The following is a 52,639-nucleotide window of genomic DNA, read 5'->3' as shown; positions in this document are numbered from 1 at the left end:
GGAAAAGGCTGATCAGAAGGCCAAATCTTCTCCGGAGGAACTCGGGGACGACTCCGGAGTTTCTCCGGAGAAAGGACCGATCGAGTTGGGAGGGACTCCGCCGCAGTGTAGTTCAGTTCAGTTGAGTTCAGATAAGGCTGATCTCGCGAGGGCTTCCGACCAGCCAGGGCAGGTTCGTCAGTTCGTTCGCCCGTCTCAGCGGAGACAGGCATGACAGGAGTAACAATTCCCATGAGCAGTAACCCGGTCACGATCGTTCTCGCGGGGACGAAGCCGCCGCTGTCGATGAATCAACGTCTCCACCATCAGGTGAAGGCACGCATCACCCGGGAGCTCCGCAATGAGATCCACCTGGAAGCTGTGCGTCTGCGGCTTCCGCGGGGCGTCGAGCATGCCACTGTCACGCTCCACTACCGGCCTGCCCGCAACGGGATCCGTGACGCCGACAACCTCGTAGCCACTTTGAAGCCGTGCTGCGACGCCCTCGCCAAGGGCACCCCGAAGTACCCCGGATACGGGCTCGTTGAGGACGACACGCCGCAGTGGATGACCAAACCCATGCCAGTGGTTCACCTCGCCGAGAAGGGCCGACCCGGCTCGCTCTGGCTCGAAATCACCTGGACCGACACCCCGAAGGAACTACACGCATGAGCACGAAAGAAGTGATCTACCACCAGGCGCAGTGCGACAAGTGCCAGGAGATATACGAGGGCGACGAGTACACCGCCTGGGGCGACCCCGGCATGGCCGTCGAGGACGCCACCAACAACGGCGAGTGGTTCGAGCGCACGCGGATCGTCCGGATCGAACCGCCGACGGAGGACAACCCCCACGAGCGCAGGGTCTACGAGACCGTCGAGCTGCTCTGCCGTCACTGCCAGACCTGCGATGTTTGCGGCACAGACCTGTTCGTCACCCGATCCGAGATCGACGACAACCACCTCGTCTGCGTCAACCACGAAGAGCACGAGTTCCCCGAGGCGTGGGCGACATGGGAGGACGTGCCCCTGGGTATCGGATTCCGCGGCCACGATCACCCGACGACCTGGCTCCGCGACGCCGATGGCTTCACGATGAAGGACCACGGCCCTGGAAACGTTTCGTTCCCAGCCGACCTGAACGACATCGCACCGTTCGTGCGCGCCGAGGCGGGTGATCAGGCATGAGCGCCCGCGACGAGCTCGCTGGGGTGTTGAAGGGCGCTGCGGACAGCGTCACTCTCGCCTTCCAGTTCAACATGAAGTTCTGGGGCCCCGTCGCCGACGCCGTTCTCGCCGCCGGCTACCGCAAGCCCCGCACCGTCACCACCGCCGAAGAACTCGACGCACTCCCGTTCCTGACGGTGATCCGCGACAGCGATGGGGCTGTGCATGAACGCCTCGAATGGGACTACGGCCCAGCGCTGCAGTGGACGAGGGACGGCGCACAAGACCTGCACCCCAAGCTCCCCGCGACCGTGCTCTACACACCCGTGGAGGCCGCCCCGCGATGAGCAACCACATCATCGATCAGCGGTGGAAGCGCACCGTCCAGCTGCGCATCGACAACGAACCGCAGATGCCCGACACCAAGTCCACCTACAGCGTGTACCCGACGAGCCTCTCGCTCGAGTACACGAGCGTCGACGGCAGCATCTGGAATCTCACCTCCGCCCGCGTCATCGGGCACCGGGTCCTCAAGACGGGGGAGGCCGGCAGCACCATCGCCGTCCAGTACCTGCTCCGCGCCGCCGACGGCGAGGTCCCTGCGCTGCACCCCGCCACACCAGACGCTGTGCTCGAACTGGCACAGCGGCACCAACCGCAGGGAGTCACACGATGAGCACCGAACCGATCGACCTCGACGCCGCGCAGGCTCTCGCTGACGCCGCGACGCCCGGACCGTGGGTCACCACTCCTCCGGACATGATCAGTTCCGAACTCTTCCGCTACTGGTCCATCGGCACCGAAGTGGATGGACTCCTGGAGCGGTTCACAGGAGACATCGGCGGGAACCTGACCAACACACAGGCGGACGCCGAGTTCATCGCCCAGGCCCGCACCCTCGTTCCAGCGCTGATCGCCGAAGTGCGAAAGGAGCGGGAACACCGTCGCGCACTTCAGCGGGAATGCGAACGCACAGAGTCCGAGAACCGTCACCTCGCAAACAACCTCGACGTGCAGCGCGCCGGCCGCGCCGCAGCCGAGTCCGCCGTCGCTCGGGTGAAGAAGGTGCTGAAACTCGCTGACGACGCCAACCGCACAAGGGTGACCGTCGACCTGATCGCCATCGCAGTGAAGGGACTCGACTGATGAGCGCCGAACCGATCAACCTGGACCTCATCGAGGCCAGCGCGAAAGCGGCACGCGAGGAATGGCTGACGAGCGACTACTTCGGACACGGTCGCGTCAGCTGGTACGAGGGTGTCGCTGGCGGCCTGGGCGGCGACGTGGGCGTGTTGTCCGGGCGGATGTCGCCCGAGGTGGTGCTCGCAATCGTCGCCGAGGTGCAGGAGCTGCGCGAACTGCAGTCGCGGAAAACGAACCTCGTCGAGGTGACGTCAGGCCTGGCGAAGACCGCCGCCCGGCTGACCGCCGAATCCGAGTCGCTGACGAGCCGCTGCAACGCCGTCGCCAGCGAGAATGAGGGACTGAAGAACGACGTCGAGGGACTCGAAGTCGACCTGGCGGCAGTCCGAACCGAGAGCGCCGAGCTGAATCGGAAGTGGCAGGCCGCCGAGGCGAAGCTCGCGAAGGTGAAGGAGAAGGCTGCAGAGCTTAGATGCACCGCCAACACGTGGCGTTTGCAAGGCCCGGAGCGCACGATCGCCGACAACCTGGACCGCATCATCGAGGGCGGTGCGTGATGGCACTGCATTTCCCGCTCCTGGTCAATGGCAGGACGATAGGTGCGTTCGCGGCGCAGCGGGTGGCCGGCAAATCGCACCCGGACAGCATCTGCACGTACCGGGTCGAGATCGTGCAGAACAAGACCGGCGACACACCTCGGAAGGGTGAGCACTTCTTCGTCGAGCATAGGTACGGCGACGGCGCGTTCGCGCTCGTCCAGAAGGCGATCGCCGAGGCCCCGCTGTTCCGATCCGGCCGATCCGCTGCGCCGAAGCGCGCGACCGAATACGACTTCCACGAGGTCGTGCGGTGGGCCGAGGCTGAGGGCTGGGAGCTCGTGAACATCGCGCAGCAGACTCGCCTGTCCGAGCAGCGCGAGCAGGAGAGGCAGTCGGAGGCTGCAGCAAAGGCTCGGTGGCGCAGCCGGGCAGAGGCGGCGGAAGCCGCGGTCGCCCGGGTGGAGAAGATCAGGGCGGAGGCGTTCCGCCCCGGCGACGACTGGCACAGCAAAGTAGTGCTGGAGCCCCATCTTGCCGCTGCACTCGAAGGCAGGTTGTGATGGCGCCGCTTGGATGGAAGCCGTTGAAAACGTGCTCCCACTGTGGTCGTCGTCGGCTCATCATGGCGAGCGCTTCGGGCCCACGGTTCGCCGGTGCCGGCGTCACCCACTACCTGTGCCACCCGAACAAGGGCGACGGGCCGGACTGCTACCGGCTGGTGACCATCTACAACGAGCCAATCGGATCACGGAAGGACAGTGCGCGATGAGCGGCGACGTGATCTCGCTCGACAGCCGACGCGGGCCCAGCGTCCCGACGTTCCTCTGCGAGTGCGGAAGCGCCTGGTTCAACGCCCGTGTCTGCCTCGAAGGGCGCCAGGTCACCGGCTACGGAGTGCCGATCGTCTGCGTCGAATGCGGCCGGGAGGTCACACCATGAAGCTGTTCGTCGACGACGAACGACCCGCGCCCCGCGGCTGGCTCCTCGCCCAGGACTGCCGCGACGCCCGGGAGCTGCTGCTCGTCGCGGAAGACGCCAACCACCAGATCGAGGCGATCTCACTCGACCACGACCTCGGATGCACCGGCGAGACGATCATGCCGCTCCTGTACGCGATCCAGGCCTACCGGTGGTGGCCGCGCGAGCTGTACATCCACACAGCCAACGAGGACGCCGAAGAGGTGATGCTCGGCTTCATCCGCGAGCACGCGCCCGCCGGAGTCCTCCGCGGCTACGGCTGCAACTTCTGGGGCACCGGCCCCGACACCCGAATCCAGAACTGGGAGAACCCCGCATGAGCAAGACCGCGTTCCACGACGGCAAGTACTGGCGCGTCGGAGCGATCCGCAGAAACCCCATCGCCTATGCCGAACTTCACCGGCCTGACGAGAAGTCCGTCGCCGTCCCACTGTCCAAGCTGCGTCTGGAGGAGCCGCGCCCATGATCACCGACGCCGATCACTTCTACCTCGACCGGTCAGCACGCAGCCTCCTGTCCACCCGACTGCAGGAGATCCGCGACTGGATCGTCGACGAACTCGACAACGCCATCACACGGCAGACCGCACTCGGCACCCAGGAAACCACCAGGCAGGCCCGCAGCGACGACACCGCAGACGTACTCGACCTCAACGCGTCCGACGCCGCCCACGACCTCCACGGCACCCTCCGCGTCTGGACACACCACGTCTGCACCGCCCGCAAACTGCCCTGGCCCGGCGAAGGACGCGCCCAGCACTTCGCCCGCTGGCTCGACGGCCACGTCATCGACCTCGCCCTCACCGAGCAGGCACCCGTCGCCGTCGACGAGATCACCGATGCGTGGAAGCGGGCGAAGGACGCCATCGACCCACCGCAGGGCCGAGAGTTCGCTGGCCCGTGCCAGAGTCCCGAGCAGCCGGCCGTCTCGTGCCTCGGTGTGTACGTGCGGCGTGGCACCGACGCGTGGACCTGCCGCACCTGCTCCGTTACCTGCGACATCACCGCAATGCAGGCCGATCTCCACGACCAGGTCCTTGAATACGGCTACACCGCAAACCAGCTCGCAACCGCACTGTCCCGCGAGGTCGGCGACACCGTCCCGTACGAGCGGGTTCGGAACTGGGTGCGCCGCGGCAAGCTCTCGCCCATCGATGCGGATGACGATGGAACCCAGCGGTTCAGCCTGAACGATGCGCTCACCCTGTACAACGCCACGCCGAGCCGAACAGCCCGCACAGCTTGACCACCCACAGATGCTAGGCTGACGCCGGCAGGCGCGAGAGTTATGCAGAGATGCAGCTCTCGCGCCTTTTACGTCTCACCGGGAAATCCTGTTCAGCGCAGTCGGTGAGGCTCTAACCGTCCGGGGCGCGCGTCCGGGCCCCGCATAACGCAGCTCCCTTTGAGCAGCGACGCGGTGAAAACAACGCGCACCATCTTCCGCTCGTCATACGTCACCGGCCTCGTCCGCGAACGCGAGGAACCGGAATCGAAGCACGCGCTCTGTTCCCTGGCGCAGCTGCGAGCGGATCTACTTCACACACACCAGGAGGCAGTGATGGCGAGGACATTCCCTGAAATTCGGCGCGGCACACGCGAGTACCGCGAAGTGGTCCGCATCCTCGGGCCCGAGACAATCTTCGTCGAGGACGAGAGTGTCCGGCAGATCAGCCGTCGCTGGCTCAAGGGCACGACGTTCGTCAAGGACGAGAACGGGCGGCACCTTGTCGTCGGCGACGAACTGGTGCGCAAGCGCCGGCGCATCCGCATCCCACGCGACAGCTTCCTCGCGAAGGGGGCATGACATGGCGCTCGATCGTGAAGCGGCACTCACCCTTCGCCACTTCAACCCGGCGATCAGGAACTCCGCCGCACAGGCCGCGGTCTTCGCCGCCCGTGCAGGCTTCCGCGTCCTCGTCGTCTGCGAGAACGAGACGGCGGCGCGCGAGAACCATCGGTTCGCCGCGACCCACGCCCGTGCCACAGGCGGAGCCAAGCGCATTGCGTATGGGCATGGCGACGAGACCATCGAGTTCGACAGCGGCGGCAGAGTCTGGTTCCAGTCGAACCACACACTCGACCTGGCCAGCCGCGGACTCACCCTCGACCTACTGCTCGAAGCCAGTATCTGAGGTCGACATGGACGTGATACTCGATCGCATCTTCGAGGTCATCCACCGCATCCTCGTGTGGGTGGTGACCCGATGAGTGCGTACGTACAGGGTGGTCTCATCACCGCCGTCTCACCCCTTCGGTTCCCATCGCTATACAAGGACGAGTGCGTAGTCCTTGCCCGGGCCGATGGTCTCTGGTGTGTCCGCAACGATCACGGGCACACCGAGCCCTACATCACGCGTGCACAACTGGACCTCCTCCTCACGCCTGATCGCCCTGCTGTGGCGACGGCCGGCGGGTGACGTCCACTACTGACCGCGGTCTCGGGTGGGAGCACCAGAAGCAACGTGAGCGCCTCATCAAGGACCACGTCGACGGCTCGCCCTGTTGGTGGTGCGCACTGCCGATGTTCCGCGATCGCACGAGCAACTGGGACTTCGACCCAGCCTCCGCCGATCGTGCATCGGGATCGCTCGCCGCCGACCACAGTCACGCCCGAGCCCATGGTGGAACACACAGCGACCGACTCCTGCACGGGTACTGCAACAAGTCCCGAGGAGACGGCAGCCGCGACCACCTGCGCCCCGCAGTCACCGGGCTCGACCCGATGGACACCCGCGGCGAGGACGACCCGCTTGGCATACGCCTCCTGGGCTGGCCCTGACCAGCACCGCAGCACACCCCACCCCCGAAATTATGGAGGGGGTGGGGGTCTCCTGACTGGCCATCCTCTAGTCAGGAATATCTCTCTCTGGCGTTTTTTCCACCACGCGGGCCCGCCGATCGGAGGTGATGCCACATGGCTACTCAGAAGCCACTACGCGCAGTCGCCGACGGCGAGACGGCTCCGGAGCCGCTGTCGGTGCAAGATGCGGCCAAGAGTGGATCGCACCGTGCGCTGCTGGTGGCGATGCGAGATCGGATCGCGGAGACGGTCACGAACTCGGGTTGCCCGCCGCGTGACCTGGCCTCGCTGACGAAGCGGCTGCAGGACATCGCGAACGAGATCGAGGCGATCGACGCCCGGGAGGACGACGAGTCGCCCGACAATCGTCTGCGAGCGCTGGAGACGGCATTGCGTGAGTTGGCTCCGGACCACTCGCTACTGGCAGGCACGGTCGATGACCGGTACGACGCCTCGGCCATCTGAACGGAAGCTCTCCGAAGTCGCTCGGCATCTGGTCATCCCGAAGGGGATCGTCACCTCTCAGTTCCCGCGGGTGTACAAGCGGTTGCAGGACGTCGGAGTCTCGTTCGACCGGTGGCAGCAGGGGTTCGGGCAGATCGCGCTCGGGTGCCGTGAGTCCGGAAAGTATGCGGCATCGATCGGTGGCGTGGTCGCCTCGATCCCGCGTCAGGTCGGCAAGACGTACACGGTTGGCAACCTGATCATCGGGCTGTGCCTGGAGTTCCCCGGCCTGCGGGTGATCTGGACGTCGCACCACAACCGGACGACGACGAACACTTTCCGATCGATGCAGTCGATGGTGCGGAAGAAGAAGGTGTGGCCGCATGTCGCCGCGATCCGTACCGCGAACGGTGAGCAGGAGATCGTCTTCGAGAACGGGTCGATCATCATGTTCGGCGCCCGCGAGCAGGGCTTCGGCCGTGGCATGGAAGCGATCGACATCGAGGTGTTCGACGAGGCGCAGATCCTCGGCGTGAAGGCGCTCGAGGACATGGTGCCGGCAACGAACGCCGCGAAGCACGAGCACGGTGGCCTGGTGTTCTTCATCGGGACGCCACCGCGACCCACCGACGACGGCGAATCGTTCACCAAGAAGCGGAAGAAGGCGCTCGACGGCCTGACCCTTCACCAGGTGTACGTCGAGATCTCGGCGGATCCCGACACGGACCCCGACGATCAGTCCAAGTTCGCCACGTTCAATCCGTCCTACCCGCATCGCACGCCGCTGGAATCGATGCTGCGTATGCGGGAGAACATCCCCGACGAGGATGCCTGGCGCCGTGAGGCGATGGGGATCTGGCCGGACGACGAGGACCAGGGCCCGCCGACATGGCAACTCGTCGCCCAGGACCAGTGGCGCGGGCTCGTGGACTACCCGCAACTGTTGGGGACGATCGGCGTGGGGCTCGCACGTGTCGGCGCGCATTGGGTGATCGCTGGCGCGCAGCGCACGGTCGATGACCGGATTCACGTCGAGGTCGGATACGCGCGGATGGCTTCCAACCCCGAGATGGTCGACCTGATCGGGCGCGTCGATGAGGCGATGGAGCCGTGCGCGATCGCAACGGACAGCCGCTCGCCGGCGGCGGTCCTCGAACCGCTGATGAAGACCGCCGAGATCGAGCTGATCAAGTCGACGACGAACCAGGCCGCGCTGATGGCCCAGGGGTTCGTCGACGACGCCGAGGACGGTCTGATCTGCCACGCCGATCAGCCAGCACTGCGTTATGCGGTCGAGCACGCCACCAAACGTGAGCTGCCGCGCAAGGACTGGGTCGTCGACGCGAACGGCGACCCCGGAAACGCGCCGCTGCTCGCGGTCGTGCTGGCCCGGTGGGCGCTACTCACGTTCGAGTCCCGCGTGGTCGGGGCCGCGGCCACGCCCGCGTTCGAGCGCACCACCACACACACCGGCGGGCACGCCGATTCGTTCGACGCGATGACCGTCGCGTTCTGAAGAAGGAGGTGACCATGGCGCAGACTGCGCGACCGGCCACCGAGATGGGCTACGTCAACGGCGGCGGGACCGAGTGGCAGCAGTGGGATCACACCGAGAAGGTGCCCGAGCTGCAGTGGCCCGAGTCGGTGAATGTGTTCAGCCGGATGGGTCGCGAGGACGGCCGCGCGTCCTCGGTGCTGCGCGCGATCGGGCTGCCGGTCCGCCGCACGACGTGGCGCCTGGACCAGAACGGCGCCCGCGACGAGGTGACCGAGTTCTGTGCTCGGAACCTGAGGTTGGGGATCAAGGGCTCGGACTTCGTGCCGACCACCCGCACTCGGGGCCGATTCTCGTGGCGCAGTCACCTGCAGCAGGTGCTGCTGATGCTGCAGTACGGGCACTCGATGTTCGAGCAGGTCTACCAGATCGAACCGGATGGCAAGCTCGGGCTGCGGAAGCTGGCGCCGCGGCCGCAGCGGACGATCTCGAAGATGACCGTCGCGCTCGACGGTGGGCTCGAGTCGATCACGCAGGAAGCGCCGGTCGGCAAGCTCACCGCGGCGTCGGCGATTCCGGACGGGTTCACGATCCCGGTCAGTCGGCTCGTCGCGTACGTGCACGAGCCGGACCCCGGTCAGTGGCAGGGGAACTCGATTCTCCGACCGGCGTACAAGCATTGGATTCTCAAGGACGAGTTCATGCGGACGCAGGCAGTCGCTGCGCGCCGCAACGGCATCGGTGTCCCGGTCGGTACCGCATCGAAGTCCGACGACCAGGCCGAGGTCGACCACATGGCCGACCTCGCGTCGAACTTCACGGGCGGAATGACCTCCGGCGTGGGCCTGGCCAACGGCCAGTCCCTCGATCTGCTCAGTGTGCAGGGTGTCCTGCTCGACATTCAGCAGGCGATCGACTACCAGGACAAGCAGATCGCGCTCGCTGGTCTCGCGCACTTCCTGAACCTCGACCGCGGCGGCTCGTTCGCTCTCGCCAGCGTGCTCGAGGACCCGTTCGTGGAGTCGGTGCAGACCCTCGGCGAAACGATCGCCGACATCGGCACCGCCCATGTCGTCGAGGACCTGGTCGACCTGAACTGGGGCGAGGACGAGCCCGCGCCGAAGATCGTGTTCGACGAGATCGGGTCGCGCCAGGACCTCACCGCGGCCGCACTGAAGATGCTGATCGACGCCGGAGTGATCCGCCTCGACCGCTCACTCGAGGAAGACGCGCGTCAGCGGTACGGCCTGCCCGCGAAGGACACGCCAGCCCCATCCGAGCCGTGGACGCCCGGTGGCGACCCGAGCGAAACCGAGGAGACGACCACGTGAAGGAGATGAACATGGCCATCCGCAACGGCGCTGGCGCTTCCAGCCGATCGCGCGATTGGTGCCAGATCAATGCGCAGGCTGGCGCTGCCACCGAGATCATGATCTACGGCGTCATCGGCAGCTACTGGATGGAGACCGATGCGCAGACGGTCGCCACCCAGATCAAGGCCCTCGACACAGACGAGATCGTGGTCCGGATCAACTCGCCTGGTGGCGCTGCGTTCGACGGCATCGCGATCATGAATGCTCTTCGGTCACACGAGGCGAAGGTCATCGTCTACATCGACGGGCTCGCCGCGTCGGCCGCGTCGGTCGTGGCCATGGCCGGTGACGAGATCATCATGGGCGAGGGATCGCAGATGATGATCCACGAGGCCTGGATGTACACCGAGGGCGATGCCGCAGGCCTGCGCGCCGATGCCGACCGACTCGACAAGCTGTCGGACTCGCTGACCGCGGTGTACGCCCGTCGCGCCGGTGGCGAGGTCGATGAGTGGCGTGCACTCGTCGCCGCTGAAACTTGGTTCACCGCAGAGGAAGCCGTCGCGGCCGGTCTCGCAGACCGAGTCAGCACCGACGCCGCCGTAGCCGGTGAGCTCGCCGCGGCATTCAACTTGTCGCGTTTCCGCTTCGCGGGTCGGGAACATGCCCCGGCGCCGCGAGTCCCCTCTGCCGAGGCGGTAGAGGTCACCAACAGGAAGGAGGGCGACATGCCCACCCTCAAGGAAACCCTCGCCCAGCGCCTCGGCACTGCCGCTGACGCTGACGACGCGACCGTGGTCGCCGCTCTCGACGAGGTGCTCGCCGAGCAGGCCCAGGAGCCCGCCGGTCCGGCGTCCAACCGCACCGCCGGTGAGACCACGGCCGAGCAGGTCGCGAACTACGCGAGCCAGCATGGCCTCGTGGTCGTCGACCGCGCCCAGCACGAGGACTACGTCGCTGCTGCCAACGAGGGCCGCGCCGCTCGCGCACAGCAGATCCGCGAAGGCGACGAGTCGCTCGTCGAAGCCGCCATTCGGGCTGGGAAGTTCGGCCCCGGTCGCCGCGACCACTGGCTCAACTCCCTGCGCGTTGACCGCGAGGGCGCCACCGAGGCGATCAACAGCCTCGCCTCCGGGCTCGTCCCGCTCGCCGAGGTAGGCCACGGCGTCGACCCCGAACCGACCGGCGACACCGACTTCACGTCCGTCGACAAGTTCAACAACTGGATCGAGGAGAACTGACATGGCTGCAATCCCACAGATCACCCAGGGTGGACCGAAGACCTTCATCCCCGACGAGGTTGTCCTCGGTGGCCAGCTCGTCGAGTCGATCGACAACGGTCGCGTCAAGCCTGCAGCCGCGGGCAGCTTCCGGGTCGTCGGTGTCGCGCTCACCGACGGGCAGAGCCCGGAGACCGCGCAGGGCGGCACCACGTTCGACGCCATCGGCCGCCCGATCATCAACGCGATGCCGATCCCCACGGCCGTCTCGGTCGCCTACGGCGGCACCGAGACCCGGGTGACGTACTCGGCCGCAGCGAAGTGCGGCGAGAAGCTCGTCGCGACCGCGGCGGGCAAAGTCGGCCCCGCCGGAGCAACGCCCGACGCTCGCACGATCGTCGGCATCTGCACCCAGCCCGGAGGCGTCGCCGCCAACGCGGTTGGCCTGATCCGGATCGCCTGATCCCTCACACCCACAGGAGATAACCCATGGCACCCAGGACCGTTGTGAGCGGGTCGGACGGCGCGGCACTTGCTGTCGCCGACTTCCTCGCCAACCCGCTGCTGATCCCCACCAAGCTCAAGAAGCTGCTGACCAACCAGTTCATCGCCGAAGCGCTGCTCCGCAACGCCGGCGCGAACACCTCCGGCATCTTCGCCTACACCGAGGGCGACCCGTCGTTCCTCGCCGACGACATCGACGAGCTCGCAGAGTTCGCCGAGATCACGGTCTCGAACGCGTCCCGCGGAACCCCGAAGGTCGTGTTCTCGACCAAGCGCGGCAAGGGCGTTCGCGTCACTCTCGACATGATTCGGAAGAATCAGATCGACGACGTGAACAAGCAGGTCACCGCGCTGAAGAATTCCTTCATCCGCACGAACGACCGTGCGGCGAAGGCAGTCCTCGGGAACGTCCCGACCTTCCCGGTCTCGACCGCCTGGGATGTGACCAACTCCCGGCCGCGGCGCGACATCGCCGACGCGATCTTCGAGATCTCGCAGGCCGCTCCGACGGTCGGCGAGGGCGGCAGCGACGACGAAGGCTTCGAGTTCGCAGCCGACACGATCGTCATGAACCCCGCGCTCATGCCGATCCTGATGGACAACGACGATCTGCTGAAGGTGTACCGGGGCAACATCGCCGACCAGAACATCGCCTACGTCGGTGCGCTGCCGGAGACGATCCACAACCTGCAGATCATCGTGTCGAAGGCGTGGCCGGCCGACCGTGCGCTCATCCTCGAGCGCGGCACCATCGGCTTCTACGGCGACGCTCGCCTGCTCACCTTCACCGAGCTGTACCCGGAGGGCAACGGCCCGAACGGTGGCCCGCGGGAGACGTGGCGCTCCGACGCCACCCAGGAGCGCGGCATGGCGCTCGACCAGCCCAAGGCTGGCCTGTGGCTGACCGGGCTGGTGACGCCGTGACCGAGTACGTTCTGACCGCACTGCGGTTCGACCAGATCCTCGAACGCGACGCCAACGGCCGCCCGAGCAAGGCGATCAAGCACCGGCGGGGCGATGTGATCAGCGACCTCGACGAGCAGGAAGCGCAGCGCCTGCTGAAGGCAGGTGCGATCGCCGAAGCGGTGCAGGCCGCGGACCCCGCCGACCCCGCGGACGACGACAGCGACGGCGACGACCAGGTTGGCACGCCGCCCGCCGGCGGCGATGCGCCCACCACGCCGAACCAGACGTCGGCTGACCAGCCCCGCAAGCCGCGCGTCACCGCGACCGCCGAGAAGTGGCTGGCCTACGCCAAGTCGATCGGTCTCACCGACGTCGACGGCAAGGACAAGGACGAGCTGATCGCCCTCGTCGAAGCCGCCGAGCAGAAGTGAGCTGAGGGCGCGCCGTGGCTGACTTCGTCACCGTCCCAGACGTCGTGACCGGCTGGCGCCCCCTGTCCGCCGTCGAGGGGCCCTGGGCGGCGCAGCTCATCGCTACCGCATCCAGGTGGATTCGAGATCCGAAACGGCGGCCGGACATCGCCGACGACGACCCGGACGCGCAGTTCGTCGTCATCGAGGTCGTACGTGCCGCGCTGACGGCCGCCAAGCACGCCGGGCACGTCACCTACTCGAAGACAGTAGGGGGCGTGACCCGGGCTGGCACCCTCGTCAACCCCGGGCGGTCCCTGGTGTTCACCGAGTACCACCACCAGATTCTCGGCATCTCGCGGTCGGCGAAACCATCGTGGACGTTCGGAGACTGACATGGACGAACTCGGCAGCCAGACGGTCCGCGTTATCGAGCGGATCCGCGGCAAACGTGGCGTGATGACCGAGCAGCCGGGCGACGAGTTCCCCGGCTGCTCGGTGCAGCCCGTCACCTCCATCGAAGGCGTCCCGATCGAACGTCACACCCGGTGGGAGCTGTACGCGCCACCCGGGTTCCCGGAGTCGACAGAGAACGTCCTCGATATCACCGGCATCGGTCCGCGGTTGCACGTCGACGGCGACTTGCAGACGTGGTTCGACGACGACGGATCCCCAGACCATGTCTGGGGATACCTCAAGAAGTGGGAGGGCACCTGATGGCTGATCCGAAACCAGGGACGTTCAGGTTCACGTCGAAAGACGCGAAGGCGGTGATGAACTCACCTCAGTTCCGGATGATCGTTCGACAGAACGCCAAGGTCGGTCTGAACGCGTTCCAGCGGCACGTGAATGCGCGTGGTGGCACCGGGGAGATGGCGCGCTCGGCGCACCTTGAAGACGGCAGGGGCTGGGATGGTCGGCCTATGACTCGCATCGTCGTCCCGCGGGCTGGTCGCGGCAACCCTATCGCCGCGGAGTTTGGCACCAGGCGGTCGTCGGCGGTTCACGGGTTGCGGGCCGCAATCGCTGCGATCAACCGGAAGAATAGGTGACGGATGGCTGTCGAGATCGACGAGACACTGTTTCCGGACATTCAGGAAGTGCTGATGGTGTATCTCGCCCCGGCCGGAGAGACCGATACTGAGCCACCCGTTGAGGGCGGCACTGGCATCCAGATCAATCGGGTCGGCGGCGGCAATGACGGCATCAGCGACTATCCGCGCGTGCAGATCACCTGCCACCACCCCGACCCGCGGGGCGCGTCCAAGCTCGCTCGGCAGGTCGCGAACCGGATGGAATGCATAGCCGGTCAGGCGATCTCGGTGGAGGACGAACCACGTCCGATCTGCGTCGACTCATGCCGCGTCGACACCCCGCCGGAGGCTGAGCCGTACGAGAACCCGGACGCGCGCCGCGAGGTCGCGTTCTACGCGCTCAGCCTGCAGAAGCCCTGGCGGCGCTGAGACTCACACCGAACAACCCACATACCCGAGGCCCGCGACATCCAGTGTCGTGGGCCTTCCTCATGCCCAGGAGGCATCATGGCCAGCGACATTGGACAGCTCGAAGTCTCGCGTCACCAGCGCGAACTCATCCTCAAGCCGAACCGCGCCCACATCTACGGGATGGGCATGGACATCGACCCGATCGAGTACATCACCGAAGGTTCGAGCTCCCAGCTCGCCGAACTCCCCGAGGGGGCATGGGACTTCGGTCTCCTGCTCAAGGACGACGCGATCACCCTGACCCGGGAACTCGAGAAGTCCGACATCATGGCGGTCGGCTACTCCAACCCGGTCCGGTCGGACTTCACGTCCGACGTCGCCGGACTCCAGTTCACCGGCCTGGAGGCGAACCGGTACAACATCGAGAACAACCTCGGCATGGATCTGTCGCAGATGGTCGCGGATCCGGAGACCGGTGAGATCGCGTTCGATCAGCCGGCCATCACCGCGATCCGGCAGCAGCGCTACCTGTCGCTGTCCCAGTTCAATACCGGTGAGGACCGGATCTTCCTCGGTCGCCTGTTCTACGCGGGCGAGGTTTCCGAGATGGGCGAGCAGACCCTCTCCGACGGAGAGGGGTCGCTGGTGTGGCCGACGACCGTCAACGCGACGGTCGACACCGAGCACGGTGTCTCGGTGCGCCACTACTTCGGTGGCCCCGGCTGGAACCGTGTCCTCGAGGACGCCGGATTCAAGCGCGGCGGACTGACGATCACCACCGCGTCGCTGCCCGGCGGCACCGTCAGCACGCCCTACTCGCAGACCCTGACGGTCACCGGCGGCACCGGCTCCAAGACCTGGTCGCTCGCGACCGGCACGTTGCCCGCCGGCCTGGCCCTGAACGCGTCGACGGGCGCCATCACCGGCACCCCGACCGCCGCGGGCACGTCGAACTTCACCGTCCAGGTCGTGGACAGCGTGACTCCGGGCAGCGTGCAGAAGCCGCTGTCGATCGTCATCGCTGCCTGACCGACGCCCGGCCCTCGCGCCGGGCCCGAGAACGCACTGGGCAGGCGGGGATCGGCGGTCGACCGCCTGCCCAGTGCATCTTGACCGCCACACCGACCGTCATCGAAGGAGGTCCCGTCGTGGGACACATGCGCACCATCAACAAGGCCGATTGGACACCGACACCGCTGGTGTCGCCGAAGGGCCGCCTCTACACGCCCAGCTCGTACATCGAGCACAAGCAGCTGGTCGCGTCCGGGTACGCGCCCGCACCCCAGCCTGCTCCCGCCGAGGCTGCGCCCGTCGAGCCCACTCAGGCTGCGGCGCCCGGCGCGCCACCGGTGCCTGAGGCCCCCGCGGAGTCGAGCGAGAAGCCGACCGACGACGAACCCGCCGACGCGCCGTCCGAGGCGCCTAAGACCAAGACCACCCGACGCACCACCGGAGGCGCACAGTGAGCAAGGACCTCGACAACGTGACCCAGCTCGACGACCAGAACGTCCGCAAGTATGGCGGCGAGCAGCGTGAGCGCAAGGAGCCGTTCAAGTTTCAGATCGGCGAATCGCCCACCTTCGTGGTCCAGGAGCCGGACGCCGACACCGTCATGGACATCGAGGAGGCCCGGACGACACGCCGTGTCCTGAAGCTGTTCCTCGGTGACCAGTTCGACGACCTCGCCGACTTCATCGGCCCGGAGCACCCGGACACGCTGATCGACCTCGCACGTGACATGTCGAAGCACTTCGGGCTGTTCGATGCGGAGCAGGCGGTGAACCGAGCTGACCGGCGCGGTCGCGATCGGCGCCGTGTCGGTCGTCGTCGCTGATCGATGACCAACGACAACGGGTCGGCGGCCTCGTATTTCGAGACTCTCCTCGAGGAGGCCGCCGGTCCGTTCGTCTTCTGTCTGGACGAGGACGGGCCCGAGTTGGTCGTCGAGGTGCCCGACGCGGCCGATGTCGCCGACCTCGACACCACGTCCTCTGTCCACGATCAGCTCGACCTCCTCGTCGGCGAGCACCAGGCCGACGTGATCGCCGACCACTTCGCGCGTCGGCCGATCTCCGAACTCGCCGACCTCGTCGACGACATTCGCGAGCACTTCGGGATTCTCGTCCCGCCGGACTGTGGGTGGGCGTACCTGGTCCACGAGATCGACCGCTACGGCGAGGCGATCGAGAAGGACCTGTTCACCATGCCCGGCGACGAACGGCTCTACGACTGGGTCCGCGATCACCTGAGTAATCCCTGGAACCGGCTGCTGCGGCTATTGCCCGCACTCCCGGAGGGAGGCTGGTACTACGCGGCGATCGCCGACGACGACGAGCGTGCCATGCAGCGCCTCGAGATGGAGCAGCGCGGCGAGCTGCCAAAGCCGTCGAAGCGGCCCTCGCTTGTGGGCTGGACTAACGAACGCGAGCTGCTCACCGAGGCAGTCGAGTCGCTGGGACAGATCCTGCACGGCGTGTGGGGTGCGAGCCCGAAGTTCAAAGGCAAGGGCGGTAAGCCGCCGGCGCGTCGACTGCGGCCGCAGACCGCACGTGACCGCGCCGAGGAATACCAAGCGCTCGTCGAGCACGACGACATCTCGTCGCAGCTGCTCGGCAGCCGCTACACGCGGCGCATCCAACCTCGGGAGGTGTGATCAGTGGCTGAGGCTTTTGTCAACGTTCTGCCGTCGATGAGCGGTTACTTCAAGCGGGTGCGGACCGCGATCAAGGCCAACCCGGTCCGGCATGAGATCGACGTCCGGGTCGACGAGCGCCAGCTCGCGAAGGCGAAGTCCGACCTCGATCGCGCCTCCAAGGGTGCGGCCGACGCACGGCGCCGCGAGGTAGCAGCGACCAAGGACGTCGTCTCGGCAGAGAAGGAGCTGCAGGCCCTTCGCAACCGCGGTGTCTCCGACGCCGGTCGACTCGCCGCCGCCGAGGGCAAGGTCGCCAAGGCCAAGCGCGACAGTCGGACCGCGGCCGATGCGTTGCAAGCCGCGGAGTCGAAGCGTTCGACGGCCGGCACCCGCGTCGCACGGATCGAGGCTCGGATCGACAGCAAGCGCGCCGAAGCCGAGAGTGCAACGCTGCTGCAGCGGCTGTCTGCGGGTTTCGAGAACGGTGGCCGCACGGTCGGCTCCCGGTTCGTCGACGGCATGAGCGCGACGATGAACTCGAACTCGCGTGGCAGCGAGGAGGGGCGCAGCTTCGCGGCAGGGTTCGTCTCCGCCATCGGCACCGGAATGCGGATGGCGGCAGTAGGTTTCACGGTCGCCAACGACGCGGCACGGTCGGTCATCAGAAATGTCGGGATGGCCGCCGCCGGTATCGGGCTGGCCGCACGGGTCCTGAAGGGGTTCAGCGCAGGCCTGCTCGTCAGCTCCTCCCTGCTGAAGGTGATGACCGGTGCGGGTGTCGCCAAGCTGGCCGGCCTGCTGCGACTGGCCGCCGCGGCTGCGAACATCCTCGCGCGGGACATCGGCCGGGTCACCTCGGCGCTGTTGGTCATGGCGGCAGTGTCGAAGCTGATCGGCACCCTGACACGCATCGGCCGCGCTCTGGGCATGGTGACAGTCGGGTCCGCGGTGGCGCTGGGCGCCATGTCAGCACTCGGCTCCGTCGTGGGGTCGTTCGCCACCGGTCCGCTTGTCGCGGGCCTGACGGCTGTCGCCGCAGCGATGGGAACCGTCGCAGCGGCAGCGGCGGGCATCCTCGGCCCCGCCATCGGCGTGGCGAAGATGGCGTTCTCCGGACTGTCCGATGGTGCGAAGGCGTGGGACAAGGCGCAGAAGGCTGCCAGCACCTCGTCCTCGCAGGGCGCATCGGCGATGAAGGCCGTTGAGAGCGCCAAGAAGTCGCAGGCCCGCACCGCCGAGCAGGGCGCCCGCCAGATCGTCGACGCAGAGAAGCGGGTCGTCGACGCGCAGAAGAAGGTCAAGGAGGCACAGGACGACGTCAACGACGCCCGGAAGGAGGCCAAGCGCGACGCCGACGGCTACGCGCGGACCCTCAAGGGCCTGACTCTCGACGAGAAGAGCGCAACCCTGGCCGTGGCCGAGGCCAGAAAGAACCTGCGCGAAACCAAGGGCAATCGGGACTCCGACCCCCTCGACGTGTGGCGGGCGGAGCTCGGCGTCGAGGAGGCGGAGCAGGCTCTCGAAGAGGTCAAGGCCTCGAACAAGGAGCAGCGCGCCGAGATCGCCGAAGCGCAGGCCAAGGGCATCGAAGGCTCCGACAAGGTGGTCGAAGCCAAGGGCCGCGAGGTCGACGCTCAGGAGCAGCTGCGCGAGGCCCAGGCCGATGCCGCGCAGACGCAGAAGGACGTGGCTCAGGCCAACATCGACGCCGCGGAAGCGGTGGCGGACGCCTACCAGAGCATGGCGGATGCGCAGCAGTCGGCGACCTCGGGAGACGACCCGTTCGCCGCGATGATCGGGCAGCGACTCGCACCGCTTCTGCAGGCGTTCAAGAACCTGCGTGAAGAGGTCACCGACCGCTTCAGCGGAGCGATGACCGGCTCGTTCGGCACACTTGGCGGACTGATCACCCGGCTCACGCCGAGCCTCGGTGGACTGTCCGCCACCCTGGGCAACATCGGATCGCAGATCGCGACGTCGATCTCCAGCCCGGCCGCCACGGCCGGGTGGGAGCGAATGATCGACGGATCGAACCGCTTCTTCGGCAGCCTCGCGCAGGGCGAAAGCGGTATCGGCTCCGTGTTCTCCGGGCTGATCAGCGTCCTCGGAACCGCGGCGCAGACCTTCGCAGACAGCGGAGCCGGGATCAACGGATGGCTGCTGGACCTTGGCGAGAAGCTCCGGAACATCAGCGCCGAGGACCTCAAAGCGACGTTCGCCGGGATCCGGCAGACGTTCGAGAACATCAGCACCGTCGCCGGTCCGCTGTTCTCGCTGTTCCGCGGGTTCGGTGCGGAAGCCGCGTCCGGGCTCGCGCCCGGATTCTCGGCGATGGGGCAGGCGATCCAGGACGCCATTCCTGGACTGATGGACATGGCGCGGGAACTGATGCCTGCCCTGGGTCAGGCGCTGACCAACCTGGCTCCGATCCTGCCCGGCCTGGTGGAGGCATTCCGTCCGTGGGCGGACGTTATCGCGGCGGTGGCGCCGCACCTGGCGACCATCATCGAGAAATTGGCCCCACTGGCGCCGCTGCTGCTGACGACCGTCATGGCTGTCAAGGTCATCGGTGTCGCGATCACTGCGTGGAACGCTGCCATGTTCGCCGCCTCGGTGGCGCAGGGTGTGTTCGCCGCAGCGACCGGGCGCTCCGCTGCAACGCTGGGCACCAACACGATCGCCCTGGCCGCGCACCGCGCAGCGCTGCTCATCGGAACCGCGGCGACATGGGCGTTCAACGCTGCTATGGCGGTGATGACCTCGCCGATCACGCTGGTCGTCGTCGCGATCGCCGCACTCGTCGGAGCCCTGATCTGGTTCTTCACGCAAACGGAGCTGGGCAAGGCGATCTGGGAGAAGGTCTGGAGCGGAATCACCACCGCGCTGTCCGCGGCCTGGGACTTCATCAAGGGTGTCTTCGCCAAGATCGGTGAAGTCTTCGGTGCGGTCATCGGGTTTATCCGCGACAACTGGAAGCTGATCCTGCCGATCGTGATGGGTCCACTCGGCCTGATCATCGTGCTGGTCACCACGTTCTGGGATCAGATCAAGACCATCTTCAAGGTCGCGATCGCGATCGTGATCACGGCGGCCATGCTGCTGTGGGAGGCGATCAAGGGCGTGTTCACCCTGATCGGCAACGTCGCAACCTGGGTGTGGCAGACCTACCTGCAGCCCGGGTTCGAGCTGATCAAGGCCGGACTACAGGCGCTCGGCGATTTCTTCGGCTGGGTGTGGAACTCGCTGATCAAACCCGCGTGGGATGCGCTCGGTGCTGGGATTTCGTGGGTCTACGACAATGTCCTGCAGCCGCTGTGGGATCGATTCGTTCGAGGTCTCCAGAACATCGGTGACTTCTTCGTCACGATCTGGGAGAAGTTCATCAAGCCCGCCTGGGACAAGCTCGGCGAGGGGATTTCGTGGGTCATCGACCAGGTCGTGCAGCCCGCGTGGGAGCGTTTCACGCAAGGTCTGGGCAAGATCAGGGACTTCTTCACCGAGGTCGTGAAGGGGATCGGCGAAAAGTGGGACAGCCTCAAGGGTGTCCTCGCGAAGCCGATCAACTTCATGATCAACACGGTCTGGAACGAGGGCATCCTCAAGGCCTGGAACAAGGCTGCAGGGCTGCTCGGTCTCGACCAGGCCCAGCCGCTCGCGGGCATCCCCGAGCGGGCGACCGGTGGTCCGATCTTCGGGCCCGGCACCGGCACGTCGGACGACGTGCTGATGTGGGGCTCGAACGGCGAGCACATGGTCACCACCGCGGAGGTGCAGGCGGCCGGCGGCCACAACGCGATCTACGCGATCCGCGACATGATCCTGCGCGGCATCCCGTTCGAATGGGATGGCGGGCAGATCGTTCGGCAGGTCGGCCGCGACAACCTCAACGCCTACGGCGCCCGCGTGGCGTCGAAGGGGTACGGCAACGTCGACCCGCAGGGCATGTTCGACTGGCTGCTCCCGGCCTACAAGGACGGCGGCGAGATCCGCCCGATGTGGCAGACGCAGCTCGAGAACGGCCACCGCGCCGCGAAGATGCGGAACGGCAACCCGTACACCTGGGGGTTCGAGGACTGCTCGGGGTACATGTCGATGATCGCCGACGCCATCATCAACGGCGGCGACGGCATCAGGAAGTGGGGGACCAGCTCGTTCCCCGGCGGCCAGCCGTTTGTGCCCGGGCTTGGCGAGGGCTTCTCGGTTGGTGTGCATGACGACCCGGGCGGGCCCGGCGGTGGACACACCGCGGGAACCCTGACCGGTGTCGGCCCGTACGCGACGGTCAACGTCGAGTCCGGTGGCGGCCATGGCGTCGCCTACGGCGGGCCTGCGGTCGGTGCGGATAACGCGCAGTTCGCGGGTAAGCACCCGGGTCTGTTCCACCTCGCGATCGGCGCCGACGGCGCCTTCGAGTCGGGTGGACGCGGTGGTGGATCAGGACCGTCTCCGGACGGGAAGAAGTCGTTCGTGCAGCAGAAGATCACGGACATCTTCGACTTCTTCCTGAACCCGATCAAGGCCACTATCGGTGCCGCGATCGGCACGCCCCCGCCGGAGTCGCGTGGTGTGCCGTCGAAGTTCCTCGACAAGGGCCGCGACATGACGTCGAAGTTCCTGGCCGACAAGGTCACCGGCCTGGGCGATCTGCTCGGGTCGGTCTGGGACAAGGCAAAGGGCATCGGCGGACTGTTCCGCGATCAGGGCGGATGGATCCCGAACGGGCTCTCGATCGTCCGCAACGAGACCGGCAAGCCCGAAGCCGTCCTGAACTGGGATCAGGTCCGCACTGTTGAGGACCTGATGCAGTTCATGCAGGCGAACGCGGCCGCGGCGGGCAAGTACGCCGGGGAGATCGACTGGGGCGGTGTCGGCGGGCAGATCGGGACCTCGCTGCTCGCGGAGTGGGGGAACGACCTGCTCGGCATGGCTGGGTTCTCGTCCCAGTTCGAGGGGATGCAGCTCGTCGACGAGACGGGCCGCAGTCGCTCGGATGAGGCGGGGCCACGTGATGAGGCCACGTACGACGAGAAGCCTGCCGAGTCCCCGGCGGCCGATCCTGGCGCGGGGGAGTCCGTCCCGGCGGTGGTGGAAGCGCCGGCCGCGGTCGAGGTGAAGGCGCAACCGGAGTCCGTCGTCGACGCCGTGAAGCGCGCGTTCGCGCCGTACGGCTGGAACGAGGGCGACCAGTGGGCCGCGGCCGACTGGATCGTCCAGAAGGAATCGGGTTGGAACCCGCTGGCACGCAACAAAAGTTCCGGTGCGTTCAGCCTGTTCCAGTTCCTCGGCTCGACGAAGGACCAGTACCTGCCCGACGAGAGCGAAGACCCGTACACCCAGGGCGTCGCGGGAGCGAAGTACATCCGCGACCGGTACGGCGACCCGATCGCCGCGAAGACGTTCTGGGAGAAGAACGGTTTCTACGACCAGGGCGGAATCGCCTCGGGCAAGGGCTACCTGCTCAAGGACGTCATCCGCCCCGAGCGGGTCCTCTCGCCGCGGCAGACCGAGGCGTTCGAGTCGCTGGTCCCGATGCTCGACCGGGTCCAGTCGGCCGCGACCGCACCGGGTGACGTGCTCACCGGGGCGGATCGGGCAGCGCTCGAGTACGCACCGGTCGGCGGCGGAGACAGCTGGAACTTCAACGGTGAGCTCTCGCCGGCAATGAGGAGGGAGGTCGAGATCATGGTCAACCAGCGTGAGCGCGGCCAGAGTCGTAGAGCCGAGTCCAGGAGGCGTTGGTGAACGACTCGATCACCATGATCGGGTGGAACGGGTCGCAGTACAAGCTCGGCGGCCCGACGAGGGGCAAGGTGCGGGACGCGTGGATCGAGGACGGCCTGGCCGGACTCTGGGTCCCCGCGCCCCGCACCCCGACCCGCACCTCCCGGGCATATCAGCACGGTTCGACACCGAAGGTCACGAAGATCGAGGAACGCCTCCTCGACTTCCAGGCCCGGATCGAGGGCCGCACCCGACGCGACTTCGAGAAGGCATTCGCCGAGTGGATGGCGGTGTGGTCGTACGACTACGACAACGAGGTCATCACCAAGACCGGCGACGGTCAGCGGTCGATCCGGCTCCGTCTCGACCGCGATCCGAAGATCGTCGGCCGGATGTCGATGCAGACCACCCGCATCAGCGTCGAGATGGTCGTGGTCGCCTGCTGGCCGTACCTGACGTCGGGCACCGATCCCGTCATCTGGACACCCGGCGTCGGGTCGCACACCGGCACGGTGGTCGTCGACAACCCGACCGACGTGCCGCTGTGGATGAAGTTCGAGGGCACACCGGCGACGAAGTGGATCCTGCCGGATGGCATCTCGGGCCGCACCGTCCCGATCCCGCCGCAGACCACCGGGTGGCGGGTCCAGACCCGGCAGGACTTCCAGACCATCCGCGCGGCCGGCGGCGGCTTCGAGGTGTGGAAAGCCATGCGCGGCGTGAACTTCCTACACGAGATCGCACCGGGAACCCCGCCGACCGAGATTCCGGTCGAGGTGCAGGGTTCGGCGGTTCCCGCCGAGCTGCGGATCCACCTGCCGCGCTACCACGAGATGCCCTGGGGGTGATCGTCTGTGAGCTACGACCTTGACGCTGACCTCGCGGCGATCGACGCCCAGGAGTACGAGGAGGCGGCGCTCGCGCTGCTGCGGACCCGGGTCACGATCCATGACAAGTACCTTGCGCTCGTCGGTGAGGTCGAGGGCGAGTACGACGCCTCGTGGGAGACGATGTGCAACGAGGTAGGCGAGGCGTCGTGCGGCATCGACGGACGGGATGACCTCGCGTCGTGGCTGATCGACGGCCTCTCCCTCGATCACGACATGTTCCTGGTGTTCCGCTCTCCGTGGAAGAAGGCCTGTTTCAAGGTCTACGACATCGAGTACGACGAGGACGAGCACGGCGAGGCGATCGTTCGGCCGCTGGCCCGGCACATCCTCGACGAGGCCAAACACTGGCAGTGCTGGCCAAACACGTTCGCGCCGCTGACTGTCCAGGCGCCGAAGATCGACTTCCAGTGGGGCAACTCGATCAAGGTGATCAAGGGCTACGCGCATCGGAACCTGCTGCGGCAGCAGCAACCGTTGTGGATCCCGGTCTTCGACATCTGGAACGCGGCGAACTGGCAGGCGAACTTCGACAATGCGAAGTGGCCGATGGTGATGATCCCGTACATCGAATCACGCGATGGTGTCGGCCCGTGGACCGCGCTCGGCGCACGGATGGACGACTACTGGGATCTGGTCCTCCCCACGCTCGAGGACGGCGGACTGCAACTCACCGGCGACCTGTGGGAACCCGGGGATCCGCAGCCCTGCCCGACCCACTTCATCCTCGACCGGCCGACGTTCGTGTTCGACGTCAAGAAGCGGGCCACGATCCCCGGCATCACCGGCACGATCCTCGACCCGATTCTCGACCTGCTGCGCATCTTCGGATCCGACGGCACCTCGGACACCGTCACCATTGCCGACCCGAACGACGACCCCAACAACACCGACCCGAACGGGCCGTGGGTCATCTTCCGTCGCGGCCAGCACCGCGGATTGAAGTCGAAGATGGTGATACACAAGCCAATTGAGCACTCAATCATGACGGGCGGCAAATCGCCCGACTCCATCAACCAGGGCGCCAAGCTCGTTTCGAACATCCTGCTCGGGTTGCTCGGCAGCGCTATCGGTATGCCATGGCTCACGCTCGGCATCTTCGACAAGGCTGTCGAGGACGTCATTCTCGCCTGGGCCATCGGGATCAATTACCCGCTCAAGGAGCGGATGGGGCCGTACTCGCACAAGGGCGGGTTCGAGGCCGGCGGCGGTGTCGCCGTGTCGCCGTCCGGTCTGCAAACGATCCGCGTAGGTCTGCACAAGGCACGCGGGTACGTCTCGTTCGCCGCAGATGTCGACGATGCGGCGCCTTACCGCGTCGGACTGCACATCGACGACGGCATGCGCTGCGGGTTCGAGATCAATGATCGGATCTGGCTCTCGCACATCGCTTCCGTGCGCCAGACCTGGGACCGCGCCAATCCCGACCAGCCGTGGGAGATCAACGTCGGCGACTACCGATCCGAAGAGCTGGCCGGCACCCGGGCGCTACGCGCGGCCGAAGCCCTCAGCAGCACACTGCGCCAGCACAGCAGCGCCACATAACCCAGGAGGTACCTGTGACACCAGAAGAACTACAGGCGGCCCTGCCTGCCGACATGCACCCCTACGCCTACGTGCTGATGCATCCGCCGACGAACGGCGCCGGGTCTGCGCCCGCCACGTTCGAGCCCGACGAGATCAACTCCTTGTGTCGGCACCTCGAGCGGGTGGGCTTCAGGCCTGTTGAGGAGTCGCTCGACCGGTACGACCCGCCGCAGTCCGGGCCGATCCACCCGCACAACCCGGGGCAGTGGCGGTCGAAGAAGATGCCTGAACCGAAACGTGCCGATCCCTACGCGCACATCCGTGCTCAGCTCGCCGCGCTCCCCGGCGCGGCGCAGGTCGAGTTGCTCCGGGAAGTGGTGGACGCACCCAACACGACCACGCCACCGGAGGAAGGGTCGTGACGTCACCCGACAACTTCGTTCCCGGCGGGCCGAATACCGGCTGGGACGACGTCGGCGAACTCGCCGACGACCTCGGTCGCCTGGGGATCCTCGGGCTGCTGTTCGGCGGTTTCTCCGGCATCGGTGACCTGCTCGGCAAGTTCGGGCAGGCGTTCTTCGGATCGTCGTCGAGCGGTCTGAGTGGGTTTCTGGCGGACCTGTTCGGGTGGCGGAACCAGACCGAGTCCGCGATCAGCTACGTCACTCAGGACCTGCTCGACGCCAAGGACATCATGGTGACCGAGATCATCACCCCGATGTCCGATTCGTTGGGTGGGCAGGACATCCCGTCGTTCTCCCGGCAGCTGCTGGTGCCGCGGCCGATCGTGACCGCGACAGCCAATGGCGGCGACGGAGACGGCTCGGGTGGGCAGACCGGTAGTCACCAGCACGACATCGTGTACGAACCGGTGTCGTCGCTCGAACTCCCGACCTACAAACCGGCGAACCGCACCGTCGATCTGACGTTCATCCGGGTCGACCGGAAGATGACGATCAACCGGATGAAGATGATCACCGGCCGCTACTCGTCGGGATGGTTGGGCGGGCTCGCGGCCTGGTACATGGGTGTCTACATCTGGGACCCGCAGCTGCAGAAGCTCCGCCTGATGTGGGGATCCGGTGACGTCAAGGGCACCATCTCCAGCTCCGAGCAGGAATACCGGCTGGTCTCCCCGACCACCGAGGAAGTGTCGCCGGGGCACTTGGTCGCCGTCGCGCAGCTCCAGCGCACCACCACACTCGGGTCCACTCGCACGATCGCCGCGATCCCACAGGCCGGAATCGCGCAGTCCGGCAGCGAGTTCCCCGCCGGACAGTGCGCCTACGTCAGCAATCTCGACACGCTGCCCACCGAAATCCTGCCCAGCGCACTGAACTACAACCACCGCATCCTGCCCTGGGTCGCAGTCTCACGGGCGTAACCACGACAGAGGAGATACCCATGGGCACACGCTCATACCAGGGCTACACCCGCTCGGAGAACGGGTGGCCCATCGTCGACACCGCGGAGATCGTCACCGTCACCGTGCCCGGAACCACCCAGCAGATCGAAGTCCGCCGCGGCGATGTCGCGACCGTCCTCGTCGGCTGGATGATCTGGTACCACCGCAACGTCGAACCGATCGACCGCTTCAAACCCCGCGACGACTGGGGCTTCTCCTGGGACAACGACGTCCCCAACAGCAACCACCTGTCCGGCACCGCCGTCGACATCAACGCCACCCAGTACCCGTGGACCCGGCTGACGATGCCGGCCGACCGCGTCGCAAAGGTCCGGGCCGGTCTGAAGCTGTTCGAGGGCTGCATCTTCTGGGGCCGCGACTGGGCCCGCGTCGACGAGATGCACTACCAGATCGGTGTCGACGCCGCCCGCCTGAAGGCATTCGCGGACAAGCTGAACAACGGCCACCTCGGCGTCTACGGCATCCCGCAGCCCGGCACCACTCCCGCACCCACCCCGAAGCCGGAGGTACCCGTGACAAACATCTGGGACATTCCCATCCCCACCCAGTTCGGAACGCAGATGCCCGCGTGGGAGCTGCTGTCGTGGATCGACGGCCGCCTCGTACGCACCGAGGCCGCCGTCAACGCGTCGATCGAACTGCACCGGCAGAACCAGCTGCTGCTCGCCGCCGTCCTCGACCAGCTCGGTGGGCTCGGCACCGCCGACGCACTGCTCGGCAAGGACGTCCCGAGCGGCCCGTTCCAGGGCTTCGAGCAGGGCGGCGGCCGCACCCTCTACGACCTCGCCTCCGCCCTCGCCGCCACTGCCGGGATCCCCGGCGCACTCGACAAGAAAGCAGGCAAGTAATCATGACCGCACCCGAATACGTCACCCTCGACTCCAAGGCATTCTGGCTCGATGCCCTCGATCGCGCCGGCCGATCGTTCCTGCAGAACGTGCTGGTGTTCTTCGGCGCCGGTGTCACCATCGTCTCGGTGTCGTGGACGAGCCTTCTCGGGGCGGCTGCCCTGGCCGCGCTGGTGTCGCTGATCCTCGCGGTGTCGACCGCAACGGCCGTGACGTCGGGCAACTTCCTGGTCGACCTCGCCGATCGGGCCGTCCGCACCGGAGCCGGATCGCTGGCCGCCGCGATTCCGGTCACGGGCAGCATCGTCGATATCGATTGGCCGAACTCTCTGACGATCGCCGGAACCGCCGCCCTGCTCTCCGTGCTGACATCGCTGCTGACCGAGAACCGTGGATCGGCGAAGGGTCTGCCCAGCCTGGCCCCGATCGATCCCGTCGCGGTGCCGCCGGTGATCAACCCGACCGGGAGCGTCACCGAACTCCGCGGCGAGTGATGCTGGGCACCCGCCTGGTTGCGGGCGCGTTGGGTGCCGGGCAGGTCGCGGTCGGGCTGCTGTATCTGGGCCCGTCGCAACTTGTCCGGCGTCCGTTGCCACCGGATCAGCTCAGTCTCGTCGTGTACGTCGAGAACGCCGGACCGTACTGGGTTCTCGGCTTCGTCCTCTCCGGACTGCTCCTGCTGACCGCGTCGGCCCGCAGCCGCGGCTTCGTCGTCGCCCACGGGATCGGTGTGTTCATCTGGTCGTTCTACGGCCTCGCAGTTCTTCTCGGAGCGCTGTTCTCGGTCCCGCCCACGCCGGTCCTCACCGGCACCATCGCGATGGTCGTCGCCGTAGTCAATGCTGGCCTCGCCTACGGGTGTGCTGAAAGGGGGCATCGGTGATTCATGCCGCGACAGTCATTGCCGCCGAGCCGGTATTCACCGTCGAGAACATCGGCGTCCTCACCGCGCTGATCCTGGCGGTCGCCGGTGCGATCGCCACGATCATCGGTGCGTTCTCGAAGGCGAAGCTCGACGACAAGGCCGAACTCGAGAAGGACCTGACGAAGGCCAGGGACGCTCTCGCCGAGGCGGAGGAGCAGCACGCGAGGGACATTGCCCGGTACGAGGCCAGAGTCGCGGACCTCGAGGACCGCCTCGATGCCCGTGATCGCACGATCAACAAGCTCGACCGGCTCGTCCTGGCGTTGCGTGGGTACATCGCGAGGTTGTCGCGGCACATCGTGGACCGCGGTGACGAGGTGCCGCCGCGGCCTGTCGAGATCGATCTGTAACGGAAGGATCAGTGATGCTGCAGCCATGGGGCAAGGAGCCGGCCGAGAAGGACATGGTGCTCAATGCGGCCGAGCCGTTCGTTCAGCAGGTCGACATCCTCGACCCGGAAACGAAGGAGCCGTTCGTCCCGCCCGAGGGATCGCAGGTGTACTTCCTGCTCGGGCCGAAGCCGTACACGCGCTGGGACGGCGTCCTCACCGGTGCGGTCGGCCGGTTCAAGATCCCGGCCGCGCAGACCGAGGTGATTGCGAAGAACACCGTGGTGCGGTTCTACATCAGCCACCCGGATGGCGGCGACCAGCTGCCGTACATGCTCACGCGGGGAACGGTGATCCGTAATGACTGAGCTGCCGTTCGGTGTCGCCCCGGCGGTGTCGGTTCTCCACACCACTGCAGCTCAGGTTGTCGATGGGCCAACCATTCCGGGTGCCATCGTCGTCGCCGTGCCCGGCCGTGACGGCAAGTCGATGCGGTTCGACGGTGTCGTGGCCACCTACGCCGCGCTGCCGACGTCGGGGATCGTGAAGGGCGACCTGTACTTGGTGCTCGCGAGCGGTCTCGCGTACGTGTGGGGTGGCGCCGAGTGGCCCGACGAAGTTGACGGTGTCGCCGTACTGGGTGTTACGGGCGATCCTGGTCGCGGATACACCGGCGTCACCGTCTCCGGTGACGCCTTGGTCTTCGCGGCGACCGACTCGACCACTGAGACGGTTCCGGTGCCGGCGCTGACAGCCGCGAACGGAGCCGCGGCGGCCGCCGCCGGATCGGCGGCGGCCGCTGGTGAGGCGCAGGCGACGGCGGCAGGGCACGCCCAGGACGCCGCGGACTCCGCCGCCGAGGCGGCTTCCTACGTCGGCGCTCCTGCTGACAATTCGGTCGGCACCACCCAGCTCCAGGATGACGCGGTCACGAGCGACAAGATCGACGAGAACGCGGTCACGAACACTCACATCGCGGCGGGGTCGCTCCAGCAGGATCGACTGCAGCCGACCGGGCCCTTCTCGGATGCGCTCGCGGGGAAGGCGGACCTGCAGGACGGCAAGGTCGTTACCTCGCAGCTCCCGGCGGTGTCGCTGATCAAGCCACGCCGCGTCGGCAGCCGGGCCGCGATGCTCGCCCTGACCGCCGAAGAGGGCGACGTCGCGGTCATCACCGGCACCTCCGACAAGGGCACCTACATGCTCGGTGAGGGGCCGTCGACGGACTTCGCGTCCTGGGTGGCGTTCGTCGCGCCGGACGATCTCGTGTCGTCGGTCAACGGGCAGACCGGTGTCGTTGTCCTCGGCAAGGCCAATGTCGGGCTCGGCAACGTCGACAACACCTCCGACGTCAACAAGCCGATCTCAACGGCGGTGCAGTCGGCGTTGGACGCGAAACCGGTCATCGGCACCGGTGCAACTGACGCGATGGCAGGGAACAAGACCGCGGGCGGCCTCGGCGGCGTTATGTGCGCCACCGGGCAGGGCGGGCAGATCGACTGGATTGGCACGCAGGCGCAATACGACGCGCTCTCCAGTGCAGTGAAGAACACGTGGGGATTCAAGGCGGTCATCGTCTGATGGCGTACATGATCGGAGTCGGTGGCTCCGTGTTGCCGGTGAAGAAGATCATGGTCGGCACAGGCTCCGCTGCGGTGGAGGCACAGAAGCTGATGGTCGGCACAGGCCCCGCCGCGGTGGAGGCGTGGTCAAACGGCCTGACGCTCGCCGAGACCGTGATGTCGGCAAACACCGCCGGCGGATCCACCAGCGCCGCGACGCTGCCGCCGAACCGGCAGGTCGGTGACCTGATGGTCCTCATCGTGTCCGTCTACAACGGCACCCTCACGACGCCCTCAGGGTGGACCCGCTTCGCCACCGACAGCGGCACCCGAAACCGGGTTCATGCCATCTGGCGGATCTGTGACGGCACCGAGTCGTCGACGTTGTCGATCACCGTCGGCCAGAACGATTCGACCGTGTATGGGGCGATGCTGTTCCGCAACGCTCACCCGACGTCGCCGATCAACGTCTCCGACAACGGCGGCCTCACCATCGCCAGCACGTCGCACACCTGCCCGGCGGTGACGACGACGTCACTCGCTGTCGCAGGGAAGGCCATCGTCGTTCGTGTCGCATGTACGTACGTCGATGCGGGCGACCCGGCGAACTACACCTGGCCGGGTGGGCAGACGGAGGTTGCTGACTACCAGGCCAACACCGCGGGAGACTCGACGCAGACTGTGATGGGTATCGCCGTCGCGCTGGCCGGAGCGGTGGGGTCGCAGGGGACCGTCGTGGCCACCTCGGCGGAGAACCAGCGGTGGGGAACCCTGACGTTCGTTGTATCCCCGAAGCCGTGAGCGCCGGCCAGTGTTGCATCGGCCCATAACATGACCAACTCAGCCGAGATCGCGAAAATAGAACCTGCGCGTGCAACGAATCGCCCCCACTCTCATCGCGAGAGTGGGGGCTTTTCGTGTGGTTCGGGGGACTTAGGATCGTGGGCCAGTGCACGCCGCGGGCAGCGTGCACGTCCAACTGGTCTAGCTACGTGGCGTCAAACCCGCTCATTTTCCGTGACACCCGATTCATCTTTGTGTAGGCCCAGTAGAGGCGAGGGAGAACCATTACGAAGGTGAGAAAGATGTAAGCCGTGACACCCATAGCCAATCCCGCAGTTATCCCCGTCAGGGCCCCCTCATCTGGAGTGCCCTTGTCGCCCAGGGCGAAGTTCAGCCCCACGACGAGAATCGCCGCATCAAAGGCGCAGGCGAGCGCAATCATGAAGAGGTGCGCCACGCTTTCATCGAGGCTCTCCCGATCGACCTCACGGCCGTCTCCTTCTTCGCTCCAGTCGGTGAGCTTCAGTCTGAGCGTCGATATTGAGCTGAATGCACTCAGCGTTCCGCCGGCCAGTAAAGAGACGGCAGTCAGGATGGGGACGGGAGATGCGAGCTTCCAGTCCAACAGAAGAGCCAGCAAAGTTAGCAGCGTCGGGATGCCGTAGAGAATCGCCCGTGCTGCAATGTCTGCGGGTGTCCCAGCTCGTGCAGCAAGGGTGAGACCCTTCAACTGCCCACGCAGCAAGGGGAGGAGATTGAACCTGCTCATCAGCGACCTACCATCCGCTCCACTCGATGTCGAGCTCTAGAGACTTCTGGATGCGCTCAATTGCTGCGCGGACCGATCCGAAGAACTCCCGGGGTATCGGTCTGAACTCAGCCCTGGACACTGGATATGTGAAGATGTCCGCCCACCGAGATGGGCTGATGTGCTTCACATTCCCGCGCTCGTCCCTCACGTCGACCCATGCGTCATCATATTCTTCGCCGTCAAGGTTCGCGTACTTATCGGCGAGGATCGCGGCCAGGTCTTCGCTCGCTTCGGCTTGTGTCGAACTAGGCTTCGCGCCACCCGGGAACCAGCGAGTTATAGCGTCGCGGACAGTTGCGATAGCACCAGCTTCATGCAAGCCCATCTGGATCTTGAGTGCCTTCGACCCCGGCGTTCGGCTGTTGGAAGCTCCGGTCTTTGTAAGGACCAGCTGCGTGCTCGTACCGTTCTTCAGGATCGATTCAAGCCGCTTTGGATCGTTGACGGGAATTGCTTTTGCTGACCACCAATCGAGCTTCTTGCGCTTGCCCTCAATCCCGCTCCGCGAGATTTCAGCCTCTTTGGCATCGTAGCGGGCCCAATACTTGAGCCATCGTTCCAGCGCCTTGTGCGGGCATGTACGGTTTGCGTCTTCGACCGCAAGAATGCCGCGAGTACCCGTGTCTGGAAAGATGAACGCAGCACGGTACGGTCGGACGGACTTCATCTTGGAGATGTCAACTGGTGACGCGACCTCGTCCTCGGAGAAGCCCGCGTGTGTGTAGGTCGACCGCTTGCCGTACAGGAAATCCACAATCAGATGATCCCCCCGGGTACTGACATCAATCACGCAGAGAACGGGGCGTCTTGCTTTTCGCTCGTCGTCGTCCGCCGTCTCCTCATCGCCATCGGTGGCCTCGTCCGAGACATCTGTCGCGGAATCGTTGTCATCATCGTCGGCTTCCTCGGAGGCTTTGGGAGGAGTCCCATGAACTGCTAGCCCCTTCCGCTTCGTGACTGTCGCTTCGAGGTAGTCGCGGAAGTGCACCACACCGTCTTCGGTCTTGAGCTTGAGGTTCTGAGGATCTCCGCGGCCGTTTCTCTTGATATCGAGGGCGAAAAGACGAAAACCGAAGCTCGTCATGCGGCGCTCCGAGTGACGGGCTGGCAATCCGGAACATGCTGCGTACTGTTCATAGAGTCGGCAACTACCTCTGTCGGCCAGGCTCCGAGGATGTTGGCGCATCCGTCGGGGCTGATTGCTAAAAATAACGCTCGGTCTCGAGATCATCGCACGAGAGCTCGATCTCGTTAGCGAACGGCCGGGCTGACACCTCGTGTCGAGATCGCGCAAGTATGACCTGCGCGTGCAACGAATCGCCCCCATCCCCTTCCTCGGGTGGGGGCGTTTCGTCGTCTCAGGACCGCCGAAGGTCCTGCGGTTGGCACAGCCAGTGCTGACCATTGTCGAGGTCGACTTCGATGATCGGGCGGCTCACGGCGTAGGTGCGCGTCACCGTGCCGGATTCGTTCACCACCGCTCGGTCGGGCGCGGTGAACACGACGCGGTCGCCAATCGTGAACCTCATGTGCGAAGCGCCTTCAGGTCCGTGCGCGCACCGCGGCCCGGCCGGTTGGCGTTCCATTCGTCGATCGTCTCGGCCAGCCACCCGCGGAACGTGCCGCGGGGCACTGATCCGTCATCGTTGAGCGGGCCGATCACGGCGTCCGGCGGCGGCATCTTGTACCGACTCAGGGCGCCTTCCTGGACGCCGATGCGATCGGCGACCTGGGCGCGGGACAGGTACTGCTTCGGCTTACGCATACCGGTACCGCAGCCGGTTCTGCACCTGGTAGGCGACGATCCCACCCCACACGACCCACAGGGGCCACGGTGCGGACACGATGAGCAGGACTGCCGCCGTGCTGATCGATCCGACGACGTCGTAGTTCCTCTTGAGCATCGATCCTCCTTGCTCTGCTGTCTTCCATGGTGGACGCTTGAGGGGGACCGGGGTGCTTCCTACGCCCCGGTCCGTCTCAGGTCAGCCCTTGGGCTTCCGGTGTTTGCCTCGCTTTCTCGGCTTCCGATTCTGGATTGCCATCCAGAGGTTCACGATCAGTGTTGCGATCGCGATGATCAGGCCGAGTCGGCTTTCGGTCATCCACTCACCTCCTCTCTTTTGTTGTGACCCCAACTTTACACGACGAACAATCATCAAGTCAACACTTCGGAGAAGTAAAGTAGTTCGCTGAATAGGCTGTGCCGCAATCGAAAATGCCCCCATCCTCTTCGTGAGGGAGGGGGCATTTTATGCGTTCAGCGGTCGCCGTCGACCAAAGTCGGGTGGTTAGGTCGGCGGGGGTCCATTAGGTAGTCGTGCAGACCGCTCGGTCCGTTACAGGCATTGGGGCCCCGGTTTGGCTTCCCTCCGCACCGGGGCTCTGCCACGCTAACAAATCTCGAACAGATGTGCGAAGGTTTCGGTGTGAGATCGATCGAACCTGCGCCCGATCGCTGCCCGAATGGGCACCGGCTCGCAGCGCACACCTGCCTCGTCGGCTGGGAGGTGTGCGGCTGCGACACGGCTGAGCATGGCGGGCACAGGACGTTCCACTGCCGTCGCTGCGGCGCGACGGTGCGGTGCCCGCCGTGCGCGGGTGCGCAGCCTCAACCCGACCGGTGGTCCAGCTGAGGCTGCGCGTTGATCACGCGGCCTTCGCGGCCTTCGCGACCCAGGCGCGTACCGCGTTCCCGGACGCTCCGATGCGCCGTCCCGCTTCGCGCTGCGACACGCCCGCTGCGACGTCGGCGAGGGCCTGTGCGATCTGCGCATCGGTGTACTTCGCAACGCGCGGCCGTGGCGGTGCGCCGTCGCTCGCGACGAGGGTCAGCGGTGCTTCGCACTCGTCGTCCTCGGGGTCCGCTGCGACGGGCGGCGGTGTCTCGTCGTCGCTCACCGGTGCGAGGTCTTCGTGCGAAGTTGCCTGGTCGGAGTCGGTGCGCACCTCCTCGGCACCGTCCTGCGCACCCTGCAGTTTGCGTGCGAGGTGCGACGCGAAAGGCAAGCACAACGGCGGCACAATCGTCACCAGCGCGGCTGCGAACGGTGGCAGCGGACCGGCCGGAACCATCGCATTGAGCACCGCCGCGAAGATCGACACCGCGGTGCCGGCCACAAGGAGGCTCCACGCGTACCACCGCGACTTCGCAAGCCGCATCACACCGCGCGCCGCCATCACTGCGAGGCCGTCGACGATGAGCGGCCACGCGTACGACATCAGTTCGCCATACCCGGCGCGCACTGCGAGGTCGACCAGCTTCGAGTAGCTGAGTGCGAACGCGAGGAATGCGATCACGTATGCGACGTTCGCGTCGAGGTTGCGCTTCATGCCTGGGCTCCGTTCGTGGTGTCGGTGACGAGTCGTCCATCGCTCGCGAGCTTGGCGAGGACGGCGCGGATTGATTCGATGCCGCGGCTGCGGGTGGACTCGTGGAGCGTGTGGAATCCGCCGTAACTCGGGCCGTTCAGCACCCCGTGGTTCAGCACCGTCAGCGCAACCACGTACTCGTCGTCGTCGAGGCTGTCGACGCTCATGGCGTCACGCATGCGCTGGGCGTAGTCGTAGTACTGCTGCGACAGCCGCCGCTCCTTCTCCGCTTCCTGCTCGGCGGCTTCGAGCGCGTCGAGGAGCTGCACGACGACGGGGTCGCCGTATCGGTCGGCGTTCTGTCGGAGGAAGGCGCGATACTCGGGGGTCAACTCAGGCATGGTGGGCGTCCTTGTCGTCGGCGGGGGAGTGGGCGGCATTTGATGCCATGCGGTTGGCGGCGTCCTCGTGGTCGCGCATGTCTCTCCAGGCGTTGGCGTAGGAGAACGTGTAGTTGTCGATGAGGAGGTCGATCAGTCCGGTGAGCGCCTCTCGTTCGGGCGTTCCGTACTTGAACTGGTCGCGGTAGGTGATCGCGGCTTCGAGGTCTTGGTTCGTCATCGCTGGGTGTCCTTCCGGGGTGCGATGTAGCGCTCGTACTCGTGCTGGTCGGCGTAGATGAACGTGCCGGCCTCGATGAGCCGGTCGATCAGGCCTTCGGCGGCCGCGCGCTCGGGGGAGTGGGGCGGGAACTGGTTGAGGTAGTCGAGTGCGTTCTGCAGGTGCGTCATCACGCCGCCTTCGGGGTGCGTCGGCTGAAGTGGTTCGGTCGGCAGGTGGGGCAGGGGACGGTGGGGGAGCGGTCGTCGTCGAGCAGCCAGCCGTTGTCGCAGCTGTCGCACGCTGGCGCCGCGTGGGCCTTGGGCTGTGGTGCGGGAATGGACTGCCAGGTGAGGAGGAGGCCACCGGCGTGGCGGGTGACGTTGGCCGGGTTGTGCATCGTGACGGCGTGCGCGACCAGGGCGTCGATGCCGTGGGCGTCGACCAGGTCGACGATCGCGTCCGCCTTCGCGCGGGACAGCGTGCCCCACACGGCCGGGAGGCCCTTGGCCTGGCATGCGGCTGCGAGGGGGCGGAGCCTGTCGTCGGAGATTCCACCAACCACCGACACCTCGGCCGGGGCGGTGTTGTCCGCAGGTTCCGGCGTGGAGGTCTGGTGGTGGTTTGTCTCAGTCCTTTGTGAAGAGCCAGTCCTTTGGTTACGGCCGGGATTGCCGAGGTTCGGTTCGCCGGGCGCTGGTTTTCCAGGCCCCGGTGCGGCAATGCGAACCACGTCGGGGTCGTTCGCGCCTTCGACGGGCACCTCGTAGACGGTGCAGATGGTCGAGATTCGTCCGGTGGCTGCGTCGCGGATCTTCTCGTAGACGATGTACCCGGCGTCCTTCAGCTCGTTGATTGCGGCCCGGATCGCGTCGCGACCTTCCTTGGCCACGCGTGCCAGGGATGCGGAGGTGGTGCGCCAGTCGGCGGGCTTGGAGAGGATGTAGGCGAGGACACCGCGGGCCCGAAAGCTCAATCGCTCGTCGTTGAGGGCGGCGTTGTCGAGGATCGTGAAGTGGTCTTGCTTGCGCGGGCCACGGCGTACACCGGATGCCCTGCTCGGGGTATGATCGGACAACGTTCGACTCCGTATCAGTCGGACTTCGGCCCGTCGCGAGTGACAGCTCGCGGCGGGTCTTTTGCGTGCGGGGAGGGTAGTGCGAGAAACGGCCCCAGCTGTCGGGGGATAGCTGGGGCCGTTTCGAAGTCAGCGGCTACTTGTACTGGTAGCCGGACAGATCTACTGCGTCAGGGTCCGAGGGCTTCGGCGTGAAGATCGGATCACCGGCGGCCATGATCGGGATCTGCTCGAACGTGGGTTCGCCGTTCTCGTCGAGGACCGGTTCGCCGTTATCGTCGACTATGGGGTCGCCGTCGTAAGAGCCGATCTGCTTGGCGGGGCCGTTGCCGGAGAAGTACCTGCCGGGATCAACCTTCAAAGCCTTTCCGATGCCGCTGTCGGTCGATGCGCCGGACCCGTTGCCACAAAGTGCGGTGGGGATCGTGGCCCGGGCGCACTGTGCAGCGACCTCGTCGGGAGTGTCAGCGGTCGCGACGCCGACGCCCAGGACGAGAAGTGCGGACGCGGCGAAGGCGGTGACGATAGAGCGGATCATTAGGGCTCCCTGATGGTGTGCTTTTGGATGATGTACACGTACATCAGCACGACGCTCACCGACGTCGCCGGGCTGTCGCGGTCGCTGGTGCCGCTGGCCCTGATGATCTACGGGCTGGGCATGGTCGCGGGCAATCTGATCGGCGGCGTGCTCGCCGACAGGGCGCTGATTCCCGGTCTGTTCGCCGCGATGACGGCGCTCGGGGTGGTGCTCGGCATCTTCGTGATCGCCTCGCACAACCCGTACACGGCGCTGCTGCTGGTGTTCTTCGTCGGCGCCGCGGGCGCGTCGATGGTTCCCGGCCTGCAGACCCGGCTGATGGACGTCGCCGCCGACGCCCAGACCCTCGCCGCGTCGCTCAACCACGCGGCACTCAACATCGCGAACGCGTTCGGGGCGTGGATCGGTGGCGTCGTCATCGCCGCCGGCTACGGCTACACGGCACCCGCCGCGGTGGGTGCGCTGCTCGCCGTCGCGGGCCTCGTGGTCCTCACCGTGGCCGTCGCGATGGAACGCCGCAGCGCCCGTTCGTCTCGGTAGCCGCGCTGTCGTACGCGTCCGCTACGGTGCTTGCCGTGCCACACATCATCACCACCGTCAATGTCAACGGAGTCCGCGCGGCCGCCCGCAAGGGGCTCACCGAGTGGATGGAGCGCACGGAGGCCGACGTCGTGTGTCTGCAGGAGACGCGGGCGTCGGACGAGCAGCTCGCGGAGACCCTCGCGCCCGCCCTGGAGGGCGGATGGAACCTGGCGTCCGCGGAACCGTCGTCGAAGGGGCGCAACGGCGTCGCGATCCTGTCCCGGAAGCCGGCCGACGCCGTCCGCGTCGGCCACGGTGACGAGGAGTTCGCGGCCGCGGGCCGCTACATCGAGGCGGACTTCGACGACCTCACGGTGGCGAGTCTGTACCTGCCTTCGGGGGAGGCCCAGACACCCCGGCAGGAGGAGAAGGAGCGGTTCATGGACTCCTTCGCCCGGCACCTCACCGCCACCGCCGAGGCCGCCGCCGCGGCAGGCAGGCACGTCGTCGTCTGCGGCGACTGGAACATCGCCCACACCGAACTCGACCTGAAGAACTGGAAGACGAACAAGAAGAACTCCGGGTTCCTGCCTCACGAGCGGGAGTGGATGTCCGCGCTGTTCGCCGAGGACGCGCACTGGTCCGACGTCGTGCGCCTGCTCGAACCGGACGTCGCCGGACCGTACTCGTGGTGGTCGTACCGCGGGAAGGCGTTCGACAACGACTCCGGCTGGCGCATCGACTACCAGATCGCCACCCGCGAACTGGCGGAGCGCGCCAAGCAGGCCGTCGTCGAGCGTGCCGAAACCTACGACCAGCGGTGGTCCGATCACGCGCCGGTCACCGTCCAGTACCGGTGACGGGCGGTATCTGATTCGTGTCGTCACGGCACACGTGAAAAGATCAATACTCATGTCGACCCCTGCAGCTCAGAAACCCACCGCGAAACCGCGGGTGCTCTCCGGCATCCAGCCCACCGCCGACTCGTTCCACCTCGGCAATTTCCTGGGTGCTCTGCAGCAGTGGGTGCCTCTGCAGGACGACTTCGACGCGTTCTACTTCATCCCCGACCTGCACGCGATCACGGTGGCGCAGGACCCGAAGGAGCTGCGCCGCCGCACGAAGATCGCGGCGGCACAGTTGCTGGCGCTGGGCATCGACCCCGACCGCGCCACGCTGTTCGTCCAGAGCCAGGTCCCCGAGCACGCGCAGCTGGCGTGGGTTCTCAACTGCATCACCGGTTTCGGTGAGGCCAGTCGTATGACGCAGTTCAAGGACAAGTCGTCGAAGCAGGGCAGTGAGAACGCGAGCGTCGGACTGTTCACGTATCCGGTGCTGATGGCCGCCGACATCCTGCTGTACCGCCCGCAGCGGGTCCCCGTCGGCGAGGACCAGCGTCAGCACCTCGAACTGGCCCGCGACCTCGCTCAGCGGTTCAACACCCGGTTCGGGAAGGCGTTCGTCATTCCCGAGGCCCAGATCATCAAGGGCACCGCCAAGATCTTCGACCTGCAGGATCCGACGTCGAAGATGAGCAAGTCCGGTCCGAGCCCGGCCGGCCTGATCAACCTGCTCGACGACCCCAAGGTGTCGGCGAAGAAGATCAAGTCCGCCGTCACCGACAACGAGCGGGAGATCCGGTACGACCCGCAGGCCAAGCCCGGTGTGAGCAACCTGCTCACCATCCAGTCGGCGTTGTCCGGCACCCCCGTGGAGACGTTGGTCGCCGGATACGAGGGCAAGGGCTACGGCGACCTGAAAACCGATACGGCCGACGTTCTCGCCGAATTCGTGACACCGTTGAAAGCGAAAGTGGAGGGGTACCTCTCGGACGAAGCGGAACTCGATCGTGTCATCGCGGCCGGTGCCCACCGGGCCCGTGAAGTGTCGTCGCAGACGTTGGCGGCCGTGTACGAGAAGGTAGGGTTCCTGACACCGAAGGGATAGCACTGTGGCTGACGAACCGAGTTTTCTCGACAAGCAGCGGGCAGCGCGCCCCTGGTTCGACCATCTGATGCGGGCCGCCCAGCGGTACCAGAATCAGAAGGGTGACTACTACGCGGCGGGTATCACGTATTTCAGTGTGCTCGCACTGATTCCGATCCTGATGGTCGCGTTCGCCATCGCCGGTTTCGTGCTCGCCGGGCAGCCGGAGTTGCTGCAGGAACTGCAGGACGGCATCACGAAGAACGTGCCCGGAAGCCTCGGTGACACGCTCAACACCATCATCGATTCGGCGATCGCATCCCGCGCCAGCGTGGGTGTCCTCGGTCTGCTCGGTGCCGCCTACGCCGGACTGGGGTGGATGGCGAACCTGCGCGACGCGCTCACGGCGATGTGGGAGAGCCAGCGCGACTCGAAGGGATTCGTGCGCACCAAGCTCGGCGACGCGGGCGCTCTGCTCGGGCTGGGCCTGGCGATGATCGTCTCGATCGGATCGTCCGCGCTGAGCAGCGGTCCGGTGGCCCGCACGGTCGTCGAGGTGCTCAACCTCGACGAGGTGACCGGCGTCGACGCCGGACTGCGCGCACTGTCGACCGTGCTCTCGCTGGTCGCGACGTGGGCGGTGTTCGCCTGGGTGATCGCCCGATTGCCCCGGGAGCCCGTGACGTTCCGCAGTGCGATCAAGGCGGCCCTGCTCGCGGCCGTGGTGTTCGAGATCTTCAAGCAGGTCGGTGCCATCTATCTCACTGCGGTCACCGCGGGTCCGGCAGGAGTGGCGTTCGGCCCGATCATCGGTCTGCTCGTGTTCATCTACCTGACCTGCCGGATGCTGCTCTTCTCGACGGCGTGGGCGGCGACCACCAGGGCCAGCATGGCGCTCGCGTTCGTGCCGCCGCCGGATCCGGCCGTCATCACCCCGCGGATCGAGGTCCACGAGGGTCCGGGTGTGCGTGGGGGACTCGCCCTGGTCGGTGTGGGGGCCCTCGCCGCGCTCGGGTTGTCCGGACTGTTCACCCGCAACAAGCGCTGATCGGGGAGCGTCAGCGCCTGCGGGACAGCCGGCGTGCGCAGAGCACCAGCACGAGGACGACGGCCGCCCCGACGATCCCCACCCCTGCCCGCAGGGCCAGCGTGTTGTCGGGATGGTCGGAACCGGAGGCGACGACGGAACTCGTGGCAGCGGCCGAATCCTGTTGCGGCGGTGCGGCGAGCACCGCGGACGAGCCGTCCTCGGCCGGGTACAGGTCCTCCAGCGAACCCACCCTTGTGTCGCGGTCGAGGGCGAAACCGTAGTCCAGCAGTCGCGCTGCCTGTTCCCACGGGCGGATCGGCTGCGCCTCGGCTCCCATCAGCGTCACCATCAGGCGGCGGCCGTCGTGGTCGGCGCCGCCGACGTACGTGTGGCGCGCATCGTCGGTGAATCCGGTCTTGCCGCCCAGCGCGCCCGGGTAGTTGTAGAGCAGTTGATTGTCGTTGGCGAGCGCGAACGGCGGCCGGTCCTGGTCTTCCGGGATCGCGGGATCCTTCGGGAAGCCCGGGAACTGAACGGTTTCCGTGGAGATCAGCTCCGCGAACGTCGGGTTCTTCATCGCGTTGTGGAAGATCAGCGCGAGGTCGTACGACGAACTGCTCATGCCGGGACCGTCGAGTCCGGACGGGGTCGCGGTCCTCGTGTCGTGAGCGCCGAGGGTGTCGGCGAGACGGTTCATCTTCTCGACCGTCGCGGCGTCGCCGCCGAGTTGCCGGGCGAGGAGGTGGGCGGCGTCATTTCCCGACGCCATGACGAGGCCCTGCATCAACTGCCGGTTCGTGTACTGACCGTTCTTGCCGATCCCGACCGCGCTGCCCTCCACCGCGGCGTCCTCGGCGGTGGCGGTCACGGTCTTGTCGAGATCCAGTTCGTCCAGCGCCACGAGCGCGAGCAGCATCTTGATGGTGCTGGCCGGGCGGTACCGGCCGTGCGGGTCCTTCGCCGCGAGCACGTCGCCGCTGTCGATGTCGGCCAGCACCCAGCCGGACGCCACGATGTCGGCGGGCAGCGCGGGGGCGCCGTCTGGGAGCGTCACCCCGCACTCGGCGAGTTTCGGCCCGCCCACCGGCTGGTCGGGCACGGACACGGCGGTCGGTGCCGGATCACCGGGCTGCGGCACCTCGGACAGGTCGATCGCGGGGGCCGGGGCCGACCGGTGCGGGCAGTCGTCGGTGTTCGGGGTGGTGAACGGCGGCGAGGTGGGGGAGGAGGGGACCGGGGGCGGGATCGCCCCGGCAGCGCTCACCGAGAGTCCGGCCAGCAGGGTTCCGGACACGACCGCGGTACACACTCGACGCCACATCATCGAAGAGGCAGCGTATGCGACGACCGGTCGACTTCCGAAAACGGACACGTGTCGACACGTTTTCGTGACGTCGTTGCGACCGTTCCGGAAGAGTGACGCCGGATCAGAGGAAACCCATGCCCCGAACGGCGTCGCGTTCGGATTCGAGTTCGGCCACCGACGCGTCGATCCGTTTCCGCGAGAAGTCGTCGATCTCCAGCCCCTCCACGACCTGCCAGGCCCCGTCGACCGATCGGACCGGGAACGAGCTGACCAGTCCCTCCGGCACCCCGTAGGCGCCGGTGGAGGGCAGCGCCACGGACGTCCAGTCGTCGTCCGGGGTGCCGAGCACCCAGTCGTGCACGTGGTCGATCGCGGCGTTGGCGGCGGAGGCCGCGGACGATGCGCCGCGGGCCTCGATGATCGCACTGCCCCGGTTCGCGACGGTGGGAATGAAGTCGCCGGTGAGCCATTCGCGGTCCGCGGCGAACTCGGCGCCGGACCGGTCCCCGACCCGCGCGTGGAAGATGTCGGGGTACTGGGTGCCGGAGTGGTTGCCCCAGATCGTGACGCGGCTGATGTCCTTCACCGCGGCGCCGGAATGCCGTGCGAGCTGGGCGATCGCGCGGTTGTGGTCGAGCCGGGTCAGCGCCGTGAACCGCTCCGCGGGTACGTCGGGGGCGTTGTTCGCGGCGACGAGCGCGTTGGTGTTGGCCGGGTTGCCCACGACCAGCACCCGGACACCTTCCGCGGCAAACTGATTGATCGCGCGACCCTGCACGGTGAAGATCTGCCCGTTCGCGGCCAGCAGGTCGCCGCGTTCCATCCCCTTGGATCGGGGACGTGATCCGATGAGCAGGGCCACGTCGGTGCCGTCGAAACCCCGCTTCGGGTCGTCGTGCACCTCGACGTCGCGAAGGAGAGGAAAGGCGCTGTCGTCGAGCTCCATCGCGGTGCCTTCGGCCGCGGACACGGCGGACGGAATTTCCAAGAGCCGCAGTCGAATCGGGGTGTCGGGGCCGAGCATCGCGCCCGCGGCGATCCGGAACAGCGCCGCGTAGCCGATACTTCCTGCCGCTCCGGTGACCGTGACCACTGCGGGAGTGGGCGACTGCGTCATGTGTGAACCTCGCTGTTCGTCGGGAGCATCCGTTCTCGACACTAGCGCGGGGATATCACCGGGGGACGGCTCGGACAGTGAGCTTGGACACGACGCAGGGCGCCCCCGGCCGAAGTGGCCGGGGGCGCCCTGGAACGTGCTCGGAAGACCGGGGGTCAGCGTGCGAAGAGCAGCGCGCGCTTGACTTCCTGGATCGCCTTCGTCACCTGGATGCCGCGGGGGCACGCGTCGGTGCAGTTGAACGTGGTCCGGCAACGCCAGACGCCGTCCTTGTCGTTGAGGATGTCGAGACGCTCCGACGCACCCTCGTCACGGCTGTCGAAGATGAAGCGGTGCGCGTTGACGATGGCGGCGGGACCGAAGTAGCTGCCGTCGCTCCAGTACACCGGGCACGACGTGGTGCAGCAGGCACACAGGATGCACTTGGTGGTGTCGTCGAAACGGGCCCGGTCGTGCTGCGACTGGATGCGCTCACGGGTGGGCTCGTTGCCGGAGGTGATGAGGAACGGCTTCACGGCGCGGAACGCGTCGAAGAACGGCTCCATGTCGACGACGAGGTCCTTCTCCACCGGCAGGCCCTTGATGGGCTCGACGGTGATCGTCACCGGCTTGCCGTCCTTGGGCAGCATGTCCTTCATGAGGAGCTTGCAGGCCAGACGGTTGACGCCGTTGATCCGCATCGCGTCCGAACCGCACACGCCGTGGGCGCAGCTGCGGCGGAACGTCAGCGTGCCGTCGAGGTAGCCCTTCACGTACAGGAGCAGGTTCAGCATGCGGTCCGTCGGCAGCGCCGGAACCTGGAAGCTGTCCCAGTGCTGACCCTCGCCGGACTCCGGGTTCATCCGCGCGATCTTGAGGGTGACCATGACGGCGCCCTCGGGAACGGGAGGGAGATCCGACTTGTTCTCGCTCTTGTCGACTGCAGGTGCGCTCATCAGTACTTACGCTCCATCGGCTCGTAACGGGTCTGGACTACCGGCTTGTAGTCGAGACGGATGTCGGAGAGCAGGCCGTCGCCCTCCTTGTATGCCATCGTGTGCTTCATGTACTCGGCGTCGTTGCGGTCCGGGAAGTCCTCGCGGGCGTGGCCGCCGCGCGATTCCTTGCGGTTCAGCGCGCCGACGACGGTGACCTCCGCCATTTCGAGGAGGAAGCCGAGCTCGACGGCCTCGAGCAGGTCGCTGTTGTAGCGCTTGCCCTTGTCCTGCACCGTGATGTGGTTGTAGCGCTCCTTCAGTGCACGCACGTCCTTGAGTGCCTGGGTGAGGCGCTCTTCCGTGCGGAACACCGAGGCGTTGTTGTCCATCGACTGCTGCAGCTCGGTGCGGATGTCCGCGACACGCTCGTGACCGTGGTCCGACAGGATGGTGGCCATCCACTCGTCGACCATCTTCTCGGGCGCCTCCGGCAGGGCGACGAACTCGCTGTTGTTGGCGTGCTCGGCGGCGGCGATGCCGGCGCGGCGTCCGAAGACGTTGATGTCGAGCAGCGAGTTGGTGCCGAGACGGTTCGCGCCGTGGACGGAGACGCAGGCGCACTCGCCGGCGGCGTACAGGCCCTGGACGATCTCGTCGTTGTTGCGGAGGACCTCACCGTTGATCCGGGTGGGGATGCCGCCCATGACGTAGTGGCAGGTGGGGTACACCGGCACGGGTTCCTTGACCGGATCCACACCGAGGTAGGTGCGGGAGAACTCCATGATGTCGGGGAGCTTCTCGTCGAGGACTTCCTCGGGGATGTGGGTCACGTCGATGTAGACGTAATCCTTGTTCGGTCCCGCGCCGCGTCCCTCGAGGACCTCGAGAACCATCGACCGCGCGACGATGTCACGGGGTGCGAGGTCCTTGATGGTGGGGGCGTAGCGCTCCATGAACCGCTCGCCATCGGCATTGCGGAGGATGCCGCCCTCACCGCGCACGGCCTCGGAGATGAGGATGCCGAGCCCGGCCAGGCCTGTCGGATGGAACTGGTGGAACTCCATGTCCTCCAGCGGGAGGCCCTTGCGGAAGATGATGCCCATGCCGTCACCGGTGAGGGTGTGCGCGTTGGACGTCGTCTTGTACATGCGTCCCGAGCCGCCGGTGGCGAACACGATGGACTTCGCGTGGAAGACGTGGATCTCGCCGGTGGCCAGCTCGTAGGCGATGACGCCGGTGGCGACCGGGCCGTTCTCCGTCTCGGTGATCGCGATGTCGAGGGCGTAGAACTCGTTGAAGAACTCGACGTCGTGCTTGACGCAGTTCTGGTAGAGCGTCTGCAGGATCATGTGACCGGTGCGGTCCGCGGCATAACATGCGCGGCGCACGGGGGCCTTGCCGTGATCGCGGGTGTGACCACCGAAACGACGCTGGTCGATCTTGCCCTCGGGCGTGCGGTTGAACGGCAGACCCATCTTCTCGAGGTCGAGCACCGCGTCGATGGCCTCCTTGGCCATGATCTCGACGGCGTCCTGGTCGGCGAGGTAGTCGCCGCCCTTGACCGTGTCGAAGGTGTGCCACTCCCAGTTGTCTTCCTCCACGTTCGCCAGCGCGGCGCACATGCCGCCCTGGGCCGCGCCGGTATGGCTGCGGGTGGGGTAGAGCTTGGTCAGTACGGCGGTGCGGGCGCGGGGACCGGCCTCGATCGCTGCGCGCATGCCGGCGCCGCCGGCACCGACGATGACCACGTCATAACGGTGTTCCTGCATGAAGTCTGTGCTCCCCTAGCTCGCCGAGATATTGGGGTCGAAGGTGAAGATGACGTACGTGCCGAGGCCCATGATCAGGATCATCGAGAGAACGAGGATCGTGGTCAGCCAGAAGCGCGTGGAGTCCTTGCGGGAGTAGTCCGCGATGACCGTGCGGAGTCCGTTTCCGCCGTGCAACTGGGCAAGCCACAGCATGGTGAGGTCCCAGAACTGCCAGAACGGGCTGGACCAACGGCCCGCGACGAACGCGAAGTTGATGCGGTGCACACCGTCGTCGAGCATCAGCATGATGAAGAGGTGGCCGAGCACGAGGAAGATCAGTGCGAGACCGGAGAACCGCATGAACAGCCAGGCGTACAGCTCGAAGTTGTTCTTCGAGGTCCGGCGCGGAGAGCGCGGGTTGTCCAGGCTGGCGGGACGGTCGTAGGTCTTGCCGAGACTCTTGGCTTCTGTCGTCATGTCAGTGCCCCGCAAACATGTTGTAGAAGATGCGGCCTGCGCCCGGGATCATCACCAGGAACCAGATCGCGAGGATTACCCAGAGCATCAGGCGCTGGTACTGCGGTCCCTTGGACCAGAAGTCCACCAGCATCACCCGGACACCGTTCAGTGCGTGGTACAGCACCGCGGCGACGAGAGCGAGCTCCATGAGCCCGACGATCGGGTTCTTGTAGGTCTCGATGACACTGTCGTACGTGTCGGGATTCACCCGCACGAGCGCGGTGTCCAGCACGTGCACGAATAGGAAGAAGAACGTCATTACGCCTGTGATCCGGTGCAAAACCCAGGACCACATTCCGGGGTCGCCCCGGTAAAGCGACCGTGTGCGCTCCTTGGCCGGAGCGGCTTCAGTCGTAGTACTCATCGAGTGCTGTGCCTCCAACGTCATTGGTGGACGTGTCGAGTCTGCGCAGCGTTGCGGACATACCACAACTGGGGACCCGACGTGATCCTGAACCGACTTCTCTGAACTCTAAACCCAACGGAAACGCGGGAACTAATTCGAGTCGGGGTTCGTACCGCCCCCGCAAATGAACTTAGGTTTGCCTCTCCAATACGGATCGGGCCGTCCCGAGCGATTCTCTGCATCCATTCAGCCCACGTGATTGGATGGGTAACCATGGTCGAGATCGATTGGAAACTGTTGCGCGCCAACGCGCATGAGGTGATGGAGAGGGCCTACGCGCCCTACTCCGGGTTCGCGGTGGGATCGGCGGCGCTGGTGGACGATGGACGAATCGTCGTCGGATGCAATGTGGAAAATGTCTCATACGGCCTGGGGCTCTGCGCCGAGTGCGTACTGGTCGGTAACTTGTTTGCGGGCGGCGGCGGGCGATTAATCGCCTTCACCTGCTGTGACGCGAGTGGCGACATACTCATGCCGTGCGGACGCTGCCGGCAGATTCTCTTCGAGCACGGCGGCCCCGGACTGCTCGTCGACCACCGGGCCGGCGTGCGCCCATTGGAACAGCTGCTGCCGGACGCTTTCGGTCCGGAGGAGAAGGGGAGAATCAGCCATGCATGACGCGTCGTCGATCATCGCCGCCAAACGCGACGGCCGAGAACTGTCCGGTGCAGAGATCGACTGGGTGGTGGAGGCATTCACCCGAGGTGTCGTGGCCGACGAACAGATGTCGGCCCTGGCGATGGCGATCTTCTTCCGCGGGATGACGCGCGAGGAGGTGAGTCGCTGGACCACGGCGATGATCTCGTCCGGTCACCGCCTCGACTTCACGCACCTCGGCCGCCCCACCGTGGACAAGCACTCGACGGGTGGTGTGGGCGACAAGATCACGCTCCCGCTCGCACCACTGGTCGCCGCGTGCGGCGCCGCGGTGCCGCAGCTGTCGGGGCGGGGGCTGGGCCACACCGGCGGAACCCTCGACAAGCTCGAGTCGATCCCGGGCTGGCGCGCCGACCTCGACACGTCGGAGATGGCCGAGATCCTGTCCGACCCCGAGGTCGGCGCCGTAGTGTGCGCGGCAAGCTCGGACCTGGCGCCGGCGGACCGGCGGTTGTACGCACTGCGGGACGTCACCGGGACGGTCGAGTCGATTCCCCTGATCGCCAGCTCGATCATGAGCAAGAAGATCGCCGAGGGCACCGGCGCGCTGGTCCTCGACGTGAAGGTCGGTTCGGGCGCGTTCATGAAGAAGCTCGACGACGCACGCGAGCTCGCCCAGACCATGGTCGACCTCGGGAACGACGCCGGGGTGCGGACGATGGCGTTGCTCACGGCGATGGAAGCACCACTCGGCCACACCGCGGGCAATGCGCTGGAGGTGCGGGAATCGCTGGAGGTGCTCGCCGGGGGCGGCCCGTCCGACGTCGTGGAACTGACTCTCGAGCTCGCCCGAGAAATGTTGAAGGCAGCCGGAATCGACGGCGTCGACCCGGCCGACAAGCTGCGGGACGGCTCCGCCATGGACCGCTGGCGGAGAATGATCGCCGCCCAGGGCGGCGACCCCTACGCCCCGCTGCCGACGGCCCGGCACACCGAGGTGCTGCTCTCCGAGTCCGACGGTGTGGTGTGCGGTCTCGACGCCATGGCAGTCGGGCTCGCCGCGTGGCGGCTCGGCGCGGGCCGCGCACGACAGGGCGAGCCGGTGCAGGCCGGGGCCGGCATCGAACTGCACGCGAAGCCGGGGGAGACGGTGTCGGTCGGCACCCCGCTCGTCACGCTGCACACCGACACGCCCGAACGGTTCGCCGCGGCGAAAGCCGCACTTTCCGAAGCCTGGACCGTCGTGGCCGACGCGCCGCCGGTGATCACACCGCTCGTCATCGAGCGAATAGAGGATCCCTCACGCTAACGTCGTCCCATGACCGCACTGGATCTGTCGGCCCTGCGCCGAGCGCCGAAGGTGTTGCTGCACGACCATCTCGACGGAGGTCTCCGGCCCGAGACGGTTCTCGAACTCGCCCGCGACTGCGGCTACGACGCGCTGCCCGCCGACACCGCGCCCGCGCTCGCGAAGTGGTTCCGGGAGGCCGCGGACAGCGGCTCCCTCGAGCGGTACCTCGAGACGTTCGCCCACACCGTCGCCGTCATGCAGACCCCCGTCGGGCTCGAACGCGTCGCCCGTGAATGCGCCGAGGACCTCGCCACCGACGGCGTGGTCTACGCCGAGGTCCGGTTCGCCCCGGAGCAGCACCTCGAAGAGGGGCTGACCCTCGACGAGGTGGTGGAACAGGTCCTGCTCGGATTCGAGGCGGGGGAGTCCGCCGCGGAGGTGCGCGGCCAGAACATCCGGATCGGCGTCCTGCTCACCGCGATGCGGCACGCGGCACGGTCCCGGGAGATCGCGGAACTGGCGATCCGGTTCCGGGACCGCGGCGTCGTCGGATTCGACATCGCAGGCGCCGAGGCCGGCAATCCGCCGAGCCGCCACCTCGACGCCTTCGAGTACATGCGGGGCAGCAATGCGCACTTCACCATTCACGCGGGTGAGGCGTTCGGTCTGCCGTCCATCCACGAGGCCATCGCGTTCTGCGGCACGGACCGCCTCGGCCACGGGGTCCGGATCACCGACGACATCACGATCGGCACCGACGGCGTCCCGGTGCTCGGCAAGCTCGCGAACTATGTGCGGGACAAGAGAATTCCCCTCGAACTGTGTCCCAGCTCCAACGTCCAGACCGGGGCCGTGGACGCGCTCGAGAACCATCCATTCGACCTGCTCGCCCGGCTGCGGTTCCGCGTCACGGTCAACACCGACAACCGGCTGATGAGCGACACCAGCATGAGTCAGGAGATGCTCCGCCTGGTCGAGACGTTCGGCTACGGCTGGACGGATCTCGAGCGCTACACCATCAACGCGATGAAGTCGGCGTTCATCCCGTTCGATCAGCGGCTGCAGCTGATCGACGAGGTGATCAAGCCGGGATTCGCCGTGCTGGTGGGCTGAGCGTCCCGCCGGCGGGCGCTCAGACCTTCCGCAGGCGGGCCTCGAACTCCCGCTCGAGCTTCCGCCACGCCTCGGCCTCCGCGTCGAAGGGCGCGCTCGGCGCCATCCGCGTCGGGTCCGGGTTGAGGACGAACGAGACGTACCAGCCCAGCGGGTCGGACGACACGAGCGCGGTTTCCACCGAATCGTCGTCGGCGAAATCGGCTGCATCGGTGAACAATTCGACCGCGAGGTCCAGCTGATCCGCGTCGACGGACTCCGGGCCCGCGGCCAGGTCGTCGGCGAGGCCGGGCAGGACGTACACGTTCTCGTCGGTGACCTTGACCTCGAGCGACCCGTCGACGGCCGCCACCTGGATCTCCTCGTACGTGCTGACCTGCGCGAGGGCGTGCTCGTGGTTGTCGGCGAGGTACCGGGCCAGTGCCCGCTCGGACGTGAATACGAAGATCGCCCCGTCACGCCCGAGGAAGATCGCGTCGTCGTCGAGGTAGCACCGGAGCGTGAAGTACGTCTCCCCGGACGTGATGATCTTGACGGGGTCGACACCCACCGCACCCCAGAACGAGTCGTCTTCCTCCTCGTCGTCTTCGGTGTTCAGGTCGAGTGCGACGAACTCCTCGTCTTCCTCGGCCTCCTCGGCGACGTCGTCCACGTCGACGGTGTTCTCGTCGGCGGCCACCAGTTCGGCCTCGGCCACGGCTACAGCCTCGGCGTCCACCTCGGGGGTGGCGACGATGTTGTCGACGGCGTCGAGGACGTCATCCCAGCCCTTCGCGATCGCAGTCCCGATCTGCGCCCACAGTTCCTCGCCCTCGCGTCCCTCGAACGCGCTGGCGCCTGCCGGGAGCGCACCGAGAATGGGATTCGCGCTGAAGAACTTGGTGACCGCGTCCAGTTCGCAGACCTCACCGATGTTGCGCACCATGTTGAGCGTGTCTTCGAGTTCGCTCACGACGGCGGCGTCGGGGTCGCTCGCCGCCAGTTCGGGGACACCGATCAGATCGAAGCAGAAGTTCTCGTCGGGCTCGAGTTCGGCGGCGGAGAGCCCGGACACCACGCCCCACGCGGGGTGCTCGACGAGGTCGTTGTCGGTATTGGTGCGGATGAAGGCGGCGAGTTCTGCCACTGATTCGAACCCGTAGAGGTCTTCCTCGTGACCAAGGAATGCTTCCCACTCGTCGTCGCCTTCACGCCACCGTGGTGCCCACAGTGTCACGAGGTCGCCGTCGGTGAGACCGAGTTCGATCGGGACGATGTCTCCAGCCATGGCGCGAAGCCTATCGACCCCGCGGCCAAAGTTATACCCGGGCTGTGTGCGGGCAGTTTCCGGAGCCGGTCGTCGCCCTGTCACACCCTCCCGAACCCGTCCTGCAGCGCCGTCATGACCCGGGTGCGCTGTTCGGTGGCGAGCCGGGCCGCCTCCTGGGTGGTGCTCGTGATCATCGCCGCGAGGGTGCGGGCATCGAGGCTCGAGATGGAGTCGTCCATCCACAGACCGGTCAACGTGCCGTTCCCGTCGACCTCGGCCGTCACCTGATCGGACTCGCTCGACGCCCGCGCCGTGATCGACTGCAGCCCGGCGAGGGCCTCCTCGAGTAGGTTCACCTGTTCGGTGGCCCGGCCGACGATCGCATCCAGCGTCCGCCCGACGAATGCGCGGCCGGCGCGGAGATGCTCGTCAGGCCCGACATCGGCGACGAACCCGAGGAACTCACGAACCCGGACGCCGCACGGCTGACCACGTCGGAGCCCGTGGGTGCGACGGGGGCCGCGGAGGCGGGCGCCGTGCTCGCCGCGGTCGTGCTCGCGGGTGCGGTGGCGGCGGGCGCGGACGGGATGTCTTCGGCCGGTGTGAGGGTGACCATCTTCCCGGTCTGCTCGGCGAGTTCGGCCGGCACCTTCGCGACGACCGCGGTGGCCCGGCCGAGGTGGTCGAGCGCCGCCGCGACGATCATCGCCTGACCGGGCGGGGTGACGAGGGCGGGTCCGGCCGCGACCGCGAGGGAGATGAACGACTGCAGGATCTCCTGCAACTGCAGCATTCCGGCCCGGACGATCTCGGAGGCCTCGGCGACGACGGCAGCCATGTCGTTGCCGCGATCGGAGACCGCGACCGTCGCCCGCTGCGCCTCCTCGGTCTTCACGATCGCACCGGTGCCGCCCTTGCCCTGCCAGTCGCCGTAGATCGCGCTGATGCCGGTGCGCCCGGTGTCGTGCACCGCGTCGATGGCGACCGAGGACGCGCGCAGGGCGTCGGCGGGTCCGCCTGCGGGAAGGACTCCGCTGCCGAACGCGCCGAGCAGATCGAGGATCGGGCGGGTGAGGAGGTCGATGGGGATCACGGTCAGGCCTCCAGCCCGACCGCGTCCGCGGCGAGCGCGGCCGTGGTGGCCGCCTCGGTGCCCTCGTACGCGGCGGCATTCGCGAGCGCGGTCGCGCTGATTCCGCCGAGCACGCCGGACAGCTTCTCGATGGAGGCCAGGTGCGCGGCGTGCGCTGTCGCGAAGGCGGCGACGAAATCGCCGCCGATCACCCCGAAGACCGGACCGAGCAGCAGCGGTCCCGCGGCGGCGGCCCCGAGACCCGCGGCCTGCATCTCCACGGACATGGTCGCGGCTATGGCCGCGAACTCGGCAATGCTCGCGGTATCCGCCCTCAAGTCGTTCATCGTCATCCCCCCAGTCGGATTTGATCCGTGAGTCTTTCGGCGCAAACCCGGTCCTTCGGGTCCGGGGTAGCCGATCTGAATTTGTCGGACCCTGGGGCTAGTGTCTTCGGTCATGGCGGGGAGGGTGGTGAAGCGGGCGTTCAAGTTTCG

At 66.6% G+C, this 52,639-nt stretch carries 70 protein-coding genes and 1 pseudogene (1 of these 71 cut by a window edge); 50 read left to right on the top strand and 21 right to left on the bottom strand.

Annotated features, from left to right (window positions below; all coding sequences use genetic code 11):
- The 43 genes from P3H15_RS32775 to P3H15_RS32565 form a co-directional block, all read left to right on the top strand.
- On the top strand, positions 1-214 hold the end of the coding sequence (locus tag P3H15_RS32775) for a hypothetical protein (protein ID WP_276141041.1). It extends 377 nt beyond the left edge of the window; the window shows 214 of its 591 coding nt (coding positions 378-591); the start codon falls outside the window, past its left edge; it ends in the stop codon at positions 212-214.
- A 17-nt stretch (positions 215-231) separates the two neighbouring features.
- Positions 232-651: a hypothetical protein gene (locus tag P3H15_RS32770; RefSeq protein WP_276141040.1), complete on the top strand. Its 420-nt coding sequence runs from the start codon at positions 232-234 to the stop codon at positions 649-651.
- Positions 648-1,166, top strand: a complete 519-nt coding sequence (locus tag P3H15_RS32765; protein ID WP_276141039.1) for a hypothetical protein — start codon at positions 648-650, stop codon at positions 1,164-1,166. Before P3H15_RS32770 ends, P3H15_RS32765 begins: the two co-directional genes overlap by 4 nt.
- Positions 1,163-1,492 (top strand): hypothetical protein, encoded by a 330-nt coding sequence (locus P3H15_RS32760; protein WP_276141038.1) that lies wholly within the window; start codon positions 1,163-1,165, stop codon positions 1,490-1,492. The genes P3H15_RS32765 and P3H15_RS32760 overlap by 4 nt, the downstream gene beginning before the upstream one ends.
- The gene (locus P3H15_RS32755) at positions 1,489-1,821 is read left to right on the top strand and encodes a hypothetical protein (RefSeq protein ID WP_276141037.1); all 333 of its coding nucleotides are present in this window, start codon (positions 1,489-1,491) and stop codon (positions 1,819-1,821) included. The genes P3H15_RS32760 and P3H15_RS32755 overlap by 4 nt, the downstream gene beginning before the upstream one ends.
- Positions 1,818-2,291 carry a hypothetical protein gene (locus P3H15_RS32750; protein WP_276141036.1) on the top strand — a complete coding sequence of 158 codons (474 nt, stop codon included), beginning with the start codon at positions 1,818-1,820 and terminating at the stop codon, positions 2,289-2,291. Before P3H15_RS32755 ends, P3H15_RS32750 begins: the two co-directional genes overlap by 4 nt.
- Positions 2,291-2,845, top strand: coding sequence for a hypothetical protein (locus P3H15_RS32745; RefSeq protein ID WP_276141035.1), 555 nt, complete (start codon positions 2,291-2,293; stop codon positions 2,843-2,845). Before P3H15_RS32750 ends, P3H15_RS32745 begins: the two co-directional genes overlap by 1 nt.
- Positions 2,845-3,387 carry a hypothetical protein gene (locus tag P3H15_RS32740; RefSeq protein WP_276141034.1) on the top strand — a complete coding sequence of 181 codons (543 nt, stop codon included), beginning with the start codon at positions 2,845-2,847 and terminating at the stop codon, positions 3,385-3,387. The genes P3H15_RS32745 and P3H15_RS32740 overlap by 1 nt, the downstream gene beginning before the upstream one ends.
- A 62-nt stretch (positions 3,388-3,449) precedes the next feature.
- A complete protein-coding gene (locus P3H15_RS32735) occupies positions 3,450-3,596 on the top strand; it encodes a hypothetical protein (protein ID WP_276141033.1) in 147 nt (48 codons plus the stop codon).
- Positions 3,593-3,766, top strand: a complete 174-nt coding sequence (locus tag P3H15_RS32730) for a hypothetical protein (protein ID WP_276141032.1) — start codon at positions 3,593-3,595, stop codon at positions 3,764-3,766. The genes P3H15_RS32735 and P3H15_RS32730 overlap by 4 nt, the downstream gene beginning before the upstream one ends.
- On the top strand, positions 3,763-4,125 hold the full coding sequence (locus P3H15_RS32725; RefSeq protein WP_276141031.1) for a cyclic-phosphate processing receiver domain-containing protein: 363 nt from the start codon (positions 3,763-3,765) through the stop codon (positions 4,123-4,125). Before P3H15_RS32730 ends, P3H15_RS32725 begins: the two co-directional genes overlap by 4 nt.
- The gene (locus P3H15_RS32720) at positions 4,122-4,271 is read left to right on the top strand and encodes a hypothetical protein (RefSeq protein ID WP_276141030.1); all 150 of its coding nucleotides are present in this window, start codon (positions 4,122-4,124) and stop codon (positions 4,269-4,271) included. Before P3H15_RS32725 ends, P3H15_RS32720 begins: the two co-directional genes overlap by 4 nt.
- Complete coding sequence (locus tag P3H15_RS32715; RefSeq protein ID WP_276141029.1) at positions 4,268-5,050, top strand: hypothetical protein; 783 nt, start codon at positions 4,268-4,270, stop codon at positions 5,048-5,050. Before P3H15_RS32720 ends, P3H15_RS32715 begins: the two co-directional genes overlap by 4 nt.
- 174 nt (positions 5,051-5,224) lie before the next feature.
- A complete protein-coding gene (locus P3H15_RS32710; RefSeq protein ID WP_276141028.1) occupies positions 5,225-5,611 on the top strand; it encodes a hypothetical protein in 387 nt (128 codons plus the stop codon).
- 1 nt (position 5,612) lies between these two features.
- Entirely contained in the window at positions 5,613-5,939 is a 327-nt protein-coding gene (locus P3H15_RS32705; protein WP_276141027.1) for a hypothetical protein, read from the top strand.
- A gap of 281 nt (positions 5,940-6,220) precedes the next feature.
- The gene (locus tag P3H15_RS32700; RefSeq protein WP_276141026.1) at positions 6,221-6,586 is read left to right on the top strand and encodes a hypothetical protein; all 366 of its coding nucleotides are present in this window, start codon (positions 6,221-6,223) and stop codon (positions 6,584-6,586) included.
- Positions 6,587-6,721: 135 nt separating this feature from the next.
- On the top strand, positions 6,722-7,072 hold the full coding sequence (locus P3H15_RS32695; RefSeq protein WP_276141025.1) for a hypothetical protein: 351 nt from the start codon (positions 6,722-6,724) through the stop codon (positions 7,070-7,072).
- Positions 7,044-8,567, top strand: coding sequence for a terminase (locus P3H15_RS32690; RefSeq protein ID WP_276141024.1), 1,524 nt, complete (start codon positions 7,044-7,046; stop codon positions 8,565-8,567). The genes P3H15_RS32695 and P3H15_RS32690 overlap by 29 nt, the downstream gene beginning before the upstream one ends.
- Before the next feature lie 14 nt (positions 8,568-8,581).
- On the top strand, positions 8,582-9,877 hold the full coding sequence (locus P3H15_RS32685; RefSeq protein WP_276141023.1) for a hypothetical protein: 1,296 nt from the start codon (positions 8,582-8,584) through the stop codon (positions 9,875-9,877).
- A 5-nt stretch (positions 9,878-9,882) separates the two neighbouring features.
- On the top strand, positions 9,883-11,100 hold the full coding sequence (locus P3H15_RS32680) for a head maturation protease, ClpP-related (RefSeq protein ID WP_276141072.1): 1,218 nt from the start codon (positions 9,883-9,885) through the stop codon (positions 11,098-11,100).
- 1 nt (position 11,101) lies between these two features.
- Positions 11,102-11,542, top strand: coding sequence for a hypothetical protein (locus P3H15_RS32675; protein WP_276141022.1), 441 nt, complete (start codon positions 11,102-11,104; stop codon positions 11,540-11,542).
- Between the two features lie 26 nt (positions 11,543-11,568).
- On the top strand, positions 11,569-12,507 hold the full coding sequence (locus tag P3H15_RS32670) for a hypothetical protein (RefSeq protein WP_276141021.1): 939 nt from the start codon (positions 11,569-11,571) through the stop codon (positions 12,505-12,507).
- Positions 12,504-12,920, top strand: coding sequence for a lipase chaperone (locus P3H15_RS32665; protein WP_276141020.1), 417 nt, complete (start codon positions 12,504-12,506; stop codon positions 12,918-12,920). Before P3H15_RS32670 ends, P3H15_RS32665 begins: the two co-directional genes overlap by 4 nt.
- 14 nt (positions 12,921-12,934) lie before the next feature.
- Positions 12,935-13,294, top strand: coding sequence for a hypothetical protein (locus P3H15_RS32660; protein ID WP_276141019.1), 360 nt, complete (start codon positions 12,935-12,937; stop codon positions 13,292-13,294).
- A 1-nt stretch (position 13,295) separates the two neighbouring features.
- The gene (locus tag P3H15_RS32655) at positions 13,296-13,616 is read left to right on the top strand and encodes a hypothetical protein (RefSeq protein WP_276141018.1); all 321 of its coding nucleotides are present in this window, start codon (positions 13,296-13,298) and stop codon (positions 13,614-13,616) included.
- Positions 13,616-13,951, top strand: coding sequence for a hypothetical protein (locus P3H15_RS32650; protein WP_276141017.1), 336 nt, complete (start codon positions 13,616-13,618; stop codon positions 13,949-13,951). Before P3H15_RS32655 ends, P3H15_RS32650 begins: the two co-directional genes overlap by 1 nt.
- A gap of 3 nt (positions 13,952-13,954) precedes the next feature.
- Positions 13,955-14,362 carry a hypothetical protein gene (locus tag P3H15_RS32645; RefSeq protein WP_276141016.1) on the top strand — a complete coding sequence of 136 codons (408 nt, stop codon included), beginning with the start codon at positions 13,955-13,957 and terminating at the stop codon, positions 14,360-14,362.
- Positions 14,363-14,440: 78 nt separating this feature from the next.
- A complete protein-coding gene (locus P3H15_RS32640; RefSeq protein ID WP_276141015.1) occupies positions 14,441-15,373 on the top strand; it encodes an Ig domain-containing protein in 933 nt (310 codons plus the stop codon).
- A gap of 128 nt (positions 15,374-15,501) precedes the next feature.
- Positions 15,502-15,810 carry a hypothetical protein gene (locus tag P3H15_RS32635; protein ID WP_276141071.1) on the top strand — a complete coding sequence of 103 codons (309 nt, stop codon included), beginning with the start codon at positions 15,502-15,504 and terminating at the stop codon, positions 15,808-15,810.
- Positions 15,807-16,178 (top strand): hypothetical protein, encoded by a 372-nt coding sequence (locus tag P3H15_RS32630; RefSeq protein WP_276141014.1) that lies wholly within the window; start codon positions 15,807-15,809, stop codon positions 16,176-16,178. The genes P3H15_RS32635 and P3H15_RS32630 overlap by 4 nt, the downstream gene beginning before the upstream one ends.
- A 3-nt stretch (positions 16,179-16,181) precedes the next feature.
- Positions 16,182-16,997, top strand: coding sequence for a hypothetical protein (locus P3H15_RS32625; RefSeq protein ID WP_276141013.1), 816 nt, complete (start codon positions 16,182-16,184; stop codon positions 16,995-16,997).
- Between the two features lie 3 nt (positions 16,998-17,000).
- The gene (locus P3H15_RS32620) at positions 17,001-22,721 is read left to right on the top strand and encodes a transglycosylase SLT domain-containing protein (protein ID WP_276141012.1); all 5,721 of its coding nucleotides are present in this window, start codon (positions 17,001-17,003) and stop codon (positions 22,719-22,721) included.
- Complete coding sequence (locus tag P3H15_RS32615) at positions 22,718-23,548, top strand: hypothetical protein (RefSeq protein ID WP_276141011.1); 831 nt, start codon at positions 22,718-22,720, stop codon at positions 23,546-23,548. The genes P3H15_RS32620 and P3H15_RS32615 overlap by 4 nt, the downstream gene beginning before the upstream one ends.
- Before the next feature lie 6 nt (positions 23,549-23,554).
- On the top strand, positions 23,555-25,132 hold the full coding sequence (locus tag P3H15_RS32610; RefSeq protein ID WP_276141010.1) for a hypothetical protein: 1,578 nt from the start codon (positions 23,555-23,557) through the stop codon (positions 25,130-25,132).
- Between the two features lie 14 nt (positions 25,133-25,146).
- A complete protein-coding gene (locus P3H15_RS32605; RefSeq protein WP_276141009.1) occupies positions 25,147-25,536 on the top strand; it encodes a hypothetical protein in 390 nt (129 codons plus the stop codon).
- Positions 25,533-26,498, top strand: coding sequence for a hypothetical protein (locus P3H15_RS32600; RefSeq protein ID WP_276141008.1), 966 nt, complete (start codon positions 25,533-25,535; stop codon positions 26,496-26,498). Before P3H15_RS32605 ends, P3H15_RS32600 begins: the two co-directional genes overlap by 4 nt.
- A gap of 20 nt (positions 26,499-26,518) precedes the next feature.
- A complete protein-coding gene (locus P3H15_RS32595; RefSeq protein ID WP_276141007.1) occupies positions 26,519-27,388 on the top strand; it encodes a M15 family metallopeptidase in 870 nt (289 codons plus the stop codon).
- Between the two features lie 2 nt (positions 27,389-27,390).
- Positions 27,391-27,882, top strand: a complete 492-nt coding sequence (locus P3H15_RS32590; RefSeq protein ID WP_276141006.1) for a holin — start codon at positions 27,391-27,393, stop codon at positions 27,880-27,882.
- The gene (locus P3H15_RS32585; protein ID WP_276141005.1) at positions 27,882-28,271 is read left to right on the top strand and encodes a hypothetical protein; all 390 of its coding nucleotides are present in this window, start codon (positions 27,882-27,884) and stop codon (positions 28,269-28,271) included. Before P3H15_RS32590 ends, P3H15_RS32585 begins: the two co-directional genes overlap by 1 nt.
- Positions 28,268-28,663 (top strand): hypothetical protein, encoded by a 396-nt coding sequence (locus tag P3H15_RS32580; protein WP_276141004.1) that lies wholly within the window; start codon positions 28,268-28,270, stop codon positions 28,661-28,663. Before P3H15_RS32585 ends, P3H15_RS32580 begins: the two co-directional genes overlap by 4 nt.
- Before the next feature lie 14 nt (positions 28,664-28,677).
- Complete coding sequence (locus P3H15_RS32575; protein WP_276141003.1) at positions 28,678-29,010, top strand: hypothetical protein; 333 nt, start codon at positions 28,678-28,680, stop codon at positions 29,008-29,010.
- A complete protein-coding gene (locus P3H15_RS32570) occupies positions 29,003-30,223 on the top strand; it encodes a hypothetical protein (protein WP_276141002.1) in 1,221 nt (406 codons plus the stop codon). The genes P3H15_RS32575 and P3H15_RS32570 overlap by 8 nt, the downstream gene beginning before the upstream one ends.
- A complete protein-coding gene (locus tag P3H15_RS32565; protein ID WP_276141001.1) occupies positions 30,223-31,005 on the top strand; it encodes a hypothetical protein in 783 nt (260 codons plus the stop codon). The genes P3H15_RS32570 and P3H15_RS32565 overlap by 1 nt, the downstream gene beginning before the upstream one ends.
- A gap of 187 nt (positions 31,006-31,192) precedes the next feature.
- Here the strand turns inward: P3H15_RS32565 and P3H15_RS32560 are convergent, their stop codons facing one another.
- The 11 genes from P3H15_RS32560 to P3H15_RS32510 form a co-directional block, all read right to left on the bottom strand.
- On the bottom strand, positions 31,193-31,756 hold the full coding sequence (locus P3H15_RS32560) for a hypothetical protein (protein ID WP_276141000.1): 564 nt from the start codon (positions 31,754-31,756) through the stop codon (positions 31,193-31,195).
- 7 nt (positions 31,757-31,763) lie between these two features.
- Positions 31,764-32,882, bottom strand: coding sequence for a hypothetical protein (locus P3H15_RS32555; RefSeq protein ID WP_276140999.1), 1,119 nt, complete (start codon positions 32,880-32,882; stop codon positions 31,764-31,766).
- Between the two features lie 274 nt (positions 32,883-33,156).
- Entirely contained in the window at positions 33,157-33,327 is a 171-nt protein-coding gene (locus P3H15_RS32550; protein WP_276140998.1) for a hypothetical protein, read from the bottom strand.
- Entirely contained in the window at positions 33,324-33,563 is a 240-nt protein-coding gene (locus tag P3H15_RS32545) for a hypothetical protein (protein ID WP_276140997.1), read from the bottom strand. Before P3H15_RS32545 ends, P3H15_RS32550 begins: the two co-directional genes overlap by 4 nt.
- On the bottom strand, positions 33,556-33,702 hold the full coding sequence (locus P3H15_RS32540) for a hypothetical protein (RefSeq protein ID WP_276140996.1): 147 nt from the start codon (positions 33,700-33,702) through the stop codon (positions 33,556-33,558). Before P3H15_RS32540 ends, P3H15_RS32545 begins: the two co-directional genes overlap by 8 nt.
- A gap of 745 nt (positions 33,703-34,447) precedes the next feature.
- Complete coding sequence (locus P3H15_RS32535) at positions 34,448-35,131, bottom strand: DUF2637 domain-containing protein (RefSeq protein ID WP_276140995.1); 684 nt, start codon at positions 35,129-35,131, stop codon at positions 34,448-34,450.
- Complete coding sequence (locus P3H15_RS32530) at positions 35,128-35,511, bottom strand: hypothetical protein (RefSeq protein ID WP_276140994.1); 384 nt, start codon at positions 35,509-35,511, stop codon at positions 35,128-35,130. The genes P3H15_RS32535 and P3H15_RS32530 overlap by 4 nt, the downstream gene beginning before the upstream one ends.
- A complete protein-coding gene (locus tag P3H15_RS32525) occupies positions 35,504-35,731 on the bottom strand; it encodes a hypothetical protein (protein ID WP_276140993.1) in 228 nt (75 codons plus the stop codon). The genes P3H15_RS32530 and P3H15_RS32525 overlap by 8 nt, the downstream gene beginning before the upstream one ends.
- Positions 35,728-35,901 carry a hypothetical protein gene (locus P3H15_RS32520; protein ID WP_276140992.1) on the bottom strand — a complete coding sequence of 58 codons (174 nt, stop codon included), beginning with the start codon at positions 35,899-35,901 and terminating at the stop codon, positions 35,728-35,730. Before P3H15_RS32520 ends, P3H15_RS32525 begins: the two co-directional genes overlap by 4 nt.
- Positions 35,901-36,788 carry a replication protein gene (locus P3H15_RS32515; protein WP_276140991.1) on the bottom strand — a complete coding sequence of 296 codons (888 nt, stop codon included), beginning with the start codon at positions 36,786-36,788 and terminating at the stop codon, positions 35,901-35,903. Before P3H15_RS32515 ends, P3H15_RS32520 begins: the two co-directional genes overlap by 1 nt.
- 136 nt (positions 36,789-36,924) lie before the next feature.
- Positions 36,925-37,326 carry a hypothetical protein gene (locus P3H15_RS32510; RefSeq protein WP_276140990.1) on the bottom strand — a complete coding sequence of 134 codons (402 nt, stop codon included), beginning with the start codon at positions 37,324-37,326 and terminating at the stop codon, positions 36,925-36,927.
- A gap of 30 nt (positions 37,327-37,356) precedes the next feature.
- Here P3H15_RS32510 and P3H15_RS32505 point away from each other — a divergent pair.
- The 4 genes and pseudogenes from P3H15_RS32505 to yhjD all read left to right on the top strand — a co-directional run.
- Positions 37,357-37,866 (top strand): annotated as a pseudogene (locus tag P3H15_RS32505) (MFS transporter); the annotation flags it as partial.
- A gap of 35 nt (positions 37,867-37,901) precedes the next feature.
- On the top strand, positions 37,902-38,708 hold the full coding sequence (locus P3H15_RS32500; protein ID WP_276140989.1) for an exodeoxyribonuclease III: 807 nt from the start codon (positions 37,902-37,904) through the stop codon (positions 38,706-38,708).
- A 52-nt stretch (positions 38,709-38,760) separates the two neighbouring features.
- A complete protein-coding gene (gene trpS, locus P3H15_RS32495; RefSeq protein WP_095860882.1) occupies positions 38,761-39,795 on the top strand; it encodes a tryptophan--tRNA ligase in 1,035 nt (344 codons plus the stop codon).
- A 4-nt stretch (positions 39,796-39,799) separates the two neighbouring features.
- Positions 39,800-40,822, top strand: a complete 1,023-nt coding sequence (gene yhjD, locus P3H15_RS32490) for an inner membrane protein YhjD (protein ID WP_276140988.1) — start codon at positions 39,800-39,802, stop codon at positions 40,820-40,822.
- Between the two features lie 10 nt (positions 40,823-40,832).
- On the opposite strand, the gene P3H15_RS32485 is transcribed toward yhjD, so the two are convergent.
- The 6 genes from P3H15_RS32485 to sdhC all read right to left on the bottom strand — a co-directional run bounded on the left by P3H15_RS32485 (position 40,833) and on the right by sdhC (position 46,778).
- Entirely contained in the window at positions 40,833-42,113 is a 1,281-nt protein-coding gene (locus P3H15_RS32485) for a D-alanyl-D-alanine carboxypeptidase family protein (RefSeq protein WP_276140987.1), read from the bottom strand.
- A 118-nt stretch (positions 42,114-42,231) separates the two neighbouring features.
- A complete protein-coding gene (locus tag P3H15_RS32480) occupies positions 42,232-43,227 on the bottom strand; it encodes a malate dehydrogenase (protein WP_276140986.1) in 996 nt (331 codons plus the stop codon).
- A gap of 155 nt (positions 43,228-43,382) precedes the next feature.
- Positions 43,383-44,162 carry a succinate dehydrogenase iron-sulfur subunit gene (locus P3H15_RS32475; RefSeq protein WP_276140985.1) on the bottom strand — a complete coding sequence of 260 codons (780 nt, stop codon included), beginning with the start codon at positions 44,160-44,162 and terminating at the stop codon, positions 43,383-43,385.
- Positions 44,162-45,913, bottom strand: coding sequence for a succinate dehydrogenase flavoprotein subunit (sdhA, locus tag P3H15_RS32470; RefSeq protein ID WP_276140984.1), 1,752 nt, complete (start codon positions 45,911-45,913; stop codon positions 44,162-44,164). Before sdhA ends, P3H15_RS32475 begins: the two co-directional genes overlap by 1 nt.
- 15 nt (positions 45,914-45,928) lie before the next feature.
- On the bottom strand, positions 45,929-46,372 hold the full coding sequence (locus P3H15_RS32465) for a succinate dehydrogenase hydrophobic membrane anchor subunit (RefSeq protein ID WP_005239887.1): 444 nt from the start codon (positions 46,370-46,372) through the stop codon (positions 45,929-45,931).
- Position 46,373: 1 nt separating this feature from the next.
- Positions 46,374-46,778, bottom strand: coding sequence for a succinate dehydrogenase, cytochrome b556 subunit (gene sdhC / locus P3H15_RS32460; protein ID WP_005239889.1), 405 nt, complete (start codon positions 46,776-46,778; stop codon positions 46,374-46,376).
- A 255-nt stretch (positions 46,779-47,033) separates the two neighbouring features.
- Between sdhC and P3H15_RS32455 the strand changes: the two genes are divergently transcribed.
- From P3H15_RS32455 to P3H15_RS32445, 3 genes are read left to right on the top strand one after another with little or no spacing between them, the layout of a single operon-like run.
- Complete coding sequence (locus P3H15_RS32455) at positions 47,034-47,438, top strand: cytidine deaminase (RefSeq protein WP_087558387.1); 405 nt, start codon at positions 47,034-47,036, stop codon at positions 47,436-47,438.
- Complete coding sequence (locus P3H15_RS32450) at positions 47,431-48,726, top strand: thymidine phosphorylase (protein ID WP_276140983.1); 1,296 nt, start codon at positions 47,431-47,433, stop codon at positions 48,724-48,726. Before P3H15_RS32455 ends, P3H15_RS32450 begins: the two co-directional genes overlap by 8 nt.
- Positions 48,727-48,735: 9 nt before the next feature.
- The gene (locus P3H15_RS32445) at positions 48,736-49,821 is read left to right on the top strand and encodes an adenosine deaminase (protein WP_276140982.1); all 1,086 of its coding nucleotides are present in this window, start codon (positions 48,736-48,738) and stop codon (positions 49,819-49,821) included.
- Between the two features lie 19 nt (positions 49,822-49,840).
- Here P3H15_RS32445 and P3H15_RS32440 read toward each other — a convergent pair whose 3' ends face one another.
- From P3H15_RS32440 to P3H15_RS32425, 4 genes are all read right to left on the bottom strand, one after another.
- Positions 49,841-51,088, bottom strand: coding sequence for a primosomal protein (locus tag P3H15_RS32440; RefSeq protein WP_276140981.1), 1,248 nt, complete (start codon positions 51,086-51,088; stop codon positions 49,841-49,843).
- A gap of 80 nt (positions 51,089-51,168) precedes the next feature.
- Complete coding sequence (locus P3H15_RS32435) at positions 51,169-51,426, bottom strand: YbaB/EbfC family nucleoid-associated protein (RefSeq protein WP_276140980.1); 258 nt, start codon at positions 51,424-51,426, stop codon at positions 51,169-51,171.
- Positions 51,423-52,163, bottom strand: coding sequence for a hypothetical protein (locus P3H15_RS32430; RefSeq protein ID WP_276140979.1), 741 nt, complete (start codon positions 52,161-52,163; stop codon positions 51,423-51,425). Before P3H15_RS32430 ends, P3H15_RS32435 begins: the two co-directional genes overlap by 4 nt.
- Before the next feature lie 2 nt (positions 52,164-52,165).
- Positions 52,166-52,489 (bottom strand): type VII secretion target, encoded by a 324-nt coding sequence (locus tag P3H15_RS32425; protein WP_276140978.1) that lies wholly within the window; start codon positions 52,487-52,489, stop codon positions 52,166-52,168.
- Between the last annotated feature and the right edge of the window lie 150 nt (positions 52,490-52,639).

The organism is Rhodococcus sp. T2V (assembly GCF_029269925.1).
Taxonomy (GTDB): domain Bacteria; phylum Actinomycetota; class Actinomycetes; order Mycobacteriales; family Mycobacteriaceae; genus Rhodococcus_F; species Rhodococcus_F koreensis.
The sequence above is the reverse complement of the archived record's forward strand: the minus strand, read 5'-3'. Positions and strand labels throughout refer to the sequence as shown.

Bases quoted from the DNA above. Each gene is read 5' to 3' on its own strand.
- P3H15_RS32770 (WP_276141040.1), top strand. From the start codon at position 232: ATGAGCAGTAACCCGGTCACGATCGTTCTCGCGGGGACGAAGCCGCCG.
- P3H15_RS32765 (WP_276141039.1), top strand. From the start codon at position 648: ATGAGCACGAAAGAAGTGATCTACCACCAGGCGCAGTGCGACAAGTGC.
- P3H15_RS32760 (WP_276141038.1), top strand. From the start codon at position 1,163: ATGAGCGCCCGCGACGAGCTCGCTGGGGTGTTGAAGGGCGCTGCGGAC.
- P3H15_RS32755 (WP_276141037.1), top strand. From the start codon at position 1,489: ATGAGCAACCACATCATCGATCAGCGGTGGAAGCGCACCGTCCAGCTG.
- P3H15_RS32750 (WP_276141036.1), top strand. From the start codon at position 1,818: ATGAGCACCGAACCGATCGACCTCGACGCCGCGCAGGCTCTCGCTGAC.
- P3H15_RS32745 (WP_276141035.1), top strand. From the start codon at position 2,291: ATGAGCGCCGAACCGATCAACCTGGACCTCATCGAGGCCAGCGCGAAA.
- P3H15_RS32740 (WP_276141034.1), top strand. From the start codon at position 2,845: ATGGCACTGCATTTCCCGCTCCTGGTCAATGGCAGGACGATAGGTGCG.
- P3H15_RS32735 (WP_276141033.1), top strand. From the start codon at position 3,450: ATGGCGAGCGCTTCGGGCCCACGGTTCGCCGGTGCCGGCGTCACCCAC.
- P3H15_RS32730 (WP_276141032.1), top strand. From the start codon at position 3,593: ATGAGCGGCGACGTGATCTCGCTCGACAGCCGACGCGGGCCCAGCGTC.
- P3H15_RS32725 (WP_276141031.1), top strand. From the start codon at position 3,763: ATGAAGCTGTTCGTCGACGACGAACGACCCGCGCCCCGCGGCTGGCTC.
- P3H15_RS32720 (WP_276141030.1), top strand. From the start codon at position 4,122: ATGAGCAAGACCGCGTTCCACGACGGCAAGTACTGGCGCGTCGGAGCG.
- P3H15_RS32715 (WP_276141029.1), top strand. From the start codon at position 4,268: ATGATCACCGACGCCGATCACTTCTACCTCGACCGGTCAGCACGCAGC.
- P3H15_RS32705 (WP_276141027.1), top strand. From the start codon at position 5,613: ATGGCGCTCGATCGTGAAGCGGCACTCACCCTTCGCCACTTCAACCCG.
- P3H15_RS32695 (WP_276141025.1), top strand. From the start codon at position 6,722: ATGGCTACTCAGAAGCCACTACGCGCAGTCGCCGACGGCGAGACGGCT.
- P3H15_RS32690 (WP_276141024.1), top strand. From the start codon at position 7,044: ATGACCGGTACGACGCCTCGGCCATCTGAACGGAAGCTCTCCGAAGTC.
- P3H15_RS32685 (WP_276141023.1), top strand. From the start codon at position 8,582: ATGGCGCAGACTGCGCGACCGGCCACCGAGATGGGCTACGTCAACGGC.
- P3H15_RS32680 (WP_276141072.1), top strand. From the start codon at position 9,883: ATGAACATGGCCATCCGCAACGGCGCTGGCGCTTCCAGCCGATCGCGC.
- P3H15_RS32675 (WP_276141022.1), top strand. From the start codon at position 11,102: ATGGCTGCAATCCCACAGATCACCCAGGGTGGACCGAAGACCTTCATC.
- P3H15_RS32670 (WP_276141021.1), top strand. From the start codon at position 11,569: ATGGCACCCAGGACCGTTGTGAGCGGGTCGGACGGCGCGGCACTTGCT.
- P3H15_RS32655 (WP_276141018.1), top strand. From the start codon at position 13,296: ATGGACGAACTCGGCAGCCAGACGGTCCGCGTTATCGAGCGGATCCGC.
- P3H15_RS32650 (WP_276141017.1), top strand. From the start codon at position 13,616: ATGGCTGATCCGAAACCAGGGACGTTCAGGTTCACGTCGAAAGACGCG.
- P3H15_RS32645 (WP_276141016.1), top strand. From the start codon at position 13,955: ATGGCTGTCGAGATCGACGAGACACTGTTTCCGGACATTCAGGAAGTG.
- P3H15_RS32640 (WP_276141015.1), top strand. From the start codon at position 14,441: ATGGCCAGCGACATTGGACAGCTCGAAGTCTCGCGTCACCAGCGCGAA.
- P3H15_RS32635 (WP_276141071.1), top strand. From the start codon at position 15,502: ATGCGCACCATCAACAAGGCCGATTGGACACCGACACCGCTGGTGTCG.
- P3H15_RS32625 (WP_276141013.1), top strand. From the start codon at position 16,182: ATGACCAACGACAACGGGTCGGCGGCCTCGTATTTCGAGACTCTCCTC.
- P3H15_RS32595 (WP_276141007.1), top strand. From the start codon at position 26,519: ATGGGCACACGCTCATACCAGGGCTACACCCGCTCGGAGAACGGGTGG.
- P3H15_RS32590 (WP_276141006.1), top strand. From the start codon at position 27,391: ATGACCGCACCCGAATACGTCACCCTCGACTCCAAGGCATTCTGGCTC.
- P3H15_RS32585 (WP_276141005.1), top strand. From the start codon at position 27,882: ATGCTGGGCACCCGCCTGGTTGCGGGCGCGTTGGGTGCCGGGCAGGTC.
- P3H15_RS32575 (WP_276141003.1), top strand. From the start codon at position 28,678: ATGCTGCAGCCATGGGGCAAGGAGCCGGCCGAGAAGGACATGGTGCTC.
- P3H15_RS32570 (WP_276141002.1), top strand. From the start codon at position 29,003: ATGACTGAGCTGCCGTTCGGTGTCGCCCCGGCGGTGTCGGTTCTCCAC.
- P3H15_RS32565 (WP_276141001.1), top strand. From the start codon at position 30,223: ATGGCGTACATGATCGGAGTCGGTGGCTCCGTGTTGCCGGTGAAGAAG.
- P3H15_RS32560 (WP_276141000.1), bottom strand. From the start codon at position 31,756: ATGAGCAGGTTCAATCTCCTCCCCTTGCTGCGTGGGCAGTTGAAGGGT.
- P3H15_RS32555 (WP_276140999.1), bottom strand. From the start codon at position 32,882: ATGACGAGCTTCGGTTTTCGTCTTTTCGCCCTCGATATCAAGAGAAAC.
- P3H15_RS32550 (WP_276140998.1), bottom strand. From the start codon at position 33,327: ATGAGGTTCACGATTGGCGACCGCGTCGTGTTCACCGCGCCCGACCGA.
- P3H15_RS32545 (WP_276140997.1), bottom strand. From the start codon at position 33,563: ATGCGTAAGCCGAAGCAGTACCTGTCCCGCGCCCAGGTCGCCGATCGC.
- P3H15_RS32540 (WP_276140996.1), bottom strand. From the start codon at position 33,702: ATGCTCAAGAGGAACTACGACGTCGTCGGATCGATCAGCACGGCGGCA.
- P3H15_RS32535 (WP_276140995.1), bottom strand. From the start codon at position 35,131: ATGAAGCGCAACCTCGACGCGAACGTCGCATACGTGATCGCATTCCTC.
- P3H15_RS32530 (WP_276140994.1), bottom strand. From the start codon at position 35,511: ATGCCTGAGTTGACCCCCGAGTATCGCGCCTTCCTCCGACAGAACGCC.
- P3H15_RS32525 (WP_276140993.1), bottom strand. From the start codon at position 35,731: ATGACGAACCAAGACCTCGAAGCCGCGATCACCTACCGCGACCAGTTC.
- P3H15_RS32520 (WP_276140992.1), bottom strand. From the start codon at position 35,901: ATGACGCACCTGCAGAACGCACTCGACTACCTCAACCAGTTCCCGCCC.
- P3H15_RS32510 (WP_276140990.1), bottom strand. From the start codon at position 37,326: ATGATCCGCTCTATCGTCACCGCCTTCGCCGCGTCCGCACTTCTCGTC.
- trpS (WP_095860882.1), top strand. From the start codon at position 38,761: ATGTCGACCCCTGCAGCTCAGAAACCCACCGCGAAACCGCGGGTGCTC.
- P3H15_RS32480 (WP_276140986.1), bottom strand. From the start codon at position 43,227: ATGACGCAGTCGCCCACTCCCGCAGTGGTCACGGTCACCGGAGCGGCA.
- P3H15_RS32475 (WP_276140985.1), bottom strand. From the start codon at position 44,162: ATGAGCGCACCTGCAGTCGACAAGAGCGAGAACAAGTCGGATCTCCCT.
- sdhA (WP_276140984.1), bottom strand. From the start codon at position 45,913: ATGCAGGAACACCGTTATGACGTGGTCATCGTCGGTGCCGGCGGCGCC.
- P3H15_RS32465 (WP_005239887.1), bottom strand. From the start codon at position 46,372: ATGACGACAGAAGCCAAGAGTCTCGGCAAGACCTACGACCGTCCCGCC.
- sdhC (WP_005239889.1), bottom strand. From the start codon at position 46,778: ATGAGTACTACGACTGAAGCCGCTCCGGCCAAGGAGCGCACACGGTCG.
- P3H15_RS32455 (WP_087558387.1), top strand. From the start codon at position 47,034: ATGGTCGAGATCGATTGGAAACTGTTGCGCGCCAACGCGCATGAGGTG.
- P3H15_RS32450 (WP_276140983.1), top strand. From the start codon at position 47,431: ATGCATGACGCGTCGTCGATCATCGCCGCCAAACGCGACGGCCGAGAA.
- P3H15_RS32445 (WP_276140982.1), top strand. From the start codon at position 48,736: ATGACCGCACTGGATCTGTCGGCCCTGCGCCGAGCGCCGAAGGTGTTG.
- P3H15_RS32440 (WP_276140981.1), bottom strand. From the start codon at position 51,088: ATGGCTGGAGACATCGTCCCGATCGAACTCGGTCTCACCGACGGCGAC.
- P3H15_RS32425 (WP_276140978.1), bottom strand. From the start codon at position 52,489: ATGAACGACTTGAGGGCGGATACCGCGAGCATTGCCGAGTTCGCGGCC.